Source organism: Nocardia wallacei (assembly GCF_014466955.1).
In the GTDB taxonomy this organism is placed as follows: Bacteria; Actinomycetota; Actinomycetes; order Mycobacteriales; family Mycobacteriaceae; genus Nocardia; species Nocardia wallacei.
Window position 1 is genome coordinate 7,727,138 of the sequence record NZ_AP023396.1, and the last position, 55,389, is coordinate 7,782,526.

A 55,389-nucleotide genomic window follows, 5' to 3' on the forward strand; every position below is an offset into this window, starting at 1 on the left:
CTCTACCGGGTGCTGACCTGCTGGCTACCGGTGTTCTGCGGCTGGCCGATCATGCGCTGGCTCACCGCGAACAACCTCATCTGACCTAGACGCGCCGGTCGGCGGGTACGCCCAGTTCGTCCAGGGCCTGGTCCGCGGCGAGGCATCCGGCGGTGGTCAGGTTCAGGTTCGCCAGCGAGGCCTCGTGGGCCTCGGATGTGGCGGCGGTGACGCAGTCGGTGATCGGGTGGACCGTGAAACCCAGGTCGGTGGCGTGCCGGGCGGTCTGCTCGACGGTGAGATTGGTCGCGACGCCGGTGATCAGCAGGGTGTCCAGGCCGCGGGCGGCCAGCCAGTCGGGCAGCGCGCTACCGGCGAGGCCGGACAGCTTCTGGTTGTCGAACACCGCGCCGCGCTCGGACTGGTCGGCCATGGCCGGGATGACCTGCGTGCCCGGCGCATCCGGCCGGAACGCGGTCTGCGCGGCGGCCACCGATCGCATGAACCCGGTGTTGCGCACCAGCCCGCCCTCTCCGACCGGAATGGTGAAGCGGGTGAACACCACCGGCAGCCCGGCCTGCTGCGCGGCGGCGTGAAATACGGTCGCGCGGTGGACGACTCCGCTGGTGGCGACGGGTTCGGCCAGCATCGGCCCGAAGAATCCTTCGGGCTCGATGACGTTGACCTGCCAGTGCAGGGCGAGTACCGCGGTGCGAGCGCTGTCGAGGGGCATGAATCCCATACTGCCCCAACTACATCACTCGCGGCGGCGCAGCGGTCAGGACGAATACTCTTTGCGCAGTTGCACCTTGACGACCTTGCCGCTGGCGTTGCGCGGCAACTCCGGGACGAGCACCAGATCCTTGGGGTGCTTGTAGCGGGCCAGGTTCTCGTTGAGGAACGGTGTGAGCTCCTCGAGGGTGAGCGTGTCGTCCGGATTCACCAGGGCGACGACGGCGACGGGCACCTCGCCCCACTTCTCGTGCGCGCGGCCGACGACGGCGGCCTCGTGAATCTTCGGGTGCGCGAACAGGACGTTCTCCACTTCGGCGCAGTAGATGTTCTCGCCGCCGGAGATGATCATGTCCTTCTTGCGGTCCACGACGTAGACGAAGCCCTCCTCGTCGGTGCGGACCAGGTCGCCCGAGTGGAACCAGCCGCCGGCGAACGCCTCCGCGGTGGCCTCGGGCTTGTTCCAATAGCCCTGCATGAGAGTGGGTCCGCGGTAGACGATTTCGCCGATCTCGCCGGGTGCGACGTCGTTCATCTCGTCGTCGACGATGCGGGCCTGGATGGTCGGGATGGGGCGGCCCACCGAACCCAGCTTGCGCAGCGCGTCGCGGCCCTCCAGCACGCAGGTGATCGGCGACATCTCGGTCTGGCCGAACACCGCGACGTTCTGGGCGTCGGGAAAGCACTCGGCCATGGCTCGCAGCACCGTGTCCGAGGCGGGCGCCGCACCCCAGCTGAGCATCTTCAGCGCCGTCTTGCGCTGCTTGACCGTGGGCTCCTCGCAGATCAGCTGCCACTGCGCGGGCACGCAGAACGCGGTGGTGGCCTGCTCGGCCTCGACGGCGTCGAGGAATTCGGTCGGGTCGAACGCACCGAGCGGATGCAGCACGGTCTTGCTGCCGAGCTGGAAAGCCGGTGCGAGACTGCCCAATCCAGCGATGTGGAACAGCGGCGAGGTGCAGAAGCCGACCGACTCGGGGGTGAGATCCATGGCCCGGATGCAGGTCAGCGCCTGCGCGGTCAGGTTGGCGTGCGACAGGATCGCGCCCTTCGGGCTGCCGGTGGTGCCCGAGGTGTACATGATCAGGCAGGGCGTGTCCTCCGGAATATCCAGGGGCACATGGGGTTCGCCCGCCTCGGCCAGCGCGTCGTCGTAGCCGAGCACGCCGTCGGCGCTCTGGCCGCCGATCACGACGCAGGTCTCGAGCGCCGGGGACTGCGCCATCACACCGGTGGCCAGCGGCTGCAGCACGGTGTCGGTGACGACGGCCTTGGCCCCCGAGTCGGCGACGATGTAGGCCACCTCGGGCGGAGTCAGGCGGAAGTTGACCGGCACGGCGATGGCGCCGAGCGCGTTGATCCCGAATACCGCCTCCAGATACTCGGGGTAGTTGAGCGCGAGGATCAGCACGCGATCCCCGAACCCGACCCCTCGGCGGGCCAGCGCATCGGCGAACCGCTGCGAACGCTCGTGCAGTTGCTTCCAGGTGGTGTCGTGCCTCCGGAACCGGATCGCGACGCTGTCCGGGCGCATCAGCGCGTGCGTGGCCAGCTGGTTGTTCCAGTGGTTGCGCCGCGACCGGATCGGCTCGTCGAGCGATTGGGCTCCGATGGTCATGCTTGCAGTCCTCTCCGGCCGTCGGCTGAACGTTTGCGAGAATACCAACTAACTTTTCACCGTGACAAGGGTTACAGAGAGGAATCGGCAACTCGCTTCTCACTTGATCATATTCCAGTTCAGAGGCGGAAAATTCGGAGATGCGGTCAACCTATGCAGACGTTGCCGCACGGACGCCTGTCGAGGGATTGGCAAACTGCGGCTTACATCGAGGTTGAACTCGGCATCGTACCCGTGCCACCATCGAGACCGACCGCGGGCGCGTGTGCCCGTGTGACACAGCAGGAGGACAACCGATGTTGCGGACCAGGTTCACCGAGGAATTCGGCATCGAGCATCCGATCGTGCAGGGCGGCATGATGTGGGTCGGCCGGGCCGAACTGGTGGCCGCTGTCGCGAACGCCGGTGGCCTCGGCTTCATCACCGCGCTCACCCAGCCCACCCCCGACGCTCTGCGCAACGAGATCGCCCGCGCCCGCGAACTCACCGACAAGCCGTTCGGCGTGAACGTGACGATCCTGCCCTCGATCAACCCGCCGCCGTACGAGGAGTACGTCAAGGCGATCGTCGAGTCGGGCGTGAAGATCGTCGAGACCGCGGGCAGCAATCCCGAACCCTTCCTGCCGTACTACAAGGAGGCCGGGGTCAAGGTGCTGCACAAGTGCACCAGCGTCCGGCACGCGCTCAAAGCGCAGAAGATCGGCGTGGACGGCGTATCCATCGACGGCTTCGAATGCGCCGGACACCCGGGTGAGGACGATGTACCGGGCCTGATCCTGATTCCGGCCGCGGCCAAGGCGCTGGAGATCCCGATCATCGCCTCGGGTGGCATCGCCGACGCCCGCGGCCTGGTGGCGGCGCTGGCGCTGGGCGCGGACGGGGTCAATATGGGCACCCGGTTCCTGTGCACGCGGGAGTCGGCGGTGCACCAGAAGGTGAAGGAGCGGATCGTCGCCCACAGTGAGCGCGACACCCAGCTCATCTTCCGCACCATGCGCAATACCGCCCGCGTGGCCGACAACGAGATCAGCCGCAAGGTCGTGGAGATCGAGGCGGCCGGAGGCAAGTTCGAGGACGTGCGCGATCTGGTCGCCGGGGCCCGCGGCCGCCGGGTGTTCGAGGAGGGCGACCTCGATGCCGGGATCTGGTCCGCAGGCCAGGTCCAGGGCCTCATCGACGACATCCCCAGCTGCGCCGAGCTGATCTCCCGCATGGTGTCGGAGGCGGAGGGGCTCATCAACGAACGGCTGGCGTCCTTCGTGGCGTAGCGACCGGCCCGGGCGGACAGTCGTGCGTCCGCCCGGGTCGCGGCCCACCGCTACGCGCGGGCGAGTACCGCGTTGTAGTCGTGACTGGCGATGACCTCGATGCCCGCGGGCAGCGCGTGCAGCCGCTGGATGGTTTCGAAGGTCTTGTCGCGGTCGGCGTCGAAGAGCCGGCCCGGCATGGGCGCCTTCTCCCGAATCAGCTCGATCTGCACGGTGTTCCAGATGGCGTCGCCGACCAGCAGGACCCGGGTGCCGTCGTCGACCGCGAGCAGCACCCCGATGCTGCCGGGGGTGTGGCCGGGCAGGTCGACCAGGATCACCGCGCCGTCACCGAACAGGTCGTGGCTGCGGGTGAAGGTGAGCACGGGCGGGCCGTCGAGTTCGACATTGCCGATGCGGCGGTCCCGCAGCGGCGCGCGGACCACGCCGTAGGGGGCCGTTTCACCGTTCATCGCCCATTCGTATTCGTTTGCCGGAACACGCAATTCGAGCGACTCCGGCATGTCGAGCAGGCCGGAGACGTGGTCCCAGTGCAGATGCGTCGCGAGCGCGAAATCGATGTCCTCGCCGGAGAGTTCGCGACCGGCCAGCGCGTCGGCCAGGCCGAGCACCGGTTTCTCGGGTGAGACCAACAGCCCGACCGGAAACGGCATCCCCGGTAGCACGCGCCTGTGCACGGCCGCGCAGATCGCCGGGTCCACCAGGAACCGCGCCCGCGGATGCTCGATCAGAAAGGCGCCCATCGCCATCGGCAGCGAGCGCAGCGTGCGTAGCCCTTCCGCGACGACGGCGCCCGGTGCCGAGGTGCGGGCCTGCACCAGCGCGGTCAGCGCGACCTTCGCGCGGGCGGGCGGCAATTCGGCCGTCCCCAGACTCGCGAGGAACGCGGCATCCGGACGGCGCGGCCGCAACAGGCGACGCGGGGTCGCGAACAACGCGGAACAGCAGTCGGCCAAGGCGTGTACGGCAGCGGGTCGCCCGGCGGCGAGATCCGGCTGGATGGTCGGTTGGTCCACAGCGCCACGTTATTCGATCGGCGCGACGCCCCGTAAGCCTCTTCTCCGCAGGGCAAGTTCTCGGCATAATCGCCGGGGGACACCTGACAGCCGGTGATCTCCACCGGATGCGGGAGGGAGCACCCACATGGGTCAGAGCAAGACGATCGAGCCTTACGCGACGCCATGACGGAGCCTCCGCCCGGCCCCGCGGGGCCACAGCGACAACCGCGCACCCACCAGCCACCGGCGGATATCGCCGGGATTCGGCGGGCCGCGCCGCCCCGGGGCCACCGGTGCTCGGGCGGCGGCAGCGTCCGATGCCGACTACTTGCTTTGCCGTACAACGCGTTCCGGCACACACCTGCGGATGAAGCCGGATCCACGCCGGGGCGCGCGCAACCGGGATCGGTTCGGGCGCGGCGCCATCGCGCGCAAGGACGGCGATACGTGCTGTCGCACAGGGTGGTTCGCTCCGCGGGAGTACTCCTGGCCGCGCGTGATGGTTTCCCGGACGGTGTGCCGTCCCGGAAGTGGTCGCAGGCGAGTGACGCCTGCCGTGCGGTGCCGCCGGGTGCGCTGGGAGGCCGCGGTCGAGGCCGGGTGTCCGCCGGGGTACGCCGATGAGTGGTGCGGCTGGTTCTCGCGGCGGGGTGTTGTTTCTGTTTCCCGGGCCGGGCGGGGAGCACGTACGGATGGGGCGGGCACTCGCGGCGCGCTATCCGGTGTTCGCGCGGGCGCTGGACGCGGGGGCGGAGGCGGTGGTGCGGGCCGGGGGCCGTCGGGTGTGGACGCCACGGCACGGGTTCGCGAAGAGCCTGGCGACGGCGGATTCCGTGCAACCGGCGCTGTACGTCTACCAGCTCGCGCTCGCGGAACTGGTGCGGGAGTGGGGGATTCGGGCCGATGCGGTGCTGGGACACGGGGCGGGCGAGATCGCGGCCGCGGTGGTGAGCGGTGCGCTGACACCGGCCGACGGCGCACGGGTGGTGACCACCCGCGGGCACACGCTGGCGCGGCGTGCGGATCCGGGAGCCGCCGCCGTGGTGCAGGCGGCGGCCGAGGAGGTGCGGCGGCTGGTGGAGCCGATGCGTTCGGCGGTCTCGATCGCGACGGTGGACGGGCCGCGCTCGGTGGTGGTGACCGGCGTTCCGCGGTATGTCGAGACGCTGGTGCGGCGGGCGCGGCGGCGGGGACTACCCGCCCGGCTCAGCGCCGTGGACTCCCTGACTCATACCCGAGCCGGCCGAGACGGCGTGTCGGAGTTCGCCTCTCAGCTCGAGGGGATGGCGCCGCGCGCGCCCCGCGTACCCGTCTACTCGACCGTGCGACGCGGTCGCGTCATCACCACGGCCGACCTGACAGCCGACTATTGGGCCGAGAACGCCTCCGGTGCGGTCGAATTCGCCTCGGCACTGGATGCGGCCGCCGCGCACGGCATGTCTACGGTCGTGGAGATCGCTCCCGACCCGACACTCGCCTCCATCGTCCGCGACAACCCGGCCTTCACCGACTCGACCTATCCCCTCGTGGTCGGCGACAACGAGGCCGAGTCGTTCCTCGAGGCGGTCGCCCGGCTCTACGCGTGTGGCCGGCTCGCGGCAGCGGCCCCGGACCATGATCCGGGCGACGCCGACACGCGCACGGAGAAGCCTTCTCCGGCAACGGGATACGAGTGGCTGCTCGCGAACCCACGTACCGCGGCACCGGAGCACGCCGTTGACAGCAGCGATGCGCCGAGAGTTGCCGCGGAGCTCACGGGCGCTCTTCCGGAGACGGCCGTATACGACCCCACGGTGGCTACGGCCACCGAGTGGGCGGCGTCGATTCTGACCGAGGAGTGCTGGGTGCCGGTGGATCGGCCGGATCGGGCCCTTCCGGCGGATCCGCCGTTCTACCAGGGGCTTGTGGTGGGGGAGTCCGCGGCGGCGGCGGGGCTCGAGGCGCATCTGAGCCGGCGGATACCGGCGCTGCGGATTACGCGGGAGCCGGTGGATGCCGGACCGATCGTGGCGTCGATGCTGGCCGATCACGCTGTCCCGACGGCGGTGGCGCTGGTGTGGGCGACACCGGAGTTGCCGGGGCCGGTGACGACCGGGGTCGCCGGGGCGTTGGATGTGCTGCAACGGCTGCAGGGCAGCGCGGCGGTCGCCACCTTGACGGTGGTGCTGACCGATCGGGCCTCCCTGACGCAGCACGCGATCGCCGGTCTGGTCCGGTCCCTGCAATTGGAGTCGCCGGTTCCTACCCGACTGATCTGGACCTCCGACGACGACCCGGCGCAGGTGGCGGATCTGGTGCTGGAACCCGCTGGGCCGCAGGAGGTTCGGGTCTTCGAGCACACGGTCAGCGCGCGGAGGTTCCGGACCGCACCCCGCGTGCCCGAGCCGATCGGCGTGCGGCCCGAGGGTACCTATGTGGTGACCGGTGGTCTCGGCACGCTCGGCTCGGTGGCCGCGCGCTGGCTGCTCGACGCCGGCGCCCGGGACCTGGTGGTGCTCACCCGCACCCCGCGCCCGCTGCCGCAGCTGCTCGACGGCCTGGACGACCGGATCGTCGTGGTCCGCTGCGACGTCACCGATCGCGCCGATCTGGCCAACGCCCTGTTCGACATCCGTGCCTGCGGCTCCACCATCCGGGGTGCGGTGCACGCGGCCGGAGTCCGCCGCGATGCCGAATTCGCCACTGTGACACCGGGTCTGCTGGCGGAACTGTTCGAGCCCAGGGCCGGTGCGGCCCGCCATCTGATCGATCTGACGGCGGCGGACCCGATCGATTTCGTGCTGCTGTCCTCCTCGGCCACCGGTGCGCTCGGGGCTCCCGGGCAGGCCGCCGACGCCGCCGCGCACGCCGCCCTCGACGCGCTCGCGCGCAACCGCGTCGACGACCGGGTGCGCAGTATCGGCTGGGGCCATTGGATATCAGGCCCGGTCACACCCACGACGGACGCGCGCTGGCGGCGCGCCGGTGTGACGCCCTTCGACGTGGCGCGCGGCACGGCCGTGCTGTCCGTCGCCCTCGCCCACCGCACCCCGGCCCTGCTGGCCGTGGACTACACCCCGACCGGCGACACCTCACCGATGGCGGCACGCCTGCGCAATACGATCCCGCCACACTCGACTCGACCACGCCGCGCCGCAGGCGACAGCACCGCCCTGCCCGGCCGTCCGGCAGCCGCTGCCCTGAGCACAGCACCGGCAGAAGACCTCCGCACCACTCGCCACCGCGATTCGCCTCGGGACGGGCGCTGCTCAGTCCGGGGCGCGGCCGAGTAGGCGGTCGGTTTCGCGGCGTTCGCGTTTGGTGGGGCGGCCGGAGCCGCGATCGCGGCGCGGCATGGTGGCGAGAATTTCCGGGGCAGGCGGGGGCGGAGACTTGTCGATCAGGCATTGGGCGGCGATCGCCGCGCCCACGCGCTTGGCGATGACTCGTTCCACGATGACGATGCGTTCTACGCCGTGCACTCGGACGCGCACTTCGTCGCCGGGTTTGATCTGATGAGCGGGTTTGACCGCGACGCCGTTGACGCGGACGTGCCCGGCTCGGCAGGCCGTCGCGGCCGCCGATCGAGTTTTGAACAACCGCACCGCCCACACCCAGGAATCGATCCGGGCGGTGCCGAGTGTCTGATCCGTTTCCGCGCGCATACGTTCAGAAGGTTACGCGCGGGCGGAGCGAGGCAACAGGTCAGGCGACGCGACGTGCGGTGACGATCGAGTCGGGGTTCAGGTTCGAGTACTCGACGGGCTCACCGGCCTGCGGCGCGTGCAGGATCTTACCGTCGCCGGCGTACATGGCCACGTGGCCGCCGCCGTTCTGGATGATCAGATCGCCGGGCTGCAGGTCCTGGTAGGCGACCGGCTTGCCGACGTGCGACTGCTCGAAGCTGGTGCGCGGCAGGTCGATTCCGGCCTGCTTGTAGGCCCACTTCACCAGGCCGGAGCAGTCGAAGCCGTTGGGGCCGTTGCCGCCCCAGACATACTGGGCGCCGATCTTGCTGCGTGCGGCGTCGAGGGCGATATCGCCGTTGGTGCTCGGCTTCTGCTGGTCGAACAGGCCGGGCATGGCCGGTCCGGGCGCCATCGCCTGCGGGGCCGCCAGGGACTGCTGGAAGCCCTTGATCTCGTCGGCGTGATCGGCGAGGGCCTGGTTGGCCTGGGCCACCTGCTGGTCGTACTCGGGGCCGAGCGGCACGTCGAAGTTGCCGAAGCCGGGGACATTGATGGTCGCTGCCTGCGCCGAAATGGCCGGCATAGCACCAGTGGAAGCGGCGACGGCGCCGAAAACCAGCGCACCCTTCACGGAATTCGGGAGCCGAGATTCCCGCTGCAAGCTGTGTTTACCCACCGAGCTGAGTCTCCTGTTTCTTCCTGCCCACCCACCGACCGGGTTAGCTGACGGGTTCGGGCCGGGAAGTTCGGCCCTACCCGATCGGCCTTGTGACCGAAAGGGATTCACCCCACAAACCTGGGTCCCCGGCTCGATGATCGGGCTGCCCACCCGACCACCGATTAGGCGGTAACTCGATGGGCCGCCTCGCCTGCGAAGCGACTGCCTCCATCGGGTCACGAAGAGATTACGACGAGCGCGCCGTGTTGTCCACCCCACAGCGCAGCGTGTTCGGCCGCGTCCGCGAACCGCCAGCCCAGCTTCCGATTTCGCGTGTTCGGGCCGGTGATAACGACTCGGCATCACGGCCTGCGACGGTGTTATCGAACCGAGAAGCGCCGGCGTTACCGCTCCAGCGCGCGCTCCAGTGCCGTGATCCGCTCGCGCGCCTCGGCCAGTTCGACCTCCAGCCGGCCCAGCGCTATCACCAGCGGGCCGACCGCGAGATCGGCGACCAACTGCGGATCGTCGAGACCCTGCTCGATCGCCGACACGATGTTGCGGCGGATGCGGGTGGCCACCGGAGCGTTCTCGGGCACGTTCCAGGATTCGACGACCTCGACCACGGTGGGGGCGGCTTCCTCCGACATGACTCTCCCTGCGCTGGGACCGGTTTCGTGACGTTCTCCAGCGTAGGTACCCGCTCGCGGGGCCTGCATGCCGGACGATAGCTATCTCTAGGGCTTTCGGTAGATGCCACGAGAATCTGGTCACGACCCGCTACGGTGTTCGGGCATGGACCCCGTGCGGAATCCGTATGCCCCCGGCGCCGGTCAGCGACCGCCCGAACTGGCCGGACGCGCCAAGCAACTCGACACCTTCGATGTCGTGCTCGAGCGCGTCTCGCGCGGACGTCCCGAACGCAGTGTGATGCTCACCGGGCTGCGCGGCGTCGGAAAGACGGTTCTGCTCAACCAGCTTCGCTCCATCGCCCGCTCGCGCGGTTGGGGCACCGGCAAATTGGAGGCCCGGCCCGACCAGGAGCTGCGCCGGCCGCTGGCCTCCGCGCTGCACATGGCGGTGCGGCAGGTGGCCGTGGCGCACCGCAATCAGGAGATGGTGGACGACTTCCTGGGGATCCTGAAGGCATTCGCCCTGCGCGCCACGGCCGACAAGGGCATGCGCGAGCGCTGGCAGCCCGGCATCGACGTCCCGGCCGTCACGGGGCGCGCGGATTCCGGCGACATCGAGATCGATCTGGTGGAGCTGCTGATGGAGGCCGGTCAGCTGGCGCAGGACAGCGGCGTCGGCATCGCGATCTTCATCGATGAGATGCAGGACCTCGGCCCGGCCGACATCTCCGCCATCTGCGGCGCGTGCCACGAGCTGAGCCAGGAGGCGGCGCCGCTGATCGTGGTGGGCGCGGGCCTGCCGCATCTGCCCGCGGTGCTGTCGGCGTCGAAGAGCTACTCCGAGCGACTGTTCGGCTACCACCGGATCGACCGGCTGGACCGCGAGGCCGCCGATCTGGCCCTGATCGCACCCGCCGAACGAGAGCAGGTGAAGTTCACCGAGGCGGCGCTGGACGTGCTGTACCACAAGGCCGACGGCTACCCGTACTTCGTGCAGGCCTACGGCAAGGCGACCTGGGATGTGGCGGCACAGAGCCCGATCGGCGCCGAGGACGTCGAGCTGGCCGCGCCCGCCGCCGAGGAGGAACTGGCGGTCGGCTTCTTCGGCTCGCGGTACGAGCGGGCCACCCCCGCCGAGCGAGAGTACATGCGCGCCATGGCCGATCTGTCCGGCGACGACGGCCCGGTGGCCACCGCGGCGGTGGCCAAGGAGCTGGGCCGCAAGCCCGCCTCGCTGTCACCGGCCCGCGACGGGCTGATCAAGAAGGGGCTGATCTACTCCGCCGAGCGCGGCACCATCGGCTTCACGGTCCCGCATTTCGGACGGTACCTGCGCAGCGTCAGCACCTGAGCGACCCGCGCGGCGATCACGGCATACGGACGCAGCGCCCGCGGGCGGCAGCGGTCGTCGAGTATTTCTACGGATATCTAGCGAAGTACGGAGATTGTTGTAGAAAGACCTCACGAAGTTCTAGGACCGGACCGTTCCTAGTTGATTCCTACCGTTGCCTCCATGAGCAGCAGCACGGAGATTCAACCCTTCCACATCGACATCCCGCAGTCGGAGCTGGCCGACCTGCGTCGGCGGCTGGCCGAGACCCGCTGGCCCGCGGAGCTTCCCGGTCCGGCACGCAGCCGGGGCGTGCCGGTCGAGGAGATTCGCGAGCTGGCTCGATACTGGGGCAGCGAGTTCGACTGGCGCGCGGCGGAGCGGCGGCTCAACGAGGTTCCGCAATACCGCACCGAAATCGACGGCGTCGCAGTGCATTTCCTGCACGTGCGCTCCGCGGACCCCGACGCGATACCGCTGGTGCTGAATCACGGATGGCCGAATTCCGTCGCCGAGTTCACCGACCTGATCGGGCTACTGACCGAACCCGAGGATCCGGCGGCGCAGGCATTTCACGTGGTGGCGCCGTCGGTTCCGGGATTCGGCTGCTCGGACGCGCCGCGCGAGACGGGCTGGACCGTCGAGCGCGTCGCATCGATGTGGGCACGGCTCATGGCCCGGCTCGGCTACGACCGCTATCTGGTGCAGGGTGGCGACCTGGGCAGCTACGTGGCCACGGCGCTGGCCGACGCGGCGTCGGAACATGTTGCGGGCCTGTACATCACCGGCGGGCTCGGCTTTCCGACCGAGGCCGACGTCCCGGAGCTGACCGAGGCGGAGCACGCGGCCTACACCGCCATGATGGCGGCGGACTGGGTGACCGGCGTCGACCACCACGCGCTGCTGCGGTCGGCGCCGCAGACCTTCGACTTCGGCTGGAGCGATTCTCCGGTGGCGGCGCTGGCCTGGATGTGGCAGAAGTTCCACGACTTCAGCGCCGCCGGTCCGCTCGCCGACGCGATCGACCGCGACGCCTTCCTGACGAATCTGAGCATCTACTGGTTCACACGCTCGTTCGGCACGTCGGCCTGGCCGTATTACGACAGCATCGGCTTCGCCTGGCCGCGGGGTTCGGCGGCGGTGCCGACCGGGGTCTACAGCGGCCCGCCCGGCGTCCGGCGGCTCGCCGAACGCACCGCGAAGATCGCGCACTGGCCGGCGGACAATCCGGCGGGCCATCACTTCATCGCCATGGATCGGCCCGACGCGTACGCCGCCGACCTGCGCAGATTCGTAGCGGCCAGCAGTCGTTAGCACTCTCGAGATAAAACTTCCTATATCTAGTCGAAAGATTAGATATAGGAAGATTGCGCTACGGCGTCGCGCCCGGGCGGGTGGACGGCAGGAACGGCGTGAGCAGATTCTGCTCGGTGGACGGGCCGAACTGCCATTCGGCGATCCACGGTCCGGTGCCCTCGCTCGGATCGGACACGCCCTGCTCGAGCCATTGGTACCGGCCGTCGAGCACCCCGCGGGCGACCGCGGTATCGGCGTCGTCGGTGTTGTCCCACAGCTCGTCGAACAGGCGCTCGATCCGCAGCCGCGATTGCTTGCAGAAGGTGTCGGCCAGTTCCTCGGCCGCCGCGGCCTCCGCGCCGCCCGCCGCCCGCAGCGCCCGCGCCCGGACGCAGGCCGCGGCCATCGCGAACAGTTCGGCGCCGATATCGACGATCCGGCCCAGGAATCCCTGCCGGTACTCGAGTTTCGCCTGCCAGCGACCCATGGCGTACATCAGCGACCGGGCCTGCTTGCGCGACATCCGCTCGACGAACCGGACGTGCTTGGCCAGCGGCCCGAACTCGGCGTACGTCGCCGGCACCGAGCCCGCGCCGACGGCCAGCTGCGGGAACCACTTGGCGTAGAAGCCGCTCGCGCCCACCGCCGCCTTCGCCTTGTCCTTGAATTCCGCGTTGCGGTCGACCAGGGCGCCGGCGGCGGCCATGTGCGCGTCGGCCATCTCGCGGGCGATCAGCAGCCGCATGATCTCGCTGGAGCCCTCGAAGATCCGGTTGATGCGCAGGTCTCGAACCAGTTGCTCGGCCGCGACCGCCCGCTCGCCGCGCGCCCGCAGCGACGCGGCGGTCTCGTAACCGCGTCCGCCGCGAATCTGCACCAGCTCGTCGGCGATGCGGCAGCTCATCTCCGAGGCCCACAACTTGGCCAGCGCGGCCTCGATGCGAATGTCGTTGCGCGCCTCGTCGCACATGGTGCCGGACAGATCCAGCGCCGCCTCGAGCGCGAAGGTCGTCGCCGCGATGTAGGACAGCTTCGCGCCGACGGCGGCGTGCTCGCCGATCGGGCGGCCCCACTGCACCCGGGCGGCCGACCATTCCCGGGCGATCTTCAGCGACCACTTGGCCGCCGCCGTGCACAGCGCCGGAATCGCGAGCCGACCGGCGTTGAGCGTGGTGAGCGCGATCTTGAGGCCGTCACCCTCGCGGCCGACCAGATTGGCCTTCGGCACTCGCACGTCGTGCATGCGGGTGACGCCGTTCTCGATGCCACGCAGGCCCATGAAGCTGTTGCGGCGCTCGACGGTGATGCCGGGTGAATCGGCCTCGACCACGAAGGCGGAGATGCCGCCGCGGTGTCCCGCACTGCGCGGCACCCGCGCCATCACGACGAGCAGTTCCGCCACCACGCCGTTGGTGGTCCACAATTTGACGCCGTTGAGCAGGTAGGCCTCGCCGTCCTCGGTCGGTGTCGCGGTGCACGCCATGCGGGCCGGATCCGATCCCACATCGGGCTCGGTGAGCAGGAAGGCGCTCACCGCGCCGCGCGCGCACCGCGGCAGGAACTCGCGTTTCTGCTCCGGCGTGCCCGCCAGCTTCAACGGCTCGGGCACTCCGATCGACTGATGCGCCGACAGCAGCACGCCCAGGCTGGGATGCGCCGACCCGACCACCATCAGCGCCTTGTTGTATCCGACCTGCGACAGGCCCTGCCCGCCGTACTCTTCGGGAATCTTGAGTCCGAAGCAACCGAGTTCGGCCAGGCCGCGGACGTATTCGGCGGGGATCTTCGCCGTCTCCTCGATGACGGCGCCGTCGATGGTGTCGACATAGGCGCGCAGCCGCTCCAGATATGCCTCGGTCTTCGCGCTGTCCTGCTCCGACGGCCGGGGATACGGGTGGATCAGATCGAGCCGGAACCGGCCGAGGAACATCTCCTTAGCGAAAGACGGCTTCGCCCAAGTGGTTTCGCGGGATTCTTCGACGAGTGCGCGGGCCTGTTCTTCGGTGGCGTCTACTTTCGCGGTGGCCGTCATACTGTCCTCCATCGGACGTGATCAGAATCACATTCGAGTGTAGGAGGCTTTGTTACCCGCCGGTAGAGGCGCGGGGCGCACCGTTTCAGCATCGGGTACATAACGGCAGGTTCGCGCGGTTAACGCGCTGGAAATCCCTATCGACAACCGGGTACGTACGGATTTCCCGGGAGACGTGATGTCCACCATCGCACTTCGCGCCGCCGACCTCGACGGCCACCGCGTCACAGTCACCGCCGACGACGGCACGCCACTCGCCGCGCGCGTGTTCGGCTCCGACACCGCGCCGCTGACCGTGGTTTTCGTGCACGGCCACTGCCTGCGCACCGAATCCTGGTCGATGCTGCGCGAGCAGTTGCGGCGGCAGTGGGGCGAGGGCATCCGCATGGTGTGCTACGACCACCGCGGGCACGGCGAGTCGGGCTCGGCCGATCCGGACACCTACACCATCGACCAGCTCGGTCACGATCTCGACGCCGTGCTGCGCACCGTCGCCCCGTCCGGCCCGGTGGTGCTGGTCGGGCATTCGATGGGCGCGATGGTGGTGCTGGTCTATGCCCGGCTGTTCCCGGCGACGGTCGGCTCGCGCGTCGTCGGCATCGGACTGCTGGCCACGGCGGCCGGTGGCCTGACCACCGTCGGCCCGGCGCGCTTGCTGAATCGGCACGCGGTCAGCTCGCTGCGGGCCGCGGTGCGTCGCGCGCCGCGGATGATGCAGACCTGGAAGCGGTTGTCGCACCGGATCTTCGAACCGCTGGTGCGTGAGGCCGAGTCCGGCGGCCGCCGGGCGAGCCCGCATCTGGCGGCGATCGCGACCGCGATGCTCAACGACACGCCGCTGCTCACCATGACCAGCTTCCTCGACTCGCTGATCCGCTTCGACGAGACCGCGACCCTGCGGCTGCTGGCCGATCTGCCGACGCTGGTGCTGGCCGGGTCGGCCGACATCATGATCCCGTTCGCGCATTCGGTGGTGCTGGCCTCGCAGCTCAGCGGCGCCGAACTGGTCCGACTGGACGGCGCCGGTCACAGCGTGATCCTCGAACGCGCCGAGGAGGTCGCGGCCGCGGTGGCGACACTGGTCGAACGGGCCCTCGGCGCCGACCGTGCTCGGGCGTATGCCGCGGCGGGCTGAAACGAGCAATTTTCGGATCGGGACGAGCGCTCGCGCCGAAGATCACGTACTGTGTTGTAGATCACGATGTGCGGTCTGTCACACAGGCTCGAGGAGGTTTCGATGACACGCAGCGAGATTGCTGAGCTGCACTTCGCCGTGGGCCAGCTCCGGCAATGCCTCGGCGCACTGCGGTCCCACTACGGGGACGCCAACTCCGTACGGCGGCTGGAGAACGACCTTGAGCGGCTCACCATAGATGCGGACGAGTTCGAGAAGTCGCCCCCGCCCGAAATCGCCGCGCGGCGCGAGCAGGAGGTCATCTACGTCCCGGACAGCAAGTCCGACGAGGCCGCCTGGATGGGCGCGCAGGACGAGGGCTTGGGCTTCCACTCCCGCCCCCGCACCAAGTAGTAGCTCGCCCCATCGCGGGCCGGGCTTCCGGCTCGCGCTCGAGTGGTTTTCCGCGTGGCGCCGCCCCGCGCCCGGCGGTGTCCGTGCGCAGCGGTGTCCGTGCCTGGCGGAGTCCGTGCCCGGCGGAATCCGTGCCCGGCGGAATCCGTGCCCGGCGGAATCCGTGCCCGGCGGAATCCGTGCCCGGCGGAATCCGTGCCCGGCGGAGTCCGGGCGCGGCGGTGTTGTCTCAGGCGCGGTGACGGCCTGAGCGGCGGCTGCGCAACCCGTGGAATCGGGCGCCCTTGGGAGTATTCGCTGGCGGAGCCGCGGCGGACGACTCGAACAGAACGGCGACGCCGCGGTCGGCCGCCGAGTCCGCCGCGACCAGCGCGTACGCGCCACCGCGCCGGGCGAGTTCGTGCAGTAGGGTGGCGGTCATCCGCGCACCGGCCGCGAGGCCCGGGTCACCCAGCGCGAGCGCGCCGCCGTTGACGTTCACCGCGCCGAGGTCGTGGCGACCGAAGTGGCGGAGCAGCGCGAGCACCTCGACCGCGGACCGCTCGGCGATCTCCAGCAGATCGATGTCGTCGAACGAGAGGCCGTTGCGCGACAACAGCTTCGCGACGGCCGCGGCGACGGCGGGCATGCTGCCGTCGGTGCCCGCGGCCACCCAGTCGGTCATGTAGGCGAGAGGCTCCAGGGCCAGGTCGATCAGCCGGTCCTCGGCCACCATCAGGCAGGCCGCGGCACCCGCGGCGGGCACGCTCACGGCGGCCGCGGTGAGCACGCTGTCCGGCAGCAGCGGGGCCGCGCTGGTCAGCGCACGGGTCGACACATCGGCGCGCGACTGCTCGTCGCGACCCACAAGATGCGGTACGGCACTTTCGGTTCGGTGCCGCAACTCGTCCGGCGCGGCGGCCACCACCGGGACGATCTCGGCGTCGAAGATCCCCTGCCGCCAGGCGCGGGCGGTGCGGCGGTGGCTGCTCAGCGCGAACTCGTCGGATTCGGTGCGGGTGAGGTGATATCGCCCGGCCAGGCGCTCGGCGTGCGCCGGATCGACGGCGGCGAGCGCGGTCTCGGCGGGCACGGTGTCGTGCACGCCCCCGGCCACCACCACGGCCGCGGTCTCGGCGTGCACCATGGTGGCGGCGACGATCAGAGCGGCCAGGCCGTCCGCGGACCCGACCTCGAAACCGGCCAGGGCGGACGGTAATCCGGCGTCGAGCGCGGCGAGCCGGGCGAGACCGGGCGGGCCCGCCAGCACGACCTCGTCGACGCGGGCGCCGTCGAGTTCCGCGCGACCGACGGCACCGGCGATCGCGGCCGCGGCCAGTCGTCCCGGCGGCAGCGCCGCCAACGCGCCACCGGCGAACCCGCTCGGCGTGCGCACCGGCGACACGATCGCCGCTCTCCTCATCGACTCTCTCCTTCTCGCGCCGCGCTGCCGGCAGCTAACCGCCACACAGCGGTGATCGCATTCGCTGCCGGGCATCCGCCGGACCCACCGGATCCGCAGCCCACCACAGCGTTGTTGCTGGTATGTGACGTCGGGACCAGCGCCGACGCGGTGTGGAACCACCGGATTCCGGACATGCGCCGAAAGGCCGTGTGATCCAGGACAGTTCGTGAGATTTGCTTACGGTTCACTGTCGAGACCGCCACGCGACATGATCAGAAAATGTGGCGCAAATCATAGCCGTTCGGGCGGACCGATATTGCCGGGACCGGGCGCGGGTCATAGCAGGGGTGCCGTATGGTGCTCACCATCACATTCGATGCCGGAGGTAACGATGACGTTCCACGGGGTAGATCAGCGAGGCATCCTGCAGTGAACGCAGCACCGACACGCGCACCCGAACCGGGCACGGGAGTCTTCAGCGCGACCCGCGCGGCCATTTCCGACCGGACGCTACGCACCGACCGATGGTGGATCCCGCCGCTGATCACCGTGCTGGGGCTGAGCGCGTTCATCATCTACGCGACCGTGAGAGCCTTTGTGCGCTCGGCCTATTGGGTCGCCGACTACCACTATCTGACGCCGTTCTACTCACCCTGCGTCAGCACCTCGTGCGTCGAGGGCTCGGCCCACTTCGGGCACTGGGTGGGCGCGCTGCCGGTGTGGATCCCGCTCGGGTTCCTGGTGCTGCCGTTCCTGCTGCTGTTCCGACTGACCTGCTACTACTACCGCAAGGCCTACTACCGGGCGGTGTGGTTCTCCCCGCCGGCCTGCGCGGTGGCCGAGCCGCACGCGAAATACACCGGGGAGACCCGGCTTCCGCTGATCATCCAGAACGCGCACCGCTACTTCTTCTATGTGGCGTGCGTCGTCTCGGTGGTCAACACCTACGACGCGATCGTCGCCTTCCACGGCAAGTCCGGCGGCTTCGGGTTCGGGCTGGGCAATCTGGTGCTGCTGCTGAACGTGGTGCTGCTGTGGGCGTACACGCTCTCGTGCCACTCCTGCCGGCACATCGCGGGCGGACGGCTCAAGCACTTCTCCGCGCATCCGGTCCGGTACTGGTTCTGGACGCAGGTGTCGAAGCTGAACACCCGGCACATGGCGCTGGCCTGGACGACGCTGGGCACGCTGGTGCTCACCGACTTCTACGTCATGCTCGTCGCCAGCGGCACCATCTCCGACCTGCGCTTCGTCGACTGACGCGCGCTCCCCGAAACCTCAGCCTCTCCCTCTGTCTCCCAGGAGTATTCGGTTCCATGCCTGAAGTCGAACGGCACAAGTACGACGTCGTCGTGATCGGTGCCGGTGGCGCCGGCCTGCGCGCGGTGATCGAGGCGCGCGAGCACGGCCTGTCGGTGGCGGTGGTGTGCAAGTCGCTGTTCGGCAAGGCGCACACCGTGATGGCCGAGGGCGGCTGCGCGGCGTCCATGGGCAACGCCAACGAGAAGGACAGCTGGCAGACGCATTTCAAGGACACGATGCGCGGCGGCAAGTTCCTCAACAACTGGCGCATGGCCGAACTGCACGCGCAGGAGGCTCCCGACCGGGTCTGGGAGCTGGAAACCTATGGGGCGCTGTTCGATCGGACCGCCGACGGGCGCATCAGTCAGCGCAACTTCGGCGGCCACACCTACCCGCGACTGGCGCACGTCGGCGACCGCACCGGCCTCGAGATCATCCGCACCATGCAGCAGAAGATCGTCTCGCTGCAGCAGGAGGATTTCAAGGAGACCGGCGACTACGAGTCGCGGATCAAGGTGTTCGCCGAATGCACGATCACCGATCTGCTCAAGGACGGCGACCGGATCTCCGGCGCGTTCGGCTACTGGCGGGAGTCCGGCCGGTTCATCCTGTTCGAGACGCCCGCGGTGGTGCTGGCGACGGGCGGAATCGGCAAGTCCTACAAGGTCACCTCGAACTCCTGGGAGTACACCGGCGACGGCCACGCGCTGGCGCTGCGGGCCGGGGCGACGCTGATCAACATGGAGTTCCTGCAGTTCCATCCGACCGGCATGGTCTGGCCGCCGAGTGTGAAGGGCATTCTCGTCACCGAGGGCGTGCGCGGCGACGGCGGGGTGCTCAAGAACACCGAGGGCAAGCGTTTCATGTTCGACTACATCCCCGGGGTGTTCAAGGGGCAGTACGCCGAAACCGAGGAAGAGGCCGATCAGTGGTTGCGCGACAACGACTCCGCGCGCCGCACTCCCGATCTGCTGCCCCGCGACGAGGTGGCGCGCGCGATCAACGAGGAGGTGAAGGCCGGGCGCGGCACCCCGCACGGCGGCGTCTACCTCGACATCGCCTCGCGCCTGCCCGCCGCGGAGATCATGAAGCGGCTGCCGTCCATGCACCACCAGTTCAAGGAGCTGGCGGACGTGGACATCACGAAGGAGCCGATGGAGGTCGGGCCCACCTGCCATTACGTGATGGGCGGGATCGAGGTCGACCCGGACACCGGCGCCGCGACCGTCCCGGGCCTGTTCGCCGCGGGTGAATGCTCCGGCGGCATGCACGGCTCCAACCGGCTCGGCGGCAACTCGCTGTCGGACCTGCTTGTCTTCGGCCGCCGGGCCGGGCTGGGCGCCGCCACCTACGTCGAGCGGCTCGGCGGCGAACGCCCGGCGATCACCGACGGTGATCTCGCCGCCGCCGCGAAAACCGCGCTGGCGCCGTTCGATCCGCCGAGCAGCGGCGCGGGCGAGAATCCCTACACCCTGCACACCGACATGCAGCAGGCCATGAACGACCTGGTCGGCATCATCCGCAAGGAGCACGAGCTGCAGGAGGCGATCGAGAAGCTCGCCCAGCTGCGCGAGCGCTTCGACAGCGTCACCGTCGAGGGTCACCGGCAGTTCAACCCGGGCTGGCACCTGGCCCTGGATCTGCGGAACATGTTGCTGGTCAGCGAATGTGTCGCGCAGGCGGCGCTGCTGCGCACCGAGAGCCGCGGCGGGCACACCCGCGACGACCATCCCCAGATGGATCCGGCCTGGCGGCACAAGCTGCTGGTGTGCCGGGTGGACCCGGCCGAGGCCGACCGGACCGTGCCCGCGGTGACCGTGACACCGGTGGACCAGGTGCCGATGCGCGACGACCTGCTCGCTCTGTTCGACCTGAGTGAGCTCGAAAAGTATTACACCTCGGAGGAACTCGCCGCCCATCCCGCGGCCACCGCCTCCGCGAAAGGGGATGCGTAGCAATGGGTTACGACGCCCGGTTCCGAGTATGGCGCGGCGACACCGAGGGTGGCGAGCTGCAGGACTTCACCGTCGAGGTGAACGAGGGCGAGGTCGTGCTCGACATCGTCCACCGGTTGCAGGCCACCCAGGCGCCCGATCTGGCGGTGCGGTGGAACTGCAAGGCGGGCAAGTGCGGATCGTGTTCGGCGGAGGTCAACGGCCGCCCGCGGCTACTGTGCATGACGCGGATGTCGACCTTCACGACCGACGAGGTGATCACGGTGACGCCGCTGCGCACCTTCCCCGTGATCCGCGACCTGGTGACCGACGTGTCGCTGAATTACCGGAAGGCGCGTGAGATCCCGTCGTTCACACCGCCGGACGACCTGAAGCCCGGCGAGTACCGCATGCAGCAGCGCGATGTGGAACGCTCGCAGGAGTTCCGTAAGTGCATCGAATGTTTCCTGTGCCAGAACACCTGTCACGTGGTGCGCGATCACGAGGACAACAAGGAGGCATTCGCCGGGCCCCGTTATCTGATGCGAATCGCGGAACTGGAAATGCATCCGCTGGACGTGGCCGACCGCCGGGATATGGCGCAGGAGGAATTCGGCCTCGGTTACTGCAATATCACCAAGTGTTGCACCGAGGTGTGCCCGGAGCACATCAAGATCACCGACAACGCGCTCATCCCGATGAAGGAGCGCGTGGTGGATCGGAAATACGATCCGATCGTCTGGCTGGGTAACAAACTGTTCCGCCGGTAGGCCGCACGACCTTTCGGCGAGCGGAACGCCCGGGCTCGATCGGGGGCCCGGGCGGGCCGGAGGTTACGACGCGAGCCTCAGAGTTGGGTCACCACGCCGATGGCGACCACCGCGACCAGCAGCCCGACCAATAACGCCGGCAGCACGGCCCCGGTCAACATATACACACCCACCGCGGATACCACGAACAGCATGCCTACGATCAGGCGTTCCACCCAATCGCCGGGGAGCGGTTTGCGGTACCGGGAAGAGGTGTTCCTGAGCCCACGGTCCACAAAATGTCGGATACCCGTTCATTGCGTGGGCAAACATATTTCCGTTGCACAACGGCGGCCGATTCGTGATCTTCTTCCGGCTGCTCACCCGGGGTGGAATCGGCGCCGCCGGACGATGCCGGGCGGGCCGCCGCCGGCGCCCGGCAACGACCCGCCCGAGAGATGGTCAGGCGCGGCCGATTCCGGCTCCGCGCACGCCGTCGACGAATCCGGCCCACTCGTCGGAACCGAAGATCAGCGCCGGCCCGCCCGGGTTCTTGCTGTCCCGGACGCCCACGCGCCCGTCGGCCAGGAACGCGACCTCGACGCACTCCTTGCCCGCGCCGCTACGGCTGCTCTTGAACCATCGGGCGCCGACCAACTCACTGCTCATCCTGCGTCCTTTCCGAGCGGGGGCGTGCTCGCGCACAGCGCTCCCACTCATGCCGTGTACTCCTTGGCGACCTGCCGCAGCAGGTGCCTGCTCGCGGGAACGTCCAGCGCGCAACGCAACAGGCACTCGTGCGCCCGCCGATACCGCCGCACGTCACCTTGTCTTTCGAGATACAGATCTCCGGTGAAGCCCTCCACGTACACCACGGGCGGCTCCACCGGCTGCCCCTTGCTGTCGGTTCCGAATTCGAGGATCACGAACGGGCCGGTCGAAAGACCCAGGGGGACACCGGCCGCGAAGGGCAGGACGCGCAGCGTGACATTGTCCCTAGTGCTCAGGTCGGCCAAGTGCCGCAGCTGCGCCGACATCACCCTCGTACTTCCGACGACGCGGCGCAAGACCGATTCTCCCAGTACGACATCCACTGTCGCGGGATGATTCTTGCGAGTTATCAAGGCCTGCCGCTGCAGTCGCAACTGCACGCGGCGCTCCAGTTCGGCCTCGCTGTCGTCGGGATAGCCGAGCCCGTTGAGTGCGCGGGCGTACTCGGCGGTCTGTAGCAGGCCCGGCACCAACTCGGACTGGTAGGAGGTCAGGCGCTGCGCCGAGGCCTCCAAACCCACATAGACATCGAAGTTTTCGGGGATCAGGTCGCCGTAGGCGTGCCACCAGCTCTTGACGGCCGCCTGCTGGGCCAGGCCCTTGAGGCCCTCGGCGATGTCGTCCGGAATGCCGTAGATGCGACACAGCTCCTGAATGTCTATGGTGCGGATACGATCTGCCTGGCCCTTCTCGAGCCGTTGTAGCGTGCTGGCGCCCCACTCCATCAGGCGGGCGGCCTCCGCGATGGTCAGCCCGGCCTGAGTTCGCCAGTCCCGCAGGTATCTTCCGAGCTGGCGACGGGGGAGGGTCGACGACGCGGCCACAGAATTCTCAGACACAGCGCACTCCGTTCTCTCGGATGCCTTTCGTCCACTATGGAGAATCTTGCTCCCCCAGGTGGATTCGCTGCTGGAGATTCGCGCGAATTCCCTGTGGATATCCAAATCGGGCTTGGCAACTGTCCAGTTGCGGGATGCTGGAAGTGTGCCAGCGACGGCACAGCATCTGGAATCGCACGCAGGAACGAGGAGTCATGGCTGTACACGTCATCGGGTCGTCGTTGATGACCAGCGACCTAACGCCGCACCGCGCCCGCAGCGTCGGACACGAAAGCTGGGTGGTGTCCTACCTTCCCGGTCGCACCCTGACCGGCGCACAGGCGGTCGCCGCACTGCAGGTTGCCGAGGTGGTGCCGCCGCTGCTCGACGCCGTCGGCGGGCTCGCCGACGAATTCGGCCTGACCCCGCTCGAAGCCGTCGGCATGGCTATTCACCAGCGGCCCTGGGACGATCCGGCGCCACCACCACGCCGCCGCTCCCGGCGCGCCGTGGCGGGGGTCCCGGCATGCAACTGACCAGTCTGCACCTGCCGGTCGCCGGATTACTGCGCTGCGGCGTCGATCCCGGCGTTCTCACCGCCGAACAGGCCCACGCCGCAATGCAACTGCACATCGACTGCACCGTGGACACCTGCCGGGTCCGCCGCCGCGCCCGCACCGTCCTGGTGGAGCAGGGCCGCTGCGTGCTCGACGAACGGGCCATGCCGTGATCGCCCGGGAGAACGGCCGCACGGTGGTGCGGCTCACCGAGACTCGCGACGGCGCACCGGCACGGCACGCGGCCCGCCGCGCCGCGCGCACTCCCCGGCACGCACCCGCGCCCGGACGCCGGGTGCTGCCCCGCACGACCGCCACCCGGTCGGGGCGCGCGCGACATGCCGCGCCCGCCCGGCACGCGGTGGTGCGCCGCCGCCCCGCGCACGCCGGGCTGGACAACTACGACCGCCTGCTGCTGTGGTTCGCCGGGTGGCTGCTCAGTGTCCGGATCGCGTTGGTCGGCGAGCAGCCGATCGACGAGAACTAGTGTGCTGCGGGGTTACCCGGCCACGACACCCATCAGGGCATCGATGAAGGGCTGACCACCCATGATGGCGCCACCGGCCAGCGCGCCGACCAGCAGACCGATCGGCCCGGTCAGCCAGCTCAGGAAGAACATGCCGAGCACGGCGCCGATGAGGCCGCCGATCAGCCCGCCAGCGACCATGCCGACGACGTTGTTGTTGAGTTCGGTGACGAGGCGGCTCATCGGATCAACCGGCTGCAGCTCACCGATGTCGGCGCCCTTGGCGTCCGGCGTCAGGGCCAGCGTGCGGCCGTCGGCGCTGATCTGCTGGGCCACCGGCAGGCGGTTGCCCCGCACCTCGAAAGTCAGTGGCACCTCGGCGATCACGTCGCCCGCGGCCGAGCGCAGCGCGACCTTGCTGCCGTTGTCGACGGTTTCGAAACGGCCGCCGTCGACCGTGGTGGTGAGCACGCGTTCGTCCTCGGACAGCGTGGAGTGATAGGCGACGCCCTGATCGACGCCCGACGACGTCAGTTCGCGAGTGGGGGCCGACGACGGTGTGGCGTTCACGGTTCCCGCTGTGATGCCCACGGCGACGACAGCCATGAGGGTGGTGGCGGCGAGCCTGCCGAGCTTCATCCTCTGATATCCTTTTTATACTCTTAATTCACACCGAGCCCTGGTGCGCCCGGTCGGCGACATACAGCGCCCGACTCTTGTTGCCGGAGGGTGTGATTGGCGAGATGCGGCGGCGCTTCGTTGCCGAATTGTGACCTTTGCGCGCCTTCGACTCGACGCGGGGCCTCGTTTGGTGTATGCACTACGTGTCTTCGACTTGCACTCTCACACTTCGGATCTCGCCAGTGATGGTTCGAAGCCGACACACTGGAGGATGGCACGTGTCGCGCCGACGCATCCATGCCGGATTCACTTTGGCGGGTTTCGTCATCGCGGCCGCGCTCTCGACGGCATGTCTCGCCGCCGCCGTGTTGTCGCTGACGGGCGACGACGAACCCACCCCCGTGCGGACGCAGGCGGCGACCACCGCCACGCCGAGCGCGACGCCGCAGGGACAACCGGGTCTCGTGGCCCCGAACGCCGTGGAGTCCCCGACCGAACCGGCGCCCACGGCGGCGCCCGCGGTCAACAAGGACGCCGCGCTGCGCAAGGACCCGGCCGAGATCGAACTGAACGTCGGTGACTGCGTGGCCTTCGGCGGCGGCGACCCGGCCGTCAGCAAGACCACCTGCGGCAGCACCGGTTCCAGCTACAAGGTCGTCGACAAGGCCGATCCGGCCAGGCGGTGCCCGGCCGACGTCGACCGGTCCTACACCGCCGCGGAGCCCAACGCCGGCTCGCTGTGCCTCGACATCAACTGGGTGGTCGGCGGCTGCATGGACATGAGCAGCGACACCCCCAAGCCGATCGAGTGCGGCACCCGGCCCGCGAAGGGGGTGCGCGTGGTGGAGATCAAGCAGGGCACCGCCAACGTCAACGACTGCTCGACCGGCGATCGCGGCTTCGTCTACAACCAGCGGAAGTTCGTGGTGTGCGTGGCGTCCCTGTGAGGCGCTGACCTGCCACCGGTTGCGGCTGCTGGGCGGCCCCCTATCCTTCTGGGTATCGGGGCGGGTCCGCTTGTCGAGGTTCCTGCACGAGTAAGTGAGAGGAACTTCTATGGTCCGCAGGCTACCCGCGGAGCCCGAGCCCCGGCCGGTGGCGCCGGACGACGAGCGCTGGCCTGTGGCCGAACCCGACGAGGACTGGGACGCCCGCCGCGCCCCGCGGACCGAACCCGACGACGACTACTGGGACCAGCAGCCCCGCCGCGCGCCCGCGCCGCCGATCGACGACGGCCGCTGGGCCGGCACGCCCAATGGCCGCTACGCGCCGGAAGCCGAGCCGGGCCAGGACCGCTGGGAGGCCGCGCGCAACCGACGCCGCGCCCAGGCGTCCGAGCCCGAGGACGAATATTGGGAGAGTCCGGCGGAGCGCTGGGACAACACCCAGAGCCGGCGGCGGACGGGACGATTACGGGTGGAGGTCCCGCCGATCGTCAACCCGTATTCGATCATCGCGCTGATCGCCGCGCTGCTCGGGCTGTTTCCGGTGGCGCTGGTGTTCGGGCTCATCTCGTTCGGGCATCCGCGCGGGCGGGCGATGGCCATGTTCGCGCTGCTGATCGGAATGCTCGAGGTCGTGGTCCTCGCCGGTGTGCTGGTGCTGACCGGAGTGACCGTGCCGCGCACCGTCCTGCGCAGCGACCCGACGCCGGCGTCGGCCACCACGGTCGTCACCGTCACGGCCGCACCCGCTTCCGCGCCCCCGCCCACCACCACCGCCGCCGCCACCCCGGCGCCGGCCGCACCGCCCGCCGTCGCCAAGGGCGAGACCTGCACCCAGGCCGACGCCGGTCGCATCGGCGCCGCGCCCGACGGCGGTACGCTGCTGTGCCTGCGAGGCGGCAGCGGCTACCGCTGGGCCGGTCCGTACACGGTGACGACGGCCGTGCACGAGGGCGGAACGAAATGCATCCCCGGCACCGACACCACCGCCCGCACCACCGACGGCCACGCTCTAGTCTGCGAGGGACGAGGGTCGGGGACCTGGTCCCTGTGGGTCGAGTGACCCGTCGATTCGAGAACGGAGGATGTCGATGGCCGAACGAGTGGCCGTAGTTTCCGGAGCCGCGCGCGGAATCGGCGCGGCGATCGCCACCCGGCTCGCCGCGGACGGCATGCGGGTCGGCGTGCTCGACCTGGATGCCGCGAACTGCGCCGACACCGTGCGGACGATCACCGACGCGGGCGGGCAGGCCGTCGCGCTCGGGGCGGACGTCTCCGACGAGGCGGCCGTGGCGGCGGCCGTCGAGCAACTGGAGCGGGAACTGGGCGCGCCGACCGTGGTGGTCAACAACGCCGGGGTGCTGCGCGACAACCTGCTGTTCAAGATGAGCGTCGACGACTGGGACACGGTGCTGGGCGTGCACCTGCGCGGCGCCTTCCTGCTGACCCGGGCGGTCCAGAAATACATGGTGGACGCCAAGTGGGGCCGGATCGTGAACCTGTCCAGCACCTCGGCGCTGGGCAACCGCGGGCAGGCCAACTACTCCGCGGCCAAGGCGGGTATGCAGGGCTTCACCAAGACGCTGGCGTTCGAACTCGGCAAGTTCGGAATCACCGCCAATGCCATCGCGCCCGGCTTCATCGTCACGGACATGACCGCGGCCACCGCGGCCCGCGTCGGCGTCTCCTTCGAGGACTTTCAGCGGGCCAATGCCGCGGCGATCCCGGTGCAGCGGGTGGGCCGCCCGGAGGACATCGCGCACACCGCGTCGTTCCTTGTCAGCGAGGGCGCGGGATTCGTCTCCGGCCAGGTGATCTACGTCGCCGGTGGACCCAAGGACTGAATCGGCCCCGCGGGTAGCGTCGCGTGCCGTGAACCGACGGGCGGTTCGTCGTGTCGTGACGAGCTATGTGCTGCTGTTGCCGAGCCTGGTGGGGGTGGGTTGCTTCCTGCTGCTGCCGATCGTGGTGGTGGCGTGGCTGAGCCTGTACAGCTGGAACCTGTTGGGCCCCATGGAGTTCGCGGGGCTGCGCAACTGGCGGTCGGTGCTGTCGGATCGCACGTTCGGGCACGCGCTGCTGGTGACGCTGGCACTGACGGCGATCGTGGTGCCGCTGCAGACCGTGCTCGGCTTCGCGGTCGCGGCGCCGCTGGCCCGGCGGCGGGGCGGGGCGGTGCTGCGGCTGGTGTTCGCGCTGCCGTGGATGTGCGCGCCGGTCGCGGTGGGCGTGGTGTGGCAGTGGCTGTTCGCGCCGACGGACGGCGCGCTGAACGCGGCGCTGGGGCGGCGGGTGGAGTGGCTGTCCGATCCGGTGCTGGCCCTGCCTTCCGTTGCGGCGGTGAGCATCTGGATGAACTTCGGTTACGTGGCGCTGTTCTTCGTCGCCGGAATCCGGGCGATTCCGCGCGAGCTGCTGGAGGCCGGGGCGCTCGACGGTGCGACGGGCTGGCGGCGGACCCGCTGGCTGGTGCTGCCGCTGCTGCGGCCCACCATGTTCTTCGTCCTGGTCACCGGCGTGCTGACGGCGTTCCAGACCTTCGACACCGTGTACGCCCTGACCCGCGGCGGGCCCGGCGATCGCACCGAGGTGGTGGCGATGCGGATGTTCACCGAGGCGTTCGGCGCGGCGCGGCCGGGGCGGGCGGCGGTGATGGCGCTGGTGGTCTTCGCGGTGATGTTCACGATCACGCTGGTGCAGCACCGCTACTTCCGGAACCGGACCACCTATGAGTACTGAGAGCACCTATGAGTACTGAGAGATCGCGTGGGCGGGCGGTACGCACCGGTGCCGTCCATCTCACGTTGTGCGCGGGCGCGCTGCTGACCGTCGCGCCCTTGGTGCTCAGTGCGCTCACCGCCGTGAAGACGCCTGGTCAGTTCGCGGCGGACTCGCCGCTGGCGGCGCCGAATCCGGTGACCGCCGACAACTTCCGGACCGTGCTCGATCAGGGCGGGCTGGGCCGGGCCGTGGTGGTGACCGCGCTGATGACCGTGTTCATCACCGGCGGTCAGCTGATCACCTCGGTACTCGCGGCATACGCGTTCGCGCGCACCGAATTCCGCGGTCGCGAGGTGTTGTTCTGGATCTACCTGGGCACCATGATGGTGCCGCCGATGGTCACGCTGATTCCGCTGTATCTGATGTTCGCGAAGCTGGGGTGGCTGAATACGTTCTGGGCGTTGGTGTTGCCGTTCGTGTTCGGGTCGCCCTACGCGATATTCCTGCTGCGCCAGTATTTCCGGACCATTCCCGAGGAATTGCTCGGCGCCGCCCGGCTCGACGGCGCGAACACCGCGGATCTGCTGGTGCACGTGGTGGTACCGATGAGCCGGCCGATCCTGGCCACGCTCACGCTGATCACGATCGTCACGCAGTGGAACAACTTCATGTGGCCCCTGGTGGCGAGCAGCGGGCCCGCCTGGCGGGTGCTGACCGTGGCGACGGCCGACCTGCAGACGCGCTATGACGCGCGATGGACGCTGGTGCTGGCCGCCACGACACTGTCCATCGTGCCGCTCGTGGTGCTGTTCGTGGTGTTCCAGCGTCAGGTGCTGCGGTCGATCGCGTGGACGGGGCTGAAATGAAGACCTCCACACGGGTGCTGCTCGGGCTCGCGCTGACCATGGCGCTGCTGGTCGCGGCGGCGCTGTGGCTGGGGCGCACCGACGACGGCTCGGGACGCACCGTGTTGCGGTTACGCGTCTGGGACGAGCAGTTCGTGGCGCCGTACCGGGCGTCGCTGGCCGAGTTCGAGCGCGCCAATCCCGATCTGGAGGTGCGGATCACGGTGGTGCCGTGGGCTTCCTATCAGCAGAAGCTGCGATTGGACGTGGCCGGTGGCACCGCCGACGACCTGTTCTGGACGAACCTGTACGAGGACTACGCCGACGCGGGGCGGCTGGTCGATGTCGGTGCGGCGCTGGGCCCGGACGCGGCGAGCGGGTGGGATCCGGCGGCGGTCACCCAGTACACCCGGGCTGGAAAGCTCTGGGCGGTACCGCAATTCGTGGACGGCGGCACGGCGGTCTTCTACAACCGGGACCTGCTCGCGGCGGCGGGCGTGGACCCCGGCGAGCTGGACGCGGTGCGCTGGGGCCCCGGGGCCGACGACACGTTCCGGCCGCTGCTGCGCCGCCTCGCCGCCGTCGCGCCGTGGGCGTACAACGCGGCCGACGACTTCCAGTCGATCGAGCTGCCGTATCTCGGTTCGGCGGGCGGGCAGTTCCAGCGCGACGAGCGTTTCGTATTCGACAGCCCACAGGGCGTCGCGGCCTTCACCTATCTGACCCGCCTGATCGCCGACGGCCTCGCTCCGTCGGCCGCCGATACCGAGACCGACAGCGAGTTCGCGAAAAACGCCTTTCTGCAAGGGAAACTGGCGCTGTTCCAGTCCGGGACCTACAACCTGGCGCAGATCGCCCGGCAGGCGCCGTTCGACTGGGGCATCGCGATGCTGCCGCGCGGACCGGTCGGCCGGGTGAGTACGAACAACGCCATCGGCGTCGCGGGCAATGCCGCGAGCGCCCATCCCGATGCCGTGCGCCGGGTGCTGACCTGGCTGGGCAGCGCGGAGGGTAACCGCCATTTCGCGCAGGACGGCGCCACCGTCCCGGCGGTGGTCGCCGACCAGCGGATCTATCGAGACTTCTGGGCCGCCAGGGGAATCGACGTGTCGCCGTTCTTCGACGTGCTGGCGGGGCCGCGCATCTCCGCCGGCGGTGGCCCGGGTTTCACCGCCGCGCTGGAAGCCGTTCAGAACGTGCTCGGGGAGATGTTCCGCGGCCGGATTCCCGTGCCGGAAGCGCTTTCTCGCGCTCGCGCGGCGGGGGAGGCGGCGGTCAGATCCGGCTGATGTCGACCACCGGGGTGCGAGGGGCGAACTTGGGCTTGCGCGCCCGGCCGGAGATCTCCAGCAGACGGACGGCCCGGTAGCGGTGTGGGCGTAGGGGTTCCAGGTATTCGATCATGGCGTCGTCGTCGATCGCGTGGCCGAGCAGGGTCCAGCCGACGATGGCGGACAGGTGGAAATCCCCTACCGACAACGCGTCCGGATCGCCGAAGGCACGCTGGGCGATCTCGGCGGCGGTCCACACGCCGATCCCGGGGACCGTGCACAGCCGCCGCGCGGCCGCGGCATGGTCCAGCGCGGCGGCCTGCTCCAGCTTGTCGGCCACCCGCGCGGCCAGCACGATCGTCCTGGCCCGCTGCGGGTCGACATTGGCGCGGTGATAGGTCCACGACGGCAGGTAGCGCCAGGTCTCGGCGGCCGGTGCCACCCGCATCGGCGCCGGGGTGGGGCCGGGGGCCGGATCGCCGTGCGCCCACACCAGCTTGCGCCAGGACACCCGGGCCGAGACGGTGTGCACCCGCTGTTCGAGCACCGCCGGCACCAGGGCCTCGAACACCAGGCCGGTGCGCAGCATCCGCAAACCCGGGAAGCGGCGGTGGGCCTCGGCGATCTTCGGATGTTCCGGGCTGAAATCGCTGAGGTCCTCGTCGAGACACAGCATGTGCGGCAGCCGATCGAGGAACTCCGCCGCACCCGCACCCCAGGCGCGCGCCGCCACCGCGCACGGCCCGGCCTGGACCAGTCGGTAGGTGACCGGCCCCGTCGGCATCCGCGACGCGTGCCAGTGCGCTCCGTCGGAGGTCACCCGGTGGCAGGGGTCGCCCGAGCCGCGGCGCAGCGGCGCCACGGTGTGCGCCACGTCGATCGGGCGGTCCGCGGTCACCGTGCGCGCCGCGCCGTCGATCTCCGTTGCCACCGAGACATTGTGGCCCCGGCCCGGCCGCGGCGGCACACCGGGCCCGTCACAGAAAGAGTGAGGTGCGCCATATGAGGTTTCGTGAGATCCACAACTGGAGATAGCGCCCCACCACGATTGACCAGTAGCTTGTAACGGGACTATCACATACGGCGATCTCGATACCGATTGAGCACACAGGCAATCGGTCGGCATACGCCGCGACGGAGGTTTCAATGATCACCAATGTTCTGAATTGGCTTCTCAACGCCTGGGGTGGCGTGTCCGCGGGCAGCTCCGGCTACCAGATTCCGCCGGGCACCCTGCCGTTCGGCAGCTGAGGCCCGTCGCACGCACGTCGAAAGCTCATCGCCCAGTGAGGAATTGGGCGAGATGACGGCCGGGTCGGCCGGCCAGCTGGGCGGCCTGCGTGCGGCAGGAGAATCCGTCGGCCAGCAACGGCGTGGCGGAGTCGGCGGCACGGAGGGCGGGCAGTAGTCCGTTCTCCGCCACGGCGACCGATATGTCGTAATGGCCCGCCTGCATGCCGAAATTTCCGGCAAGTCCACAGCAACCCGTGATTTCGGTGACCTCGACTCCGGCTCGGCGCAGTATGCGACGGTCCGCGTCGAAACCCGTGACCGCGTGCTGATGGCAGTGCGGCTGCACCAGTGCGCGCTGGCCGGAACGGTCGGGCGGCTGCCAGCCCGGCTGCTGTTCGAGGAATTCGGCGAGTGTGCGAACCGCGGCGGCGGTGGGTTTCGCGCGCGGGTCGCCGGGCAGCAGCTCCACCAGATCCGAGCGCAGCACCGCGGTGCACGACGGTTCCGGTCCGACCACCACGCCACCGGCGCGGACGTGCGCTTCGAGGGCGTCGAGCGTGGCGCGCAACCGCTTGCGGGCGCCGTCGAGCTGGCCGGTGCTGATCCAGGTGAGGCCGCAGCAGACGCGGCGGCGGGGTATCCGCACCCGATGGCCCAGCGATTCGATCAGTTCCACCGCGGCCCAGGCGATGTCGGGGTCGAAGGCGTCGGTGAAGGTGTCGACCCACAGCATCACCTCCGGTGTGGTGCGCGTGGTTCCGGCGTCCGGGTCGCCGGGCCGTTCCGTGGCGGCCCCGTCGTTCCCACGCCGTTGTCGCCACATCGCGCGAAAACTCCTGTCCGCCAAGCGCGGCACCGCACGCCGCGGATCGATGCCGACGGCGCGCAGGCCCGGACGGCGTAGCGGTCCGACGCCGCTCACGGCGTTGAACACGCCCGGCATGCGGGTGCCCAGCGCCAGCCAGCTCGGCAGCCGACCCAGGACGTAGTGGTCGAGCGGGCGCGGGCGGTGGCGGTAGCGACGGTACAGCACCTCGGATTTGTAGGTGGCCATGTCGACCCCGGCCGGACAGTCGGAACCGCAGGCCTTGCACGACAGGCACAGCTCGAGCGACTCTTCGACCGCCGCGGACCGCCAGTCCAGCGCACCACGCACGACCTCCTGGAGCACCCGCGCCCGCCCGCGGGTGCTGTCCTTCTCGTCGGCGGTCGCCAGGTACGACGGGCACATGAAGCCGCCCGTGGCGCGAGTGTCCGCGCGGCACTTGCCGATTCCGACGCAGCGGTGGACGGCGGCGCCCAGCTCGCCGTCGGCGGTGAAGGCGAACCCGTTGCGCGGCGGAACCGGCGGCACGCCCGCCAAGCGCAGGTCCGCGTCGATCGGCTCGGGCCGCACCAGCACGCCGGGATTGAGCATGCCGTCCGGGTCGAACAGTGCCTTGAAGTCGGCGAACGCGGTCAGTGCGGCGGGGGAGTACATGCGCGCCAGCAGTTCCGAGCGGGCGCGGCCGTCACCGTGCTCACCCGACAGCGAGCCGCCGAAGCGCACCACCTGGTCGGCGGCGTCCTCGAGGAAGGCCCGGAACCGTTGCGGCGCATCGGCGATCGGCAGGTCCAGGCGCACGTGGACACAGCCGTCGCCCAGATGTCCGTACAGCAGGCCGTCGACGCCGTGCGCGCGTTGCAATTCCGCGAAGTCGCGCAGGTAGGCGCCGAGTCGCTCGGGCGGGACCGCGGCGTCCTCCCAGCCGGGCCACGCCGGATGGCCGTCCGGGGTGCGTCCGGCCAGCCCCGCGCCGTCGGCCCGGATGCGCCACAGTCGCGCCGCCTCCTGCGGATCGGTGACGATCCGGCTGTCCAGCGCGTTCGCTGCCGCGCACAGCGCCGTGGCCCGGTCGCGCGCCTCGCCGGCGGTGTCACCGGCGAATTCGACGAACAGCCAGCCGCCGCCGGTCGGTAGCGCGGGGACGTGGCCGTGGTGGGCACGCACCACATCGACCAGCCGCGCGTCGATGCCCTCGACGGCGATGGGCGCGCCCGCCATCACCGTGCCGACATCGTCTGCGGCCGTGGGCATGTCGGGGTAGCCGAGCACGACGAGCACGGTCGAACGCGGCACCGGCACCAGTGCGACGGTGGCCTCCAGCAGCAGACCGCAAGTGCCCTCGGTGCCGACGAATGCCCGTGCTGCCGACGGATTCCGTTCCGGCAGTAGATGTTCCAGCCCGTAGCCGGATGCCTGCCGCTCGAACCTGCCGAATTCGGTGCGGATCAGGGCGAGCCGGGCACGGGCGAATTCGGCCAGGCCGGGCACTGCCGCCAGGCCGTCGCCCAGGGTCCGCTCGGCGCCGGTACCGTCGAGAACCCGCACCGCGCGCACGGTGTCCGAGGTCCGGCCCCAGGCGACCGCGCGCGGGCCGCAGGCGTTGTTGCCGATCATCCCGCCCAGCGTGCAGCGGTTCTGCGTGGACGGGTCGGGGCCGAAACGCAGGCCGTGCGCCGCGCCGCGTCGCTGCAGTGCCGCCAGGATCACGCCCGGTTGCACTCTCGCCCAGCGGTTCTCGACGTCGACCTCGAGAACGGCATGCATGTGCCGGCTGAAGTCCAGGACCAGCCCGGCGCCGATGGCGTTGCCCGCCACCGAGGTGCCCGCGCCGCGGGCGGTGACCGGCAGGCCCTCGGCCCGGGCGAACTCCAGCGCCGCCGCCACGTCCTCGTCGCCGCGGGGGTACACCACGGCCGCAGGGCGCACGCGGTAGTTCGAGGCGTCGGAGGAATACTCCGCGCGGCGGCGTTCGGAATCGTCGACCTCGCCGCCGATCCGGTCGCGCAGCGCCTGCACCCACGAGTCGGTCATATCGCCACACTATTACCGGCGGGGTGGGGCCGGTCCACGGCGCGAGCCCGTTTTGCCCGGTCCCCCGTGGCCTACGCTGCTGTTCCGGCCTCGGGCGACAGACCGGAGCGGAAGAGCGGAGGATCGATGTCGAGCGAGACGGCGGCGAGCGGCAGGAAACGGGACGCGGCCGCCACCCGGGCAGCCATTCTGACGGCCGCCCAGGAGTTGTTCGCCGAACGCGGGTACGAGCGCGCCACGGTGCGGGACATCGCGGCGCGCGCCGGGGTGAACCAGGCCCTGCTGTTCCGCTACTTCGGCGCCAAGGACGATCTGTTCCGTGCCGCGATCGCCGACCGCGGGCGGCGGGTACTGGCGGACGGTCCGGCCGAAGGCCTGCTGGCCCGGTTGCTGGCGCGTTCGCTGGCCCCGGCCGACACGACGACGCAGGGCTACTGGCTGCAGGCGGCGCTGCGCTCCGGCGGCCACGACGAAGGCGCCACGGCCATCCGCCGGGAACTGGGCGAGGAGTACATCCGCGCGCTGGCCGAACTCACCGACGAACCCGACGGCGCGCTGCGCGCCGACCTGCTGCTGGCCTGGCTGCTCGGCATCGGGCTGATGCGGTCGGTGCACCGCCGCGAGCCGCTGGCCGGCGCCGATCCGGCCGATATCGCCCGGCATGTGCTGCGCGCCGCGCACGCGCTGCTGCCCGGAGTGGACACGAATTTCCCACCCGCGTAAGGGGATCGGGCCGTTGACTCGGCGTGGCAGTTCCCTTACCTTGGGTAAGTAAGCGTGTGCTTACATCGGTGGGCGTGCCACCGGCGTCGGGGAAGGGAGAACGCATGACGGTGCCTACCGAGGTCCGCCGCTACCCGTTCGGTGAGCCCGTCCGTCTCGACATGAATCCGCTGATGACGAAACTCCAGCGGGAGGAACCGGTCGCGCGCATCCGGCTGCCCTACGGCGGCGAGGGCTGGCTGGTCACCCGCTACGAGGACGCCAGGCTGGTGCTCGCCGACCGGCGGTTCAGCCGCGCCGCCGCCGCGGACCGCGAGGACGTCCCGCGTACCACGCCGGTGCCCGCGCGCTCGGATTCGCTGCTCAGCATGGATCCGCCCGAACACACCCGGCTGCGCAAACTGGTCGCCAAGGCGTTCACCGGCCGCCGGGTCGAGCAATTGCGGCCGCGCACACGGGAAATCGTGACGGAACGGCTGGCGGCACTGGAACGGTCCGGCGCACCGGCCGATCTGGTTCAGCACTTCGCGTTGCCGCTACCGGTCACGGTGATCTGCGAGATGCTCGGCGTGCCGCCGCGCGACCAGCACCGGTTCCGGGACTTCTCCGACATGATGCTGTCGACCACCGCGTACACCCGTGAGCAGATCACCGCCGGGCGCATCGGATTCGAGGAGTATCTCGCCGAACTGATCGGGCAGCGTCGCGCGCATCCGACCGACGATCTGCTCGGCGCACTGGTCGCCGCCCGCGACAACGACGATCGGCTCAGTGAGAAGGAGTTGGTCAATCTGGGCATCACACTGTTGATCGCCGGTCACGAGACGACCGCGAACCAGATCGCCAACTTCGTCTACCTGCTGCTCACCGAGCGGCGGTACTGGGAGTTGCTGCAGGTGCGGCCGGATCTGCTGCCCGGCGCCGTCGAAGAACTGCTGCGCTTCGTGCAACTGGGCGCCGGTGGCTCCTCGCCCCGGATCGCCACCGAGGACGTCCGGCTCGGCGGGGTGACCGTGCGCGCGGGCGAGGCGGTGTTCGTCAACACCCCGACCGCCAATCGCGACGAGACCGTATTCGACCACGCCGACGAACTGGACCTCACCCGCGCACACAACCCACACGTCGCCTTCGGATACGGCCCACACCACTGCCTCGGCGCGCAGCTCGCGCGACTGGAGTTGCAGCTCGCGATCGGCGCTCTGCTACAACACTTTCCGACCCTGCGCCTGGCCGTCCCGAGCGACGAGGTCGCGTGGAAATCCGGCCTACTGGTCCGCGGCCCCCGGTCCCTACCCGTCACCTGGTAGAGCAAAGCCCGCCCCGCCACGTTCCACCAACCGCGCTCCTGGTCGTGCGCACCCAGCACATCCCCCTACCCGCGGAGATTACTGCGCGCACCCTCGGCACATTTCACTACCCGCGCTCACTGTCCGCGCGCCCATCGCGTCCGGCTGCTCACGCTCGTACTGTGCGCATCCGTCGCAGGTCACTGCCCACGCTCTGGTAGGGGTCTCGCGGCCGGCGCGCGGGTTCCGCGCCGTACCGCCGTTCGCTGTGCGCGAACCATCGGGAGGGCGGGAAGGGTTGCTCTCAACCAATGTTGAGGTCTTAGTGTCGGTGCTCTCGGGTTGAATGGCCGGAGCGGAAGGAGTGGGTGGATGAGTATCGAGTCGGAGGCGTGGGGGCAGCTCTATCGGCAGGCGCACGCGCCGCAGGAACGGCGTGCGCTCAGTCGCGCCACGGCTCGGCGGATTCTGCGTTTCGCGCGGCCGCACCGGCCGCTGCTGGTCGGGTTCCTGGTCTTCAGCGTGGTGTCGGCGGTGCTGTCGGTGGCCAATCCGGTGCTCGCCGGGCGGGTGGTCGACAAGATCGTCGGGCAGTCCGCGCCGGGGTCGGTGGTGTTGCTGGCGGCGGTGATCGGCGTGGTCGCGGTGTTCGAGGCGACGCTCGGCATCGTGATCCGGTGGCTGTCCGCCCGCATCGGCGAGGGCCTGATCCTGGACCTGCGCACGGCGGTGTTCGACCACGTGCAGCGGCTGCCCATCGCCTTCTTCACCCGCACTCGCACGGGCGCGCTGGTCAGCCGCCTGAACAACGACGTGATCGGCGCCCAGCGCGCCTTCAGCACCACACTGTCGGGCGTCGTCACCAATGTGGTGACGCTGCTGCTCACGCTGGCGGTCATGGTGCGGCTGTCCTGGCAGATCACCCTGCTGGCGCTGGTCCTGTTGCCGCTGTTCATGATTCCCGCCCGGCGCATGGGCGTGCGGGTCGCCGCCATCCAGCGCGAGGCCGCACAGCTCAACGCCGCGATGAGCACCCAGATGACCGAGCGGTTCTCCGCCCCGGGCGCCACGTTGGTGAAGCTGTTCGGCCGCCCGCACCAGGAATCGGCCGAGTTCGCGACGCGGGCGGGCCGGGTGCGCGACATCGGCGTCCGCACCGCCATGCTGCAGACCGTCTTCGTCACCGCGCTGACGCTGGTGTCGGCGCTGGCCGTGGCGCTGGTGTACGGGCTCGGCGGCTGGTACGCCCTGCGCGGACAGCTCGACGCCGGTTCCGTGGTGGCGCTGTCGCTGCTGCTGACCCGGCTGTACACGCCGCTCACCGCGCTGGCCAGCGCCCGCGTCGACATCATGTCGGCGCTGGTGAGTTTCGAGCGGGTCTTCGAGGTACTGGACCTGAAACCCTTGATCGAGGACGCTCCCGGCGCGAAACCGGTTCCGGCGGGTCCGGTTTCGGTGGAGTTCGAGGATGTGCACTTCGGTTATCCGTCGGCGGAGAAGGTGTCGCTGGCCTCGCTGGAGGATGTCGCCACACTCGACGGCCGCGGCGGAGTCGAGGTGCTGCACGGGATTTCGCTGCGCGCCGAGCCGGGGCAGACGATCGCGCTGGTCGGCTCGTCGGGCGCCGGGAAATCCACCATCGCCCAGCTGGTTTCGCGGCTCTACGACGTCGACTCCGGGGCGGTTCGGCTGAACGGCAGCGACGTGCGCGGGCTGACCGCCCGCTCCGTGCACGACACGGTGGGCCTGGTCACCCAGGACGGCCACCTGTTCCACGACACCATCCGCGCCAATCTGCTGCTCGCGCGCCCGGAGGCGGACGAGAGCGAGCTGTGGGACGCGCTGCGCCGGGCCCGGCTCCACGATCTGGTGGCCACCCTGCCCGACGGCCTGGACACGGTGGTCGGCGAGCGCGGCTACCGGCTCTCGGGCGGCGAGCGCCAGCGGCTGACGATCGCGCGCCTGCTGCTCAAGCAGCCACGCGTGGTGATCCTGGACGAGGCCACCGCCGCCCTGGACTCGACCTCGGAGGCGGCCGTCCAGGAGGCGCTGACGGAGGCGCTGGACGGTAAGACGGCGCTGGTGATCGCCCACCGCCTGTCCACCGTCCGCAATGCCGACCAGATCCTGGTCCTCGAGGACGGCCGCATCGTCGAGCGCGGCACCCACACCGCCCTGCTCGCCGCCGGTGGCCGCTACAGCGAGCTGTACCGCACCCAGTTCGCCGACGACCCGGAGCCGGTGGCGGCCTAGGCAAGGGAACGATTTCCAGGGGTCAGGCTTCGACCGCGGCCGGTTCGCGTTCCAGTTCCGTGTCCGGGCGGGCAACTTCGTTGCGACTCAGGGCATTGCGGCTCAGGACGTTGGACCACCCGACGACGCCCAGCGCCGTCACGCCCAGCGCCGCGCCGATCCACGCCACCGCCGGGTAGCCCGTGCCCGCCCCGATGGCCAGCCCGCCGAGCCAGGGGCCGGCGGTGATGCCGACATTGAACGACGAGACGTTGCCGGCGGCACCCAGCGTCGACGCGGCCGGAGCCAGCGTGAACACCCGGCTGTTCAGTACCGGATTGACGCCGAAACCAAAGGCGCCAAACAGGAATACCAGCACCACGACCGGCACGACGAAGTGCGCGGTGAGGGCCAGCAGCACCGAGGTCAGGGTGAGGCCGGTGACGCCGACCACCAGCGTCCGCGACGGATGCGTATCGGCCGTGCGGCCGCCGATGACGATGCCGATCACGCCGCCGAGGCCGTAGACCGCCAATACGACCGGCACCCAGCCGTCGGCCAGACCCGTCGTCTCGGTCAGCATGGCGCCGAGATAGCTGAAGGTCACCAGCAGGGCCGAGGTCGCCAGCATGGTGGTGCCGTAGAGCAGCCACACCCGCGCGGAAGCCAAGGCGCGCAGCTCTTCCCGGAGGCGCGGCGCGTCGGTGCGGCGAGCGTCGGGCACCTTGGTGAGCACGCCCACCATGGCCAGCGCCGTCAGCACCGCGACCGCCCAGAACGCCGCGCGCCAGCCCAGATGCTGACCGATGAAGGTGCCCGCGGGCAGTCCGGCGATGGTGGCCACTGTGAGACCACCGGCGACGACGCTCATCGCCTTGCCGCGCGCGTTGGCCGGCACCAGGCCGACGGCCGTCGCGGCGGCCACCGACCAGAACCCGGCGTAGACGAACGCCGCCACGGCCCGCGTGCCGAACAGCACCCAGTAGTCGGAGGTCAGCGCGCCCACGACATGCGCAGCGAGGAACACCGCGAGAAATGCGAGCAGCGCGTTGCGCCGTGACCACCGCTGGGTCGCGACAGCCAGGACGGGCGCGCCCACCAGCATGCCCAGCGCGAAGGCGGAGATCAGCAGTCCGGCCTGCGGCACCGAAACCCCGAGGTCACTCGACATTTCGGTGAGCAGGCCCGCGAGCATCAGCTCCGATGTGCCCTGGGCGAAGATGGACAGTCCCAGGATGTAGACGGCCAACGGCATAGCGCCCGGCCTCCCTTCTTTTTGGATCGTTCAGTTCAAAACAAGGGCACGCGAAAGTACCCGGCTCGTATCGGATTTCGGCCCGCCGGACCTACCGCGGCATCACCTACAGCGCAGCATCACAGACAACACGGCATCACAGACAACTCAGTGCGACGTTCGCGATGGCCTCCAGCGTCTCCCGGTCCGCACCACCCCGCGCCGACACCCGCATGCCCCCGATCGTCGCGACCACGAAATGCGCGAGATGGGTTGCGCTCCGGGCATTGTCGATCTCGCCGGCGCGCTGCCCGGCCTCGATCATGGCGGTGAGGGCGGCCATCCGCCGCTCCAGGTCGGCACGCAGCAGCTCGGTCACCTCCGGATCGCGCCGGCCGAGTTCGACGGTCGCGTTCACCACCAGGCAGCCCAGCGGGTCGTCCGCCGGGGCGTCGACGATTCGCCACAGCAGCGATCGCACCTTGTCCTTCGCCGTCCCCGATCGCTCGAGCAGCGCGAAGGTGTCGGAGTTCTTGCTCGCCATGTACCGCCGCAGTGCCCGCTGGTACAGATCGTGCTTGCTGGCGAAGGTGTTGTAGATGCTGCTGCGGCCCAGCCCCGTCGCGGCGCACAGGTCCTGCGTGGAGGTGCCTTCGTAGCCGGCCTCCCAGAACGCGCGCATCGCCGCGTCCACCGCGCGCTCCTCGTCGAATTGCCTGGGTCGTGCCATACGAGGAGCGTAGCAGATTTTGGATAGATCAGTACAAAAAATTTCGGGCGGTCAGAACTCCCCGGCGACGCCGAGCACCGTGCGACCCGAATGCCGCCCGGCGCGGATCGAATCGAGGACCTCGGCGGCCCGGGTCACCGGCGCGTAGTTCTCGTAGTCCGAAAGGTGTTGCGGCTTCAGGTCTTTACCCAGGCGGGTCCACAGCTCGCGACGCTTGTCGATCGGGAACTGCACCGAATCGATGCCCAGCAGCGCGACGCCGCGCAGGATGAAGGGCATGACGGTGGTGGGCAGTCCGGTACCGCCGGTCAGGCCGCTCACCGCCGCGGCGCCGCCGTAGCGGATGGTGCTCAGCACGTGCGCGAGGGATTTGCCGCCGACGCTGTCGACCGCGCCCGCCCACTGCGCCTTCGCCAGCGGGCGCGGCTTCGCGTCCGGATCCTCCGGCAGCCGCCCGATCACCGATTTCGCGCCGAGAGCGGCCAGCCGCTCGCCCGCGTCGGTCTTGCCGGTCGAGGCCACGACCTCGAAGCCGAGTCCGGCCAGGATGTCCACGGCCACGGTGCCGACGCCGCCGGTCGCGCCGGTGACCAGCACTGGACCGGCGGCGGGGGTCAGGCCGCGGTCGAGCAGGGCCTGCACGCTCAGTGCGGCGGTGAAGCCCGCGGTGCCCAGGGCGGCGGCCTCGCGGGTGGTCAGCCCGTCCAGCTTCACCACCCATTCGGCGGGGACGCGGGCGTATTCGGCGAAGCCGCCGTTGTGCGCGACGCCGATGTCGTAGCCGTGCGCGATCACGAGATCGCCGGGCGCGAAGGCCGGATCTTCGGAGTCGATCACCTCGCCGGTCAGGTCGATGCCGGGGACGATCGGGTAGCTGCGCACCACGCCGCCACCCGGGGTGACGGCCAGCCCGTCCTTGAAGTTGGCACTGGAGAAGTGCACCTTGATCGTCACCACGCCGGGCCCGAGGGAGTCGTCGCCGACCTCCTCGCGCACCAGGTCCACGCCGCCGTCGGTCTCGTGTGCCACCATCGCCCAGAACTGCATGGGTCCGAGGATAGAGGGCCGGCGCGGCTCAGCGGTCGTAGGACGCGACGCCGACCGGTCCGGAACCGACGCACAGGTCGAGTCCCGGTGTGCGCGAGGCGATTCGGAGCGCGGACCCGCTGCCGACCAGCCGGACGAACACCGTGTGCAGGCCCGCCCGGATCGGCACGGAGACGACGCGGCCGTGCTCCATGCCCACGACGACGCGGCCGTCCCGATTCGCGAAATAGTTCAGCTGGGCGGTCCAGCCGTTGTCGAGCATCGGGCCGTCGAGGGCCAGTTCCACCGATGCCTCGCCGTCGATGCGATAGCCGCAGCCGGGCTCCGGACCTGGCCGGATGCCACGGTTCCACCACACCTGCGCCGGGACGATCTCGCCGCTGTCGGTGATCATCCGCAACTGCGGCGTCGAGTCGGCGAACGCGTCCGGCGCGACGGGCGACAGCACCCGGCTCGCCAGGTTCTGCGGATACGCCAGCGGAGTCAGCACCGCCCACGGCACCTCCTGGTCCAGCAACGCCGGACCACCCGCGTCGAGCCCCGCCCGCACAGTGGTGAGATACGTCCGCGCCGGGCTGACCGACCACGAGCGAGCAAAGGTCCCCGTAGACCACAAACTGCTCGCCACGAACACCAGGGCCAGCGCCACCACCCCCACCCGGTCACGCTGCCCCGCCCAACGACCACCCGCCGACTCGCCGGAACCGACACGCCGCCCCGCCCAACGACCACCCGCCGACTTGCCGGAACCGACACGCCGCCGCACCCAGCGGCCACCCGCCGACTCGCCGGAACCGACACGCCGCCGCACCCAGCGGCCGCCCGCCGACTTGCCGGAACCGACACGCTGCCTCGCCCAGCGGCCACCTGCCGAATTGGCGGAAGCGTGAACCGAGCCCGCGCTCTGGGGGCGAGGGTGGGCGCGCAGTAGCAGGGCGCCGGCGGCGGACAGGACGACCGCGACGTCGGCGAGGTAGCGCAGCGACTGCATGAGTTCGGCGGCGGTGTTCGGGCCGCCGCGGATCAGGGCGATCGGGAGTTGGGCGGCGATCACATACGCGGCCAACAGGATCCAGACGGGTGTCACTCGTGCGCGGGTCCGGACCGAGACCAGCACCGCACCGCCGAGGGCGATCCACGAGAGTGCGACGGCCCAGCCCGGCGGCACGGCCCACGGCGTGGACGGCAGCCACCGCGCCCACGACCACGGTCCGCCCAGCAGGGTCGGCACGATGCCCAAGGAGGTGGCGCTGTGCAGGAGATCGCGCAGGTTCGCCGGGTCGCTGCGGACGGCGGAGGTGTCGAGAACCGCGAAATACACGCCGGCCCAGCAGATCAGCACCACCGCCGAGCCTGCCCACAGCGAGGCGGCGCGGCGGGCCACCGCCCGCACCGCGCCCGGCAAGTGGTCGATATGGCCGATCAGCGCGGCCACCGCGAACGCGACGAATGGGATCACCACGCATTTCTCGAAGAACAGCAGCCCGGCGGCGAATACGGCGACCCCCGTGAGCGCGTACCGCCGCCGGCCGGTGCGGACCAGCAGCACCGCGTCACCGATCACCCAGGCCAGCGCCGCCTGCAGCGGCAGGGCGTTCAGGGCGGCCGCCCACCAGGCGAACGACGGCAGCGTCAGTGGGCAGAAGAGATAGAAGACCAAGGGCAGCAGGGTGATCCAGCGGGCATCGCGCCAACGGGGTGGGTCCGCCCGCCGGGTGTCGAGCACGATCAGCATCCGCAGCACCGCGACCGACGCCACCAGCTGCAGTGCCAGCAGGGAGACCACCGGGCCGGCCCAGTTCAGCGGCGCCACCGCCGTGACGACCCAGGCGAGGACGAAGGCCAGCGGCATGAAATGCCCATCGTGGCTGTGCAGCAACAGGTTTGCGGACAGCAGGGGCTCCGTCCCCGCGCGGCCCACCAGGATGAGGTCGTCCCAGTAGAAGAAGCCGCTGCCCGCCACCCAGCCGCGCACGCCCAGCTGCGCCAGGATCAGCGCGGCCGCCACCGCGATCGGCGGCACACGCCGGATGGCCCCCGTCCCGCGCCGGACAGACCCGTACTCCGGTGCCGCGGCCGGAGTGACGCTCATGGCCACCCACGGTAGTGCGTCTCGATCCCAGGCACAGACGGGGCGGCGACCCCGGAACCACTTGATGTGTCGACATGTAACAGTTACCGTGACCGTTCTAGGCCGGGACAACAGCGGACAGCCGAACCCACGCGACGGATCCCCGCGCCGGGTCGGCCGCCGCGCGGACCTCTGGACAGGTGAGCGATGCCGAAACGGGTGCAGTTGACACATGATCAGAGCTGGAACGCCGACGACCGCACGGTGATCGTCGCCGAACCGAGCCGCTGGGCGAACCCCTTCCGCGCGGGTGCGCACCCGGGCGCGACGCGCGCAGCGGTCACCGACCAGTTCCGCGACTGGCTGATCTACAGCGATGACGCCAAGGCCGCGGCCACCCGCGCCGCCCTGCCCGAACTACGCGGCATGGACCTCGCCTGCTGGTGCGCCCCCGGCTCCCCCTGCCACGGCGACGTCCTCCTCGCCCTCGCCAACGACGAGAACGAAGACCGCGCCGCAGGCTGAGGCCGAGCACGAATCGCGCTGCCGCTCAGGGTGCGAGCGCAGGTCATCGTCGCCGGCTGCGGCCGCGGGTGTGGGGCGCGGTGGGTCAGTTGAAGGTGGGGGTGCGCTTGGTGAGGAAGGCGTCGATGCCCTCTTGCCCGTCGGGGGAGTCGGCGCAGGCGGAGATGAAGGCCGACTCTCGGGCGAGTTGTTCCTCCAGGGTGTGGCTGGAGCTGACCAGCAGGAGTTTCTTCACACTCGCGTTGGCGTGTTTGGGGCCTGCGGCGAAGCGCTCGGCCAATTCGGCTGTCGCCGTGGCCAGTTCGGCGTCGGGGACGACGCGGTGCACCAGGCCCCAGTCCAACGCCTCACCGGCGGACAGGGCGCGGTTGGTGAGCATCAGGTCCTGGGTGCGGCGCAGGCCGATCAGGCGCGGCAGGTAGTAGGAGGCGCCGCCGTCGGGACTGAGCCCGGCGCGGGTATAGGCCATGGTGAACGAGGCCGACTCGCCCGCGAGCACCAGGTCGCCGATGACGGCCAGGCTGAAACCGGCGCCGGCCGCGACGCCGTTCACGGCGGTGATCAGCAGCGCGTCCATGCGCGCGAACGACGAGATCGCCGCGTGCAGATCATCGGCCAGCCCCTTGACGTACGCCCCGGCGCCACCGTCGTGGGCGGCCATCGCCTTCAGATCGCCGCCGGCGGAGAAGAACTTGCCCGCGCCGGTCAGCGTGACCACCGCGAGCGCGGGGTCGTCGGCACACAGGCTCGCCAGCTGCGCCAGCTCCCTACCGAGCACATGGTCGATGCCGTTGGCCGAGTTCGGCCTGTTCAGGGTGATCCGGGCGATGCTGCCGCTCTGTTCGAACCGCAGGGTCTGGTACTCGGTCATGCACTGCCTTCCGTCAAGTGTCCTGCTGACTGATCTTGCCGCACGAATTCACCGCGGGACCAGTTCGAGGCGGACCCCGAGCAACCGGACCGGGCGATCGAGTTCGAAGCGGTCCAGCACCTGCAGTGCGGCCCGCACGATTTCGTCGACATCGGTGGTGGGCGCGGGCAGCTTGCGCTGTTTGGTGCGGGTGTAGAAGGTGTTGCTGCGCACCGTGACCCCGACGCGCCGGGTGACGCGCCCCGCGGCGGCCATCTCCGCCGCGACCTCGGCGGCGAGCCGCCCGACCTGGGCGCCGATCTCGGCGCGATCGGTGAGATCCCGCGGGAAGGTCTCCGACCTGCTGCGGCCCATCGGGATTCGCGGCTCGGTCACCACCTCGGTGTCACCGGCGCCGTGGCCGAGCAGCCACAGATACGGCCCGGTGGACGGCCCGAACTCGGCGGCCAGCACCGCGCGATCGGCGGCCGCCAGTTGCGCCACCGTCTCGATGCCCGAGTCGGCCAGCCGCTTCGCGATGCGGGCGCCGATGCCCCAGAGCGCGCTGGTCGGGCGATGCGCCATCAGCTCGGTCCAGTTGTCGGCGGTGAGCCGGAAGACCCCCGTGGGCGATCCGGCGGATACGCCTTCCCCCGGATCGCCCTTGCCGACCGACTTGGCGAAGCCGGTGGCGAGCTTGGCCCGAAGCTTGTTGTCGCCGATGCCGATCGAGCAGGTCAGGTCCAGTGTCGCCACCGCGGCGCGAATATCGGCGGCCAGCCGCTCCGGATCGTCGACGTCGGCGGCGAGGAACGCCTCGTCCCAGCCGAGCACCTCGACGCGCCCGGGGAAGGTCCGCAGCAGCGCCATGACCTCCTCCGACGCCTCCTCGTAGGTGGCCATGTCCAATGGCAGGAACACGCCCTCGGGGCATTTGCGCGCCGCCGCACGCAGCGCCATCCCGGCCCGCACCCCGAATGCCCGCGCGGGATAGGACGCGCAGGTCACCACCTTGCGCGGTTCCTCGGGATCGCCGTTGCCACCCACGATGACCGGCCGCCCGCGCAGCTCCGGGTGGCGGCGGAATTCCACCGCGGCCTGGAACTGGTCGAGGTCCACGTGCAGCAGCCATCGCGGCATGAAAACAGTCTGCCCGGTCCGGAGCTATTGCCCAATCCGTGGATACCGAACTAAATTCTGGTTGTGAAGATTCGAGATCGGTTGCTGTTGGCGGCCGAGCGGCAGTTCGCCGAGAACGGCGCGCTCGACGCCACGCTCACGCAGATCCGCGACGCGGCCGGCGCCAGCGTGGGGGCGCTGTACCACCACTTCCCGGACAAGTCGGAGCTGTATCGGCAGGTGTGGGCGCACGCCCTGGCCGACTACCAGCGCCACTTCTGGGAGGCGGTCGGCGACAGCGCCGACGCCCGCGCCGGGATCACCGCCGGAGTGGTCGAGCATCTGCGCTGGGTCACGGAGAACCAGTACCGCGCCAAGGTGCTGACCTCGGCCCGGCCGCCGGGCGTGCGCGACAGCGACAGCAATCGCGAGTTCCTGCGCAATGTGGCCCGCTGGTGGCGCACCCACGCCAACTACGGCGTGGTGCGCGCACTCGAATTCGACCTGCTCTACGCGCTGTGGCTGGGCCCGGCGCAGGAGTACTCCCGGCACTGGCTGGGTGGCGAGATCCGCACGGCCCCCGCCGAAGTCGCGCCCGAGCTGGCCCGCGCGGCCTGGCAGGCGCTGCGCGCACCCCGACCCGACGACGAATCCGGAGCCGACCGATGACGACCGCCCTCGATATCGACACCGCCCGCGCGGTGCTCGCCGCCCAGCCGTTCAGCCGCCTGGTCGGCGCCGAGATCGCCGCCTACGACGAGAACGGGATCACGCTGGTGATTCCGCTGCGCCCGGAACACGGCCAGCAGTTCGGTTACGTGCACGGCGGGGTGCTCGCCTACGCCGCCGACAACGCGCTGACCTACGCCGCCGCGCTCGTCCTCGGCCCCAACGTGCTCACCGGCGGCTTCACCATCACCTATCTGCGCCCGGCGAGCGGTGTCCGGTTGCGCGCCGAGGCGCAGTGCACCGGCGCCACCCGGCGACAGGCGGTGTGCCGGTGCGAGATCTTCGCCGAGACCGAGGACGGCGCGTCGGTGCTGGTCGCCGTCGCCCAGGGCACCACGCGCACGGTGGAACGAGAACTGTCCGGCGGCACCGGTGGCGGACACCACGATTCGGCCCACAGCAACCGGGGCATGTAGACATCCGACCGAGTAGCTAGGTTGGGAACTCGGCAACGCACATGCAACAGGTCGGGGAACGAAGTGATAGCAGGTGAGTGAAGGAAAAATCGAATACGGTCCACGGCCGGCCGAGCTGACACACCTGCGCATCACCCTGTTCACGCTCGCGGCCACCGCGGTGCTGGCGGTCGTGCTGGTGTTCACGATGGTCGACCCGTGGCTGGACAAGGCGGGCATCCTCGACGGCGGGCTCGACGCTCACATCTATCGCGACGGCGCCTGGAAGATCCTGCACGGACATCCGCTCTACACGGAGTCCACGTTCTTCGGCCTGCTCTACACCTACACGCCGTTCTCCACGCTGGCGTTCATCCCCATCGCCCTGTTTCCGTGGGGCTGGGTCACCAACACGTGGATGGCGATCAATCTCGCGGTGCTGTTCGCCTGCATCGTGCTGAGCTGGCGGATGCTCGGTTACCGGACCGACCGGCGGCTCGCGGCGGTCAGCGCGCTGTTCGCGCTCACCCTGGTGTTCATCGAACCGGTGCGGACCACGCTGTACTACGGGCAGATCAACCTCATGCTGATGGCGCTGGTGCTGTGGGACTTCTCGCGCGGCGACCGCAGCCGGTTGCGCGGGATCGGCGTCGGGGTGGCGGCCGGGATCAAGCTGGTACCGCTGTATTTCGTGGTGCAGTTCGTGGCGATGCGGCAGTGGCGTTCGGCCCTCACCGCGGCGGGCACGTTCCTGGGCACCATCGTGCTGTCGGGACTGGTGCTGCCCGGTGACTCGAAGCAGTACTGGACCTCGACCTTCTTCCAGTCCAATCGGATCGGCGAGGACGCGCATCCGGCGAATCAGTCCATCCGAGGCGCCATCGCGCATCTGCTCGGTACGCATTGGGCGCCACTGTGGCTGTGGATCCTGGTGGCGGGCGGTGTCGCGGTGCTGAGCCTGGCGGTCACGGCGGCCCTGCACCGGCACGGTGAGCGGCTGCTCGCGGTCACCGTGGCGGGGATGACGGCCTGCGCGATCTCGCCGTTCGCGTGGGGACACCACTGGGTGTGGTTCGTACCGCTGCTGGTCTATCTGGCACATCGGGCGCAGACGCGGCCGGCGTGGTGGATCGCCGCGGTGGCCCTGGTGCTCTCGATCGGGGCGTGGACCTATGAGTGGAGTCCCACCTGGGTGAGTGTCGGGGTGTTCCTGCTGCCGCCGTGGTGGACGGTCGCGCCGCTGTTGATGAACGCCTACGTCCTCATCTACGCCGTGGTGCTGGCCGGGTCGGCAGTGCTGCTGTGGCGGCGGCAGCGCGAGAAGCACCGCGCCGCAACACCTTCCGTCGCTACCGAGGTCGCGGCGCCCGAGGTGGTGAGCGTCCCGCAGGGGACGGATGTCGCTTAGCTGACCAACCGCGAAGGGGCCGTGCACCTTTCGTGCACGGCCCCTTTCGGCGCCCGGATCAGGCGGAGGCGGCCAGGGGCCGATCGTAGGCCGGTTCGGCGACCGGCTCGATGGCGTAGGCCAGGATCTCCGCCACGTCGGCGACGGGCCGGACATCCAGGGCCGCCAGCACTTCCGCCGGGACCTCGTCCAGATCCGGCTCGTTGCGGGCCGGGATGAACACGGTCTTCAGCCCGGCGCGCTGGGCGGCCAGCAGCTTCTGCTTCACGCCGCCGATCGGCAGCACCCGGCCGTTCAGCGTGACCTCGCCGGTCATGCCGACATCACCGCGCACCTGCCGGTCCAGCGCCAGCGAGACCAGGGCCGTGACCATGGTGACGCCCGCCGACGGACCGTCCTTGGGCACCGCGCCCGCGGGGAAGTGGATGTGGATGTTGCGGTCCAGCATCTTCGGCTCGATGCCGATCTCCTCCAGGTGCGAGCGCACGTAGGTCAGCGCGATCTGGGCGGACTCCTTCATGACGTCGCCCAGCTGGCCGGTCAGGGTGAGCGAGCGCTCGCCCTCGGCGGCATTGGCCTCGATGTAGAGGACGTCGCCGCCCGCTCCGGTCACCGCCAGCCCCGTCGCCACGCCGGGAACCGCGGTGCGCTCCACCGAGTCCGGAGTGAACCGGGGACGGCCCAGGTAGTCCTTCAGGTCGCCGAGGCCGACGGTCAGCGGCTCGGCGACAGCTCCCTCGGACAGCCGAGTCGCGGCCTTGCGCAAGGCTTTCGCGATCAAGCGCTCCAGCTGGCGCACGCCCGCTTCACGGGTGTAGTTCGCGGCGATCTCGCGCAGGGCCTCCTCGGTGATGGTCACCTCGTCGGCGGTCAGCGCGTTGCGTTCCAGCTGCCGGGGCACCAGGAAGTCGCGGGCGATGGCCACCTTGTCGTCCTCGGTGTAGCCGTCGACGGTGATCAGCTCCATGCGGTCCAGCAGCGGGCCCGGGATCGTCTCCATGACGTTCGCGGTCGCGATGAACAGCACGTCGGACAGGTCGAGATCCAGATCCAGGTAGTGGTCGCGGAAGGTGTGGTTCTGCGCCGGGTCCAGCACCTCCAGCAGCGCGGCCGCCGGGTCGCCCCGGAAGTCGGCGCCGACCTTGTCGATCTCGTCCAGCAGGACAACGGGATTCATCGAACCCGCCTCCTTGACCGCCCGCACGATGCGGCCGGGCAGCGCGCCGACATAGGTGCGCCGGTGCCCGCGGATCTCCGCCTCGTCGCGCACACCGCCCAGAGCGACGCGCACGAACTTGCGGCCCAGCGCCCGCGCCACGCTCTCACCGAGCGAGGTCTTGCCGACACCGGGCGGCCCGGCCAGCACCAGCACCGCGCCGGAGCCGCGACCGCCGACGACCTCCAGGCCGCGCGCGGCCCGCCGGGCCCGCACCGCCAGGTATTCGACCATGCGGTCCTTCACCTCGTCCAGGCCGTGGTGATCGGCGTCGAGCACCGCGCGGGCGGCCGAGATGTCGGTCGAATCCTCGGTTTTCACCGTCCACGGCAGTTCCAGGACGGTGTCGAGCCAGGTGCGGATCCAGCCCGCCTCCGGGCTCTGGTCGCTGCCGCGCTCGAGCCGGTCGACCTCGCGCAGCGCGGCCTCGCGGACCTTGTCGGGCAGGTCGGCGTTCTCGACCCGGGTGCGGTAGTCCTCGGCGCCGTCGGGCTCGTTCTCGCCCAGCTCCTTGCGAATCGCGTTGAGCTGCTGGCGCAGCAGGAACTCGCGCTGGGACTTCTCCATCCCCTCGCGCACATCCTCGCTGATCTTCTCGGTGACCTCGACCTCGGCGATGTGGTCCTTGGTCCAGCCGATCAGCAGGGTCAGGCGGGCGGCGACGTCGGGCGTGCCGAGCAGTTCGCGCTTCTGCTCGTCGGTGAGGTAGGGCGCGTAGCCGGCGGTGTCGGCCAGCGCGGACGGGTCGGTCAGCCGGTTCACCGCGTCGATGACCTGCCACGCCTCGCGGCGCTGCAGCACGGACACGACCAGCTTCTTGTATTCGGCCGCGAGCTCTTTCGTGCGGCCGTCGGGTGCGGGGGTCTCGACCGGTTCGGCCTCGACCCACAGCGCGGCGCCCGGTCCGGTCACGCCGTGACCGATCTTCGCGCGCTGCTCGGCCTTCAGCACGGCGGCGGGTGCGCCACCGCGCATCCGGCCGACCTGCTCGATGGTCGCGACCACGCCGTAGGCGGCGTAGCCCTCGGACAGCCGCGGTGCGAGCAGCACCGCCTCCAGGTTCGCGGCCCGGGCCGCGTCGATGGCGGCCTGCGCCGACTCGTCCAGCTCGATCGGCACGACCATGCCCGGCAGCACGACCGGATCGGTCAGGAACAGCACCGGCAGGCGTTGTGGGGTAGTCACAGTTTCGGCCCCTTCCAAAGCACGCCTTGGAGCGCTTCTTCTCCAAGGTTGAGCGTCATCTACTCAACCCCGGTGGCCCTCGCCTTGTTCCGACCTGCTGTTCGCCCCGGGCGAACGACCCTCCGAAAAAATTTCCGAAATTTTTCGCGGGGGATGTCGAGAAGGCCCGGGCGGCTCCGTCCCAGGGGTACGAGCGAGCCGAACGAGCTCGACGACACCGAACCCCGGCAACACCGAACAAGGAGCGACCGTCATGCAGCAGAACGAGATCACCGCGATCCTGAACCACCCGACCAGCCAGGAACTGCTGGCCCGCGATCTGCTCCGGATGGCCTACGTGGCCAAGGACGGCACGCCCCGCAATATTCCGATCGCCTTCGTGTGGAACGGCTCCCAGATCGTGGTCTGCACCACGAAGAACGCCCCGAAGCTGCCCTCGCTGCGGCACAATCCTCAGGTCGCGCTGACCATCGACACCGAGGTGCATCCGCCCAAGATCCTGCTCATCCGCGGCCGCGTGGACGAGCTGGACGTGGTGGACGGCATCCCGGCCGAATACCTGCAGATGAACGGCAGCTACGAGATGACGCCCGAGCAGCGGGTCGAATGGGAGGCCGAGGTCCGCTCGCTCTACGACGGCATGGTCCGGGTCGTGATCACCCCGACCTGGGTCAAGCTCATCGACTTCGACACCACGCTGCCCAGCGCGGTCGAGGAACTGGTCCGGCAGCGAGCCGAGCGCCAGCACGCCTGACACCGGCGAGAATCACCCGTAGCGAACCGAGGAGAACATCATGGCCAAGTACCTGCTGCTCAAGCACTACCGGGGCGCCCCGGCGCCGGTCAACGACGTGCCGATGGACCGTTGGACGCCCGAGGAGGTCACCGCGCACATGCGGTACATGCGGGATTTCATCGAGCGGCTCGAGGCCACCGGCGAGTTCGTCGACAGTCAGGCGCTGTCCCCGCAGGGCGTCTTCGTCCGCTCGGACGGCGAGGGGCGCGCGCCGATCACCGACGGCCCGTTCGCGGAGACCAAGGACCTGATCGCCGGATGGGTGATCATCGACGTCGAGACCTACGAGCGGGCACTGGAACTGGCCGGGGAGCTGTCCGCGGCGCCGGGCGCGGGCGGTGAGCCGATCCGGGAGTGGCTCGAGATCCGGCCGTTCTTCACCGAATTGCCCACGGTCACCGAATGAACGAGGCATTGCTGCGGGAACTGGTGCCCGCGGTGATCGGCGTCCTCGTCCGCCGCGGCGCCGATTTCGCCGCGGCCGAGGACGCCGTGCAGGAGGCGCTGATCCGGGCATTGGAGACGTGGCCGGACGATCCGCCGCGAGATGCCAAGGGGTGGCTCGTCGCGGTGGCGTGGCGCAAGTTCCTCGATGCCACGCGGGCCGAAACCGCCCGGCGCGGAAGGGAACTCGCCGTGGAGGTCGAGCCCCCGGCGGGGCCGGTGCCCGCCACCGACGACACACTGTGGCTGTATTTCCTGTGCGCGCACCCCGCCCTGCCGCCGGGTTCGGCCGTCGCGTTGACCTTGCGCGCGGTCGGCGGCCTCACGACCCGGCAGATCGCCACGGCCTATCTCGTCCCGGAAGCGACCATGGCGCAACGGATCAGCCGGGCCAAGCGGCGCCTCGCGGGCCTGCCGCTGGACCGGCCCGGTGACCTCGCGACGGTGCTGCGCGTGCTCTACCTGGTCTTCAACGAGGGCTACGGCGGGGACGTCGACCTGGCGGCCGAGGCCATCCGCCTGACCCGCCAGCTCGCGGCCACGACCGACGAGCCCGAGGTGTCGGGGCTGCTCGCGCTGATGCTGCTGCATCACGCCCGCCGGGCGTCTCGCACCGGAGCCGACGGTCGCCTGGTGCCGCTCGCCGAACAGGACCGAAACCGGTGGGACACCGCGACAATCGCCGAGGGCGTGGCGATTCTGCAGGCCGCGCTGGCCCGCGACCGGCTGGGCGAGTATCAGGCCCAGGCCGCGATCGCCGCCCTGCACGCCGACGCGCCCAGCACCGCCGAGACGGACTGGATCCAGATCGTGGAGTGGTACGACGAACTGCTCCGGCTGACCGACAGCCCGGTGGTACGGCTGAACCGCGCGGTGGCGGTCGGCGAGGCCGACGGCCCCCGCGCCGGACTGGCCGCCCTCGCCGAACTCGACCCGGACCTGCCGCGCCACACCGCGGCCCGCGCCTACCTCCACGAACGCGCCGGCGACCTGGAACAGGCCGCCGCCCTCTACGTCGCGGCCGCCCGGGCCGCCACCACCCTCGCCGAACACGCCCACCTCACCCGTGCGGCAGCCCGCGTCCACCAACAACTCCGACCCTGAGCCCGGCTGTCCGTTTCGTTCAAGACCGGGGTGGGGCGGGTCTGGTCGACTGGGCGCATGACTCCTCGTATCAATGCCGTCACGCTCGGGGTGAGCGATCTCGAGCGGGCGCTGGCGTTCTATCGCGACGGGCTGGGGCTGGCCATGCCCGGGATCATCGGGACGGAATTCGAGCGGGGTGCGGACGCGCCGGGTGGGGCGGTGGCGATGTGCACCCTCGACAACGGGATGCTGCTGTCGCTGTACGCGCGGACCGATCTCGCTCTGGACGCCGAGATCGAGGTGGAGCGGGTGGCCGGGTCGCCGATCAGCCTGGGGTGGTTCGTCGAGCATCGGGAAGACGTGGATCGCGTGCTGGAACAGGCGGAGCGGGTCGGGGGCACCGTCGTGCGGGCGGGGGCGCAACGGCCGTGGGGGATCTACGCCGGATATTTCGCCGACCCGGACGAGCACCTGTGGGAGGTCGTGTACTTCCTGCCGGGGTGAGGTGTTGAATCGGGTGCGGACGGAATGTCCGGCGCCGCACACGGGTACGGCGACCGACGACCTCGCGAGGAGCCGACGATGCTGGCAGCACGCCTTCACCTGGGACCGGAACGCCGACTGGGGCTCGACGAGGTACCGGTGCCGGATCCCGGGCCCGATCATGTGCTGATCAAGGTCGAGGCGGCGGGCGTGTGCCTGTCCGATGTGCACCTCATCGACGGAACGCTGACACCGCTGTTCCTCAACGGCGACGCCGTCACCCTGGGCCACGAGGTGGCGGGCACCGTACACATCCTCGGGCCGGGCGTGACCGGGCCGAAGGTCGGCGACCGGGTGCTGCTGCAGGCGGGCGAGCAGCGCAACGGCGCGGTCTACACGCGCGGTGTCGACTACGACGGCGGCTGGGCCGAATACGCGCTGGCGCGCGTCGACACGCTGGTGCCGATCCCCGACGACCTGCCCTTCGAGCAGGCCTGTTTCATCCCCGACGCGGTGTCCACGCCGTGGGCGGCGATCACCACCACCGCCGAGGTCCGGGCCGCCGAACCGGTCGGCGTCTGGGGCGTGGGCGGACTCGGCGCGCACGCGATCCAGTTGCTGCGCCTGGTCGGCGCGGCCCCGATCATCGCGGTCGATCCGCTGCCGGCCGCGCGGCAGCGGGCGCTGGAATTCGGGGCCGACCTGGCCTTCGATCCCGCCGAGCCGGATCTGCGCACCCGTATCTACGCCGCCACCCACGGCACCGGCCTGGCCGCCGCGTTCGACTTCGCGGGCGTCGCGGCGGTGCGCGAGCAGGCGGTGGTGTGCCTGGGCCCCGGCGGCCGGCTGGTGCTGGTCGGGCTGACCGACAAGCCGATCACCGTCACCGGCGGCACCGCGTTCAGCTTCTTCCAGCAGCAGTTGCGCGGGCACTACGGGTCCGCGCCGGAGCACGTCGACCAGCTCGTCCGGTTGCAGAGCCTGCACCGCATCGACTTCGCCCGCTCGGTCAGCGCCGTGGTGCCGCTGGCGGATGCCGCGAAGGCCGTGGAAGCCCTGGAAGCCAAGCAGGGCAACCCGATCCGTATCGTGCTGAAGCCCTAGCGACCGCGCACGAGCCCTAGCGACCGCGCACGAGCCCTAGCGACCGCGCACGAGCCCTAGCGACCGCGCACGCCCCCTTCGGCGACTGCCTGTCCGGTTTCGGGATAGGCTCGTCGGAACATCTCCGCACGGCTCTAGGGGGACCCAGACGATGACGACACTCGCAAGTGGAGTGTTCATCGACTGGGAGCAGTTGACCGGTCAGTCGAAGTTCGTCGTCGATCTGGTGACGTTCCCGGTCTTCAGCGCGATCGCCGGTTGGCTCACCAACTGGACCGGCGTGCTGATGCTGTTCTGGCCGGTCTTCTTCCGCGGCATCCGGATTCCGGGTCTGCAGCTGCTGTATCCGTACTTCCCGCGGCGGGTGCAGGTGCTGCCGACGTTCTCCGGCGACGGGAAACGGCTGGGCTTCCAGGGCTTCATTCCGGCCCGCGCGGAGAAGATGGCCAGCATCTGCGTCGATATGGCGATCATGCGGATCGGCAGTCCGCGCGACTTCATCCACGAACTCGAT

Annotated in this window: 53 protein-coding genes and 1 riboswitch (2 of these 54 only partly in view); of the genes, 32 read left to right on the forward strand and 21 right to left on the reverse strand. The window is 69.9% G+C overall.

Annotated features, from left to right (window positions below):
* On the forward strand, positions 1–84 hold the end of the coding sequence (locus NWFMUON74_RS34710) for a lysylphosphatidylglycerol synthase transmembrane domain-containing protein (protein WP_187689607.1). It extends 2,289 nt beyond the left edge of the window; only the last 84 of its 2,373 coding nucleotides appear in the window; the start codon falls outside the window, past its left edge; the stop codon is at positions 82–84.
* A gap of 1 nt (position 85) precedes the next feature.
* On the opposite strand, the gene NWFMUON74_RS34715 is transcribed toward NWFMUON74_RS34710, so the two are convergent.
* Positions 86–712, reverse strand: a complete 627-nt coding sequence (locus NWFMUON74_RS34715) for a cysteine hydrolase family protein (protein ID WP_187685895.1) — start codon at positions 710–712, stop codon at positions 86–88.
* Between the two features lie 45 nt (positions 713–757).
* Positions 758–2,329, reverse strand: coding sequence for a fatty-acid--CoA ligase FadD5 (fadD5, locus tag NWFMUON74_RS34720; protein WP_187685896.1), 1,572 nt, complete (start codon positions 2,327–2,329; stop codon positions 758–760).
* Between the two features lie 296 nt (positions 2,330–2,625).
* Between fadD5 and NWFMUON74_RS34725 the strand changes: the two genes are divergently transcribed.
* Positions 2,626–3,597 (forward strand): NAD(P)H-dependent flavin oxidoreductase, encoded by a 972-nt coding sequence (locus NWFMUON74_RS34725; protein WP_187685897.1) that lies wholly within the window; start codon positions 2,626–2,628, stop codon positions 3,595–3,597.
* Between the two features lie 50 nt (positions 3,598–3,647).
* On the opposite strand, the gene NWFMUON74_RS34730 is transcribed toward NWFMUON74_RS34725, so the two are convergent.
* Positions 3,648–4,613, reverse strand: coding sequence for an MBL fold metallo-hydrolase (locus NWFMUON74_RS34730; RefSeq protein WP_197986945.1), 966 nt, complete (start codon positions 4,611–4,613; stop codon positions 3,648–3,650).
* Positions 4,614–5,215: 602 nt separating this feature from the next.
* Between NWFMUON74_RS34730 and NWFMUON74_RS34735 the strand changes: the two genes are divergently transcribed.
* Positions 5,216–7,867 carry an SDR family NAD(P)-dependent oxidoreductase gene (locus NWFMUON74_RS34735; protein WP_269475308.1) on the forward strand — a complete coding sequence of 884 codons (2,652 nt, stop codon included), beginning with the start codon at positions 5,216–5,218 and terminating at the stop codon, positions 7,865–7,867.
* Here NWFMUON74_RS34735 and NWFMUON74_RS34740 read toward each other — a convergent pair.
* From NWFMUON74_RS34740 to NWFMUON74_RS34750, 3 genes are all read right to left on the reverse strand, one after another.
* Entirely contained in the window at positions 7,844–8,239 is a 396-nt protein-coding gene (locus NWFMUON74_RS34740) for an RNA-binding S4 domain-containing protein (RefSeq protein ID WP_187685899.1), read from the reverse strand. The two genes, NWFMUON74_RS34735 and NWFMUON74_RS34740, sit on opposite strands and share 24 nt — an antisense overlap.
* Before the next feature lie 40 nt (positions 8,240–8,279).
* Positions 8,280–8,846 (reverse strand): C40 family peptidase, encoded by a 567-nt coding sequence (locus NWFMUON74_RS36465; RefSeq protein WP_232110751.1) that lies wholly within the window; start codon positions 8,844–8,846, stop codon positions 8,280–8,282.
* Between the two features lie 110 nt (positions 8,847–8,956).
* A riboswitch (cyclic di-AMP (ydaO/yuaA leader) is annotated at positions 8,957–9,120 on the reverse strand.
* 205 nt (positions 9,121–9,325) lie between these two features.
* A complete protein-coding gene (locus tag NWFMUON74_RS34750; protein ID WP_187685900.1) occupies positions 9,326–9,571 on the reverse strand; it encodes a hypothetical protein in 246 nt (81 codons plus the stop codon).
* Positions 9,572–9,716: 145 nt separating this feature from the next.
* Here NWFMUON74_RS34750 and NWFMUON74_RS34755 point away from each other — a divergent pair, with 145 nt between their 5' ends.
* Both NWFMUON74_RS34755 and NWFMUON74_RS34760 read left to right on the forward strand, forming a co-directional pair.
* Complete coding sequence (locus tag NWFMUON74_RS34755; RefSeq protein WP_187685901.1) at positions 9,717–10,904, forward strand: AAA family ATPase; 1,188 nt, start codon at positions 9,717–9,719, stop codon at positions 10,902–10,904.
* A 162-nt stretch (positions 10,905–11,066) separates the two neighbouring features.
* The gene (locus NWFMUON74_RS34760) at positions 11,067–12,197 is read left to right on the forward strand and encodes an epoxide hydrolase family protein (protein ID WP_187685902.1); all 1,131 of its coding nucleotides are present in this window, start codon (positions 11,067–11,069) and stop codon (positions 12,195–12,197) included.
* Between the two features lie 58 nt (positions 12,198–12,255).
* Here NWFMUON74_RS34760 and NWFMUON74_RS34765 read toward each other — a convergent pair whose 3' ends face one another.
* Positions 12,256–14,211 (reverse strand): acyl-CoA dehydrogenase family protein, encoded by a 1,956-nt coding sequence (locus NWFMUON74_RS34765; RefSeq protein ID WP_187685903.1) that lies wholly within the window; start codon positions 14,209–14,211, stop codon positions 12,256–12,258.
* A 178-nt stretch (positions 14,212–14,389) separates the two neighbouring features.
* Here NWFMUON74_RS34765 and NWFMUON74_RS34770 point away from each other — a divergent pair, with 178 nt between their 5' ends.
* Positions 14,390–15,346 carry an alpha/beta fold hydrolase gene (locus NWFMUON74_RS34770; RefSeq protein WP_187685904.1) on the forward strand — a complete coding sequence of 319 codons (957 nt, stop codon included), beginning with the start codon at positions 14,390–14,392 and terminating at the stop codon, positions 15,344–15,346.
* Between the two features lie 102 nt (positions 15,347–15,448).
* On the forward strand, positions 15,449–15,739 hold the full coding sequence (locus tag NWFMUON74_RS34775) for a hypothetical protein (protein ID WP_187685905.1): 291 nt from the start codon (positions 15,449–15,451) through the stop codon (positions 15,737–15,739).
* A 229-nt stretch (positions 15,740–15,968) separates the two neighbouring features.
* Here NWFMUON74_RS34775 and NWFMUON74_RS34780 read toward each other — a convergent pair whose 3' ends face one another.
* Positions 15,969–17,141: a thiolase family protein gene (locus NWFMUON74_RS34780; protein WP_187685906.1), complete on the reverse strand. Its 1,173-nt coding sequence runs from the start codon at positions 17,139–17,141 to the stop codon at positions 15,969–15,971.
* Positions 17,142–17,552: 411 nt separating this feature from the next.
* Between NWFMUON74_RS34780 and NWFMUON74_RS34785 the strand changes: the two genes are divergently transcribed.
* Genes NWFMUON74_RS34785 through NWFMUON74_RS34795 form a run of 3 tightly spaced genes read left to right on the forward strand, consistent with a single transcriptional unit; the run spans position 17,553 to position 21,129 of the window.
* The gene (locus tag NWFMUON74_RS34785) at positions 17,553–18,383 is read left to right on the forward strand and encodes a hypothetical protein (protein ID WP_187685907.1); all 831 of its coding nucleotides are present in this window, start codon (positions 17,553–17,555) and stop codon (positions 18,381–18,383) included.
* Between the two features lie 56 nt (positions 18,384–18,439).
* Complete coding sequence (locus tag NWFMUON74_RS34790; protein WP_187685908.1) at positions 18,440–20,380, forward strand: fumarate reductase/succinate dehydrogenase flavoprotein subunit; 1,941 nt, start codon at positions 18,440–18,442, stop codon at positions 20,378–20,380.
* A gap of 2 nt (positions 20,381–20,382) precedes the next feature.
* Complete coding sequence (locus tag NWFMUON74_RS34795) at positions 20,383–21,129, forward strand: succinate dehydrogenase/fumarate reductase iron-sulfur subunit (RefSeq protein WP_187685909.1); 747 nt, start codon at positions 20,383–20,385, stop codon at positions 21,127–21,129.
* Between the two features lie 77 nt (positions 21,130–21,206).
* Here NWFMUON74_RS34795 and NWFMUON74_RS34800 read toward each other — a convergent pair whose 3' ends face one another.
* The 3 genes from NWFMUON74_RS34800 to NWFMUON74_RS34810 form a co-directional block, all read right to left on the reverse strand.
* Positions 21,207–21,344 carry a hypothetical protein gene (locus tag NWFMUON74_RS34800; protein ID WP_232110752.1) on the reverse strand — a complete coding sequence of 46 codons (138 nt, stop codon included), beginning with the start codon at positions 21,342–21,344 and terminating at the stop codon, positions 21,207–21,209.
* A 226-nt stretch (positions 21,345–21,570) separates the two neighbouring features.
* A complete protein-coding gene (locus NWFMUON74_RS34805) occupies positions 21,571–21,777 on the reverse strand; it encodes a DUF397 domain-containing protein (protein WP_187685911.1) in 207 nt (68 codons plus the stop codon).
* A gap of 47 nt (positions 21,778–21,824) precedes the next feature.
* Positions 21,825–22,718, reverse strand: a complete 894-nt coding sequence (locus NWFMUON74_RS34810) for a helix-turn-helix domain-containing protein (RefSeq protein ID WP_187685912.1) — start codon at positions 22,716–22,718, stop codon at positions 21,825–21,827.
* Between the two features lie 194 nt (positions 22,719–22,912).
* Between NWFMUON74_RS34810 and NWFMUON74_RS34815 the strand changes: the two genes are divergently transcribed.
* Genes NWFMUON74_RS34815 through NWFMUON74_RS34825 form a run of 3 tightly spaced genes read left to right on the forward strand, consistent with a single transcriptional unit; the run spans position 22,913 to position 23,741 of the window.
* On the forward strand, positions 22,913–23,233 hold the full coding sequence (locus NWFMUON74_RS34815; RefSeq protein ID WP_187685913.1) for a hypothetical protein: 321 nt from the start codon (positions 22,913–22,915) through the stop codon (positions 23,231–23,233).
* Positions 23,224–23,427 carry a hypothetical protein gene (locus tag NWFMUON74_RS34820; protein ID WP_187685914.1) on the forward strand — a complete coding sequence of 68 codons (204 nt, stop codon included), beginning with the start codon at positions 23,224–23,226 and terminating at the stop codon, positions 23,425–23,427. Before NWFMUON74_RS34815 ends, NWFMUON74_RS34820 begins: the two co-directional genes overlap by 10 nt.
* Positions 23,424–23,741 carry a hypothetical protein gene (locus tag NWFMUON74_RS34825; protein WP_187685915.1) on the forward strand — a complete coding sequence of 106 codons (318 nt, stop codon included), beginning with the start codon at positions 23,424–23,426 and terminating at the stop codon, positions 23,739–23,741. Before NWFMUON74_RS34820 ends, NWFMUON74_RS34825 begins: the two co-directional genes overlap by 4 nt.
* Positions 23,742–23,753: 12 nt before the next feature.
* Here NWFMUON74_RS34825 and NWFMUON74_RS34830 read toward each other — a convergent pair whose 3' ends face one another.
* Positions 23,754–24,359, reverse strand: coding sequence for a DUF8020 domain-containing protein (locus NWFMUON74_RS34830; protein ID WP_187685916.1), 606 nt, complete (start codon positions 24,357–24,359; stop codon positions 23,754–23,756).
* 260 nt (positions 24,360–24,619) lie between these two features.
* Between NWFMUON74_RS34830 and lppU the strand changes: the two genes are divergently transcribed.
* The 6 genes from lppU (at position 24,620) to NWFMUON74_RS34860 (ending at position 30,140) form a co-directional block, all read left to right on the forward strand.
* On the forward strand, positions 24,620–25,288 hold the full coding sequence (gene lppU, locus NWFMUON74_RS34835; protein ID WP_187685917.1) for an LppU family putative lipoprotein: 669 nt from the start codon (positions 24,620–24,622) through the stop codon (positions 25,286–25,288).
* Positions 25,289–25,397: 109 nt separating this feature from the next.
* Complete coding sequence (locus NWFMUON74_RS34840; RefSeq protein ID WP_187685918.1) at positions 25,398–26,348, forward strand: DUF4190 domain-containing protein; 951 nt, start codon at positions 25,398–25,400, stop codon at positions 26,346–26,348.
* 28 nt (positions 26,349–26,376) lie between these two features.
* The gene (gene fabG, locus NWFMUON74_RS34845; protein ID WP_425343079.1) at positions 26,377–27,129 is read left to right on the forward strand and encodes a 3-oxoacyl-ACP reductase FabG; all 753 of its coding nucleotides are present in this window, start codon (positions 26,377–26,379) and stop codon (positions 27,127–27,129) included.
* A gap of 28 nt (positions 27,130–27,157) precedes the next feature.
* Positions 27,158–28,024 carry a carbohydrate ABC transporter permease gene (locus tag NWFMUON74_RS34850; protein ID WP_187685920.1) on the forward strand — a complete coding sequence of 289 codons (867 nt, stop codon included), beginning with the start codon at positions 27,158–27,160 and terminating at the stop codon, positions 28,022–28,024.
* 8 nt (positions 28,025–28,032) lie between these two features.
* Positions 28,033–28,872, forward strand: coding sequence for a carbohydrate ABC transporter permease (locus NWFMUON74_RS34855; protein ID WP_187685921.1), 840 nt, complete (start codon positions 28,033–28,035; stop codon positions 28,870–28,872).
* Entirely contained in the window at positions 28,869–30,140 is a 1,272-nt protein-coding gene (locus tag NWFMUON74_RS34860) for an ABC transporter substrate-binding protein (protein WP_187685922.1), read from the forward strand. Before NWFMUON74_RS34855 ends, NWFMUON74_RS34860 begins: the two co-directional genes overlap by 4 nt.
* Here NWFMUON74_RS34860 and NWFMUON74_RS34865 read toward each other — a convergent pair.
* Together NWFMUON74_RS34865 and NWFMUON74_RS34870 are read right to left on the reverse strand one after the other, a co-directional pair.
* Complete coding sequence (locus NWFMUON74_RS34865; protein WP_187685923.1) at positions 30,127–31,053, reverse strand: DNA-3-methyladenine glycosylase family protein; 927 nt, start codon at positions 31,051–31,053, stop codon at positions 30,127–30,129. The two genes, NWFMUON74_RS34860 and NWFMUON74_RS34865, sit on opposite strands and share 14 nt — an antisense overlap.
* A 345-nt stretch (positions 31,054–31,398) precedes the next feature.
* On the reverse strand, positions 31,399–34,212 hold the full coding sequence (locus NWFMUON74_RS34870; protein ID WP_187685924.1) for an FAD-binding and (Fe-S)-binding domain-containing protein: 2,814 nt from the start codon (positions 34,210–34,212) through the stop codon (positions 31,399–31,401).
* A 126-nt stretch (positions 34,213–34,338) separates the two neighbouring features.
* Here NWFMUON74_RS34870 and NWFMUON74_RS34875 point away from each other — a divergent pair, with 126 nt between their 5' ends.
* From NWFMUON74_RS34875 to NWFMUON74_RS34885, 3 genes are all read left to right on the forward strand, one after another.
* Positions 34,339–34,935 carry a TetR/AcrR family transcriptional regulator gene (locus tag NWFMUON74_RS34875; protein ID WP_187685925.1) on the forward strand — a complete coding sequence of 199 codons (597 nt, stop codon included), beginning with the start codon at positions 34,339–34,341 and terminating at the stop codon, positions 34,933–34,935.
* 104 nt (positions 34,936–35,039) lie between these two features.
* Entirely contained in the window at positions 35,040–36,242 is a 1,203-nt protein-coding gene (locus NWFMUON74_RS34880) for a cytochrome P450 (protein WP_187685926.1), read from the forward strand.
* A gap of 351 nt (positions 36,243–36,593) precedes the next feature.
* The gene (locus NWFMUON74_RS34885) at positions 36,594–38,474 is read left to right on the forward strand and encodes an ABC transporter ATP-binding protein (RefSeq protein ID WP_187685927.1); all 1,881 of its coding nucleotides are present in this window, start codon (positions 36,594–36,596) and stop codon (positions 38,472–38,474) included.
* Positions 38,475–38,496: 22 nt separating this feature from the next.
* On the opposite strand, the gene NWFMUON74_RS34890 is transcribed toward NWFMUON74_RS34885, so the two are convergent.
* The 4 genes from NWFMUON74_RS34890 to NWFMUON74_RS34905 form a co-directional block, all read right to left on the reverse strand.
* Complete coding sequence (locus NWFMUON74_RS34890) at positions 38,497–39,708, reverse strand: Cmx/CmrA family chloramphenicol efflux MFS transporter (RefSeq protein WP_187685928.1); 1,212 nt, start codon at positions 39,706–39,708, stop codon at positions 38,497–38,499.
* A 136-nt stretch (positions 39,709–39,844) separates the two neighbouring features.
* On the reverse strand, positions 39,845–40,417 hold the full coding sequence (locus tag NWFMUON74_RS34895; RefSeq protein WP_187685929.1) for a TetR/AcrR family transcriptional regulator: 573 nt from the start codon (positions 40,415–40,417) through the stop codon (positions 39,845–39,847).
* Positions 40,418–40,468: 51 nt separating this feature from the next.
* Complete coding sequence (locus tag NWFMUON74_RS34900) at positions 40,469–41,464, reverse strand: acrylyl-CoA reductase family protein (RefSeq protein ID WP_187685930.1); 996 nt, start codon at positions 41,462–41,464, stop codon at positions 40,469–40,471.
* Positions 41,465–41,492: 28 nt separating this feature from the next.
* On the reverse strand, positions 41,493–43,556 hold the full coding sequence (locus tag NWFMUON74_RS34905; RefSeq protein ID WP_187685931.1) for a hypothetical protein: 2,064 nt from the start codon (positions 43,554–43,556) through the stop codon (positions 41,493–41,495).
* Positions 43,557–43,742: 186 nt separating this feature from the next.
* Between NWFMUON74_RS34905 and NWFMUON74_RS34910 the strand changes: the two genes are divergently transcribed.
* Positions 43,743–44,060 (forward strand): DUF4326 domain-containing protein, encoded by a 318-nt coding sequence (locus NWFMUON74_RS34910; protein WP_187685932.1) that lies wholly within the window; start codon positions 43,743–43,745, stop codon positions 44,058–44,060.
* A gap of 85 nt (positions 44,061–44,145) precedes the next feature.
* On the opposite strand, the gene NWFMUON74_RS34915 is transcribed toward NWFMUON74_RS34910, so the two are convergent.
* Positions 44,146–44,931: an enoyl-CoA hydratase/isomerase family protein gene (locus NWFMUON74_RS34915; protein ID WP_187685933.1), complete on the reverse strand. Its 786-nt coding sequence runs from the start codon at positions 44,929–44,931 to the stop codon at positions 44,146–44,148.
* Between the two features lie 48 nt (positions 44,932–44,979).
* A complete protein-coding gene (locus tag NWFMUON74_RS34920) occupies positions 44,980–46,050 on the reverse strand; it encodes a DNA polymerase IV (RefSeq protein WP_187685934.1) in 1,071 nt (356 codons plus the stop codon).
* A 63-nt stretch (positions 46,051–46,113) separates the two neighbouring features.
* Between NWFMUON74_RS34920 and NWFMUON74_RS34925 the strand changes: the two genes are divergently transcribed.
* From NWFMUON74_RS34925 to NWFMUON74_RS34935, 3 genes are all read left to right on the forward strand, one after another.
* A complete protein-coding gene (locus NWFMUON74_RS34925) occupies positions 46,114–46,698 on the forward strand; it encodes a TetR/AcrR family transcriptional regulator (protein WP_187685935.1) in 585 nt (194 codons plus the stop codon).
* Positions 46,695–47,174 carry a PaaI family thioesterase gene (locus NWFMUON74_RS34930; protein ID WP_187685936.1) on the forward strand — a complete coding sequence of 160 codons (480 nt, stop codon included), beginning with the start codon at positions 46,695–46,697 and terminating at the stop codon, positions 47,172–47,174. Before NWFMUON74_RS34925 ends, NWFMUON74_RS34930 begins: the two co-directional genes overlap by 4 nt.
* A gap of 73 nt (positions 47,175–47,247) precedes the next feature.
* Complete coding sequence (locus tag NWFMUON74_RS34935; RefSeq protein WP_232110754.1) at positions 47,248–48,561, forward strand: glycosyltransferase 87 family protein; 1,314 nt, start codon at positions 47,248–47,250, stop codon at positions 48,559–48,561.
* Between the two features lie 58 nt (positions 48,562–48,619).
* Here the strand turns inward: NWFMUON74_RS34935 and lon are convergent, their stop codons facing one another.
* Positions 48,620–50,902 (reverse strand): endopeptidase La, encoded by a 2,283-nt coding sequence (lon, locus tag NWFMUON74_RS34940; RefSeq protein WP_232111270.1) that lies wholly within the window; start codon positions 50,900–50,902, stop codon positions 48,620–48,622.
* 313 nt (positions 50,903–51,215) lie between these two features.
* Here lon and NWFMUON74_RS34945 point away from each other — a divergent pair, with 313 nt between their 5' ends.
* The 6 genes from NWFMUON74_RS34945 to NWFMUON74_RS34970 all read left to right on the forward strand — a co-directional run.
* Positions 51,216–51,716, forward strand: coding sequence for a pyridoxamine 5'-phosphate oxidase family protein (locus NWFMUON74_RS34945; protein ID WP_187685938.1), 501 nt, complete (start codon positions 51,216–51,218; stop codon positions 51,714–51,716).
* Positions 51,717–51,756: 40 nt separating this feature from the next.
* Positions 51,757–52,164: a YciI family protein gene (locus NWFMUON74_RS34950; RefSeq protein ID WP_187685939.1), complete on the forward strand. Its 408-nt coding sequence runs from the start codon at positions 51,757–51,759 to the stop codon at positions 52,162–52,164.
* Complete coding sequence (locus NWFMUON74_RS34955; RefSeq protein WP_187685940.1) at positions 52,161–53,306, forward strand: RNA polymerase sigma factor; 1,146 nt, start codon at positions 52,161–52,163, stop codon at positions 53,304–53,306. Before NWFMUON74_RS34950 ends, NWFMUON74_RS34955 begins: the two co-directional genes overlap by 4 nt.
* A gap of 57 nt (positions 53,307–53,363) precedes the next feature.
* On the forward strand, positions 53,364–53,792 hold the full coding sequence (locus tag NWFMUON74_RS34960; RefSeq protein ID WP_187685941.1) for a VOC family protein: 429 nt from the start codon (positions 53,364–53,366) through the stop codon (positions 53,790–53,792).
* 78 nt (positions 53,793–53,870) lie between these two features.
* A complete protein-coding gene (locus tag NWFMUON74_RS34965; RefSeq protein WP_187685942.1) occupies positions 53,871–54,875 on the forward strand; it encodes a zinc-binding dehydrogenase in 1,005 nt (334 codons plus the stop codon).
* Between the two features lie 151 nt (positions 54,876–55,026).
* Positions 55,027–55,389, forward strand: partial view of a DUF445 domain-containing protein gene (locus tag NWFMUON74_RS34970; RefSeq protein WP_187685943.1) — the 5' end (the start) only. Its footprint extends 993 nt past the window's final position; only the first 363 of its 1,356 coding nucleotides appear in the window; its start codon is at positions 55,027–55,029; its stop codon lies beyond the right edge, outside the window.

Bases quoted from the DNA above. Each gene is read 5' to 3' on its own strand.
- NWFMUON74_RS34900 (WP_187685930.1), bottom strand. From the start codon at position 41,464: ATGCAGTTCTGGGCGATGGTGGCACACGAGACCGACGGCGGCGTGGAC.
- NWFMUON74_RS34840 (WP_187685918.1), top strand. From the start codon at position 25,398: ATGGTCCGCAGGCTACCCGCGGAGCCCGAGCCCCGGCCGGTGGCGCCG.
- NWFMUON74_RS34895 (WP_187685929.1), bottom strand. From the start codon at position 40,417: ATGGCACGACCCAGGCAATTCGACGAGGAGCGCGCGGTGGACGCGGCG.
- NWFMUON74_RS34875 (WP_187685925.1), top strand. From the start codon at position 34,339: ATGTCGAGCGAGACGGCGGCGAGCGGCAGGAAACGGGACGCGGCCGCC.
- NWFMUON74_RS34815 (WP_187685913.1), top strand. From the start codon at position 22,913: ATGGCTGTACACGTCATCGGGTCGTCGTTGATGACCAGCGACCTAACG.
- NWFMUON74_RS34885 (WP_187685927.1), top strand. From the start codon at position 36,594: ATGAGTATCGAGTCGGAGGCGTGGGGGCAGCTCTATCGGCAGGCGCAC.
- NWFMUON74_RS34955 (WP_187685940.1), top strand. From the start codon at position 52,161: ATGAACGAGGCATTGCTGCGGGAACTGGTGCCCGCGGTGATCGGCGTC.
- NWFMUON74_RS34905 (WP_187685931.1), bottom strand. From the start codon at position 43,556: ATGAGCGTCACTCCGGCCGCGGCACCGGAGTACGGGTCTGTCCGGCGC.
- NWFMUON74_RS34880 (WP_187685926.1), top strand. From the start codon at position 35,040: ATGACGGTGCCTACCGAGGTCCGCCGCTACCCGTTCGGTGAGCCCGTC.
- NWFMUON74_RS34950 (WP_187685939.1), top strand. From the start codon at position 51,757: ATGGCCAAGTACCTGCTGCTCAAGCACTACCGGGGCGCCCCGGCGCCG.
- NWFMUON74_RS34855 (WP_187685921.1), top strand. From the start codon at position 28,033: ATGAGTACTGAGAGATCGCGTGGGCGGGCGGTACGCACCGGTGCCGTC.
- NWFMUON74_RS34765 (WP_187685903.1), bottom strand. From the start codon at position 14,211: ATGACGGCCACCGCGAAAGTAGACGCCACCGAAGAACAGGCCCGCGCA.
- NWFMUON74_RS34750 (WP_187685900.1), bottom strand. From the start codon at position 9,571: ATGTCGGAGGAAGCCGCCCCCACCGTGGTCGAGGTCGTCGAATCCTGG.
- NWFMUON74_RS34830 (WP_187685916.1), bottom strand. From the start codon at position 24,359: ATGAAGCTCGGCAGGCTCGCCGCCACCACCCTCATGGCTGTCGTCGCC.
- NWFMUON74_RS34770 (WP_187685904.1), top strand. From the start codon at position 14,390: ATGTCCACCATCGCACTTCGCGCCGCCGACCTCGACGGCCACCGCGTC.
- NWFMUON74_RS34775 (WP_187685905.1), top strand. From the start codon at position 15,449: ATGACACGCAGCGAGATTGCTGAGCTGCACTTCGCCGTGGGCCAGCTC.
- NWFMUON74_RS34790 (WP_187685908.1), top strand. From the start codon at position 18,440: ATGCCTGAAGTCGAACGGCACAAGTACGACGTCGTCGTGATCGGTGCC.
- NWFMUON74_RS34715 (WP_187685895.1), bottom strand. From the start codon at position 712: ATGCCCCTCGACAGCGCTCGCACCGCGGTACTCGCCCTGCACTGGCAG.
- NWFMUON74_RS34740 (WP_187685899.1), bottom strand. From the start codon at position 8,239: ATGCGCGCGGAAACGGATCAGACACTCGGCACCGCCCGGATCGATTCC.
- NWFMUON74_RS34805 (WP_187685911.1), bottom strand. From the start codon at position 21,777: ATGAGCAGTGAGTTGGTCGGCGCCCGATGGTTCAAGAGCAGCCGTAGC.
- NWFMUON74_RS34725 (WP_187685897.1), top strand. From the start codon at position 2,626: ATGTTGCGGACCAGGTTCACCGAGGAATTCGGCATCGAGCATCCGATC.
- NWFMUON74_RS34860 (WP_187685922.1), top strand. From the start codon at position 28,869: ATGAAGACCTCCACACGGGTGCTGCTCGGGCTCGCGCTGACCATGGCG.
- fabG (WP_425343079.1), top strand. From the start codon at position 26,377: ATGGCCGAACGAGTGGCCGTAGTTTCCGGAGCCGCGCGCGGAATCGGC.
- NWFMUON74_RS34870 (WP_187685924.1), bottom strand. From the start codon at position 34,212: ATGACCGACTCGTGGGTGCAGGCGCTGCGCGACCGGATCGGCGGCGAG.
- NWFMUON74_RS34820 (WP_187685914.1), top strand. From the start codon at position 23,224: ATGCAACTGACCAGTCTGCACCTGCCGGTCGCCGGATTACTGCGCTGC.
- NWFMUON74_RS34795 (WP_187685909.1), top strand. From the start codon at position 20,383: ATGGGTTACGACGCCCGGTTCCGAGTATGGCGCGGCGACACCGAGGGT.
- NWFMUON74_RS34755 (WP_187685901.1), top strand. From the start codon at position 9,717: ATGGACCCCGTGCGGAATCCGTATGCCCCCGGCGCCGGTCAGCGACCG.
- NWFMUON74_RS34760 (WP_187685902.1), top strand. From the start codon at position 11,067: ATGAGCAGCAGCACGGAGATTCAACCCTTCCACATCGACATCCCGCAG.
- NWFMUON74_RS34965 (WP_187685942.1), top strand. From the start codon at position 53,871: ATGCTGGCAGCACGCCTTCACCTGGGACCGGAACGCCGACTGGGGCTC.
- NWFMUON74_RS34945 (WP_187685938.1), top strand. From the start codon at position 51,216: ATGCAGCAGAACGAGATCACCGCGATCCTGAACCACCCGACCAGCCAG.
- NWFMUON74_RS34735 (WP_269475308.1), top strand. From the start codon at position 5,216: ATGAGTGGTGCGGCTGGTTCTCGCGGCGGGGTGTTGTTTCTGTTTCCC.
- NWFMUON74_RS34920 (WP_187685934.1), bottom strand. From the start codon at position 46,050: ATGCCGCGATGGCTGCTGCACGTGGACCTCGACCAGTTCCAGGCCGCG.
- NWFMUON74_RS34780 (WP_187685906.1), bottom strand. From the start codon at position 17,141: ATGAGGAGAGCGGCGATCGTGTCGCCGGTGCGCACGCCGAGCGGGTTC.
- lon (WP_232111270.1), bottom strand. From the start codon at position 50,902: ATGGTCGTGCCGATCGAGCTGGACGAGTCGGCGCAGGCCGCCATCGAC.
- NWFMUON74_RS34960 (WP_187685941.1), top strand. From the start codon at position 53,364: ATGACTCCTCGTATCAATGCCGTCACGCTCGGGGTGAGCGATCTCGAG.
- NWFMUON74_RS34890 (WP_187685928.1), bottom strand. From the start codon at position 39,708: ATGCCGTTGGCCGTCTACATCCTGGGACTGTCCATCTTCGCCCAGGGC.
- NWFMUON74_RS34930 (WP_187685936.1), top strand. From the start codon at position 46,695: ATGACGACCGCCCTCGATATCGACACCGCCCGCGCGGTGCTCGCCGCC.
- NWFMUON74_RS34915 (WP_187685933.1), bottom strand. From the start codon at position 44,931: ATGACCGAGTACCAGACCCTGCGGTTCGAACAGAGCGGCAGCATCGCC.
- fadD5 (WP_187685896.1), bottom strand. From the start codon at position 2,329: ATGACCATCGGAGCCCAATCGCTCGACGAGCCGATCCGGTCGCGGCGC.
- NWFMUON74_RS34910 (WP_187685932.1), top strand. From the start codon at position 43,743: ATGCCGAAACGGGTGCAGTTGACACATGATCAGAGCTGGAACGCCGAC.
- NWFMUON74_RS36465 (WP_232110751.1), bottom strand. From the start codon at position 8,846: ATGCCGGCCATTTCGGCGCAGGCAGCGACCATCAATGTCCCCGGCTTC.